General features: G+C 56.5%; 53 protein-coding genes (2 of these 53 running past the window's edge). 18 read left to right on the forward strand and 35 right to left on the reverse strand.

Features of this window, described 5'->3' with window-relative positions; genetic code table 11:
* Nucleotides 1-1,386: the 3' portion of a GNAT family N-acetyltransferase gene (locus ACXZ66_RS09035; RefSeq protein ID WP_458748249.1), read on the forward strand. 1,215 nt of this gene lie to the left of the window's left edge; only the last 1,386 of its 2,601 coding nucleotides appear in the window; its start codon lies off the left edge, out of view; the stop codon is at nt 1,384-1,386.
* 12 nt (nt 1,387-1,398) lie between these two features.
* Nucleotides 1,399-2,556 carry an acetoin utilization protein AcuC gene (locus ACXZ66_RS09040; protein WP_458748250.1) on the forward strand — a complete coding sequence of 386 codons (1,158 nt, stop codon included), beginning with the start codon at nt 1,399-1,401 and terminating at the stop codon, nt 2,554-2,556.
* A gap of 27 nt (nt 2,557-2,583) precedes the next feature.
* On the opposite strand, the gene ACXZ66_RS09045 is transcribed toward ACXZ66_RS09040, so the two are convergent.
* Together ACXZ66_RS09045 and ACXZ66_RS09050 are read right to left on the reverse strand one after the other, a co-directional pair.
* A complete protein-coding gene (locus ACXZ66_RS09045) occupies nt 2,584-3,363 on the reverse strand; it encodes an SDR family NAD(P)-dependent oxidoreductase (RefSeq protein WP_458748251.1) in 780 nt (259 codons plus the stop codon).
* An 11-nt stretch (nt 3,364-3,374) separates the two neighbouring features.
* On the reverse strand, nt 3,375-4,574 hold the full coding sequence (locus tag ACXZ66_RS09050) for an acyl-CoA dehydrogenase family protein (RefSeq protein ID WP_458748252.1): 1,200 nt from the start codon (nt 4,572-4,574) through the stop codon (nt 3,375-3,377).
* Between the two features lie 163 nt (nt 4,575-4,737).
* Between ACXZ66_RS09050 and ACXZ66_RS09055 the strand changes: the two genes are divergently transcribed.
* The 4 genes from ACXZ66_RS09055 (at nt 4,738) to ACXZ66_RS09070 (ending at nt 8,541) form a co-directional block, all read left to right on the forward strand.
* Nucleotides 4,738-5,301, forward strand: coding sequence for a TetR/AcrR family transcriptional regulator (locus tag ACXZ66_RS09055; RefSeq protein ID WP_458748253.1), 564 nt, complete (start codon nt 4,738-4,740; stop codon nt 5,299-5,301).
* Between the two features lie 156 nt (nt 5,302-5,457).
* Nucleotides 5,458-7,212, forward strand: a complete 1,755-nt coding sequence (locus tag ACXZ66_RS09060; protein ID WP_458748254.1) for an AMP-binding protein — start codon at nt 5,458-5,460, stop codon at nt 7,210-7,212.
* 15 nt (nt 7,213-7,227) lie between these two features.
* Nucleotides 7,228-8,103: a CoA transferase gene (locus ACXZ66_RS09065; RefSeq protein WP_458748256.1), complete on the forward strand. Its 876-nt coding sequence runs from the start codon at nt 7,228-7,230 to the stop codon at nt 8,101-8,103.
* A gap of 9 nt (nt 8,104-8,112) precedes the next feature.
* Nucleotides 8,113-8,541: a MarR family winged helix-turn-helix transcriptional regulator gene (locus ACXZ66_RS09070; RefSeq protein ID WP_458748258.1), complete on the forward strand. Its 429-nt coding sequence runs from the start codon at nt 8,113-8,115 to the stop codon at nt 8,539-8,541.
* Between the two features lie 7 nt (nt 8,542-8,548).
* On the opposite strand, the gene ACXZ66_RS09075 is transcribed toward ACXZ66_RS09070, so the two are convergent.
* The 3 genes from ACXZ66_RS09075 to rimM all read right to left on the reverse strand — a co-directional run bounded on the left by ACXZ66_RS09075 (nt 8,549) and on the right by rimM (nt 11,177).
* Nucleotides 8,549-9,319 (reverse strand): enoyl-CoA hydratase, encoded by a 771-nt coding sequence (locus tag ACXZ66_RS09075; RefSeq protein WP_458748260.1) that lies wholly within the window; start codon nt 9,317-9,319, stop codon nt 8,549-8,551.
* A gap of 52 nt (nt 9,320-9,371) precedes the next feature.
* Nucleotides 9,372-10,577, reverse strand: coding sequence for an acetyl-CoA C-acetyltransferase (locus ACXZ66_RS09080; protein WP_458748262.1), 1,206 nt, complete (start codon nt 10,575-10,577; stop codon nt 9,372-9,374).
* 102 nt (nt 10,578-10,679) lie between these two features.
* Nucleotides 10,680-11,177 (reverse strand): ribosome maturation factor RimM, encoded by a 498-nt coding sequence (gene rimM / locus ACXZ66_RS09085; RefSeq protein WP_458748263.1) that lies wholly within the window; start codon nt 11,175-11,177, stop codon nt 10,680-10,682.
* Nucleotides 11,178-11,315: 138 nt separating this feature from the next.
* Here rimM and ACXZ66_RS09090 point away from each other — a divergent pair, with 138 nt between their 5' ends.
* Nucleotides 11,316-11,657, forward strand: a complete 342-nt coding sequence (locus tag ACXZ66_RS09090) for a cupin domain-containing protein (RefSeq protein WP_458751349.1) — start codon at nt 11,316-11,318, stop codon at nt 11,655-11,657.
* Between the two features lie 55 nt (nt 11,658-11,712).
* On the opposite strand, the gene rpsP is transcribed toward ACXZ66_RS09090, so the two are convergent.
* Nucleotides 11,713-12,222 (reverse strand): 30S ribosomal protein S16, encoded by a 510-nt coding sequence (gene rpsP, locus ACXZ66_RS09095; RefSeq protein WP_458748265.1) that lies wholly within the window; start codon nt 12,220-12,222, stop codon nt 11,713-11,715.
* 329 nt (nt 12,223-12,551) lie between these two features.
* Here rpsP and ACXZ66_RS09100 point away from each other — a divergent pair, with 329 nt between their 5' ends.
* A complete protein-coding gene (locus tag ACXZ66_RS09100) occupies nt 12,552-14,690 on the forward strand; it encodes an acyltransferase family protein (protein ID WP_458748266.1) in 2,139 nt (712 codons plus the stop codon).
* Nucleotides 14,691-14,751: 61 nt separating this feature from the next.
* On the opposite strand, the gene ffh is transcribed toward ACXZ66_RS09100, so the two are convergent.
* The 12 genes from ffh to gdhA form a co-directional block, all read right to left on the reverse strand.
* A complete protein-coding gene (gene ffh / locus ACXZ66_RS09105) occupies nt 14,752-16,377 on the reverse strand; it encodes a signal recognition particle protein (RefSeq protein ID WP_458748268.1) in 1,626 nt (541 codons plus the stop codon).
* A 154-nt stretch (nt 16,378-16,531) separates the two neighbouring features.
* Nucleotides 16,532-16,870 (reverse strand): P-II family nitrogen regulator, encoded by a 339-nt coding sequence (locus ACXZ66_RS09110; protein ID WP_458748270.1) that lies wholly within the window; start codon nt 16,868-16,870, stop codon nt 16,532-16,534.
* The gene (locus tag ACXZ66_RS09115; protein WP_458748271.1) at nt 16,867-18,294 is read right to left on the reverse strand and encodes an ammonium transporter; all 1,428 of its coding nucleotides are present in this window, start codon (nt 18,292-18,294) and stop codon (nt 16,867-16,869) included. Before ACXZ66_RS09115 ends, ACXZ66_RS09110 begins: the two co-directional genes overlap by 4 nt.
* A gap of 232 nt (nt 18,295-18,526) precedes the next feature.
* The gene (ftsY, locus tag ACXZ66_RS09120; RefSeq protein ID WP_458748272.1) at nt 18,527-20,431 is read right to left on the reverse strand and encodes a signal recognition particle-docking protein FtsY; all 1,905 of its coding nucleotides are present in this window, start codon (nt 20,429-20,431) and stop codon (nt 18,527-18,529) included.
* A 72-nt stretch (nt 20,432-20,503) separates the two neighbouring features.
* Complete coding sequence (smc, locus tag ACXZ66_RS09125; RefSeq protein WP_458748273.1) at nt 20,504-24,022, reverse strand: chromosome segregation protein SMC; 3,519 nt, start codon at nt 24,020-24,022, stop codon at nt 20,504-20,506.
* 16 nt (nt 24,023-24,038) lie between these two features.
* Nucleotides 24,039-24,323, reverse strand: coding sequence for an acylphosphatase (locus tag ACXZ66_RS09130; RefSeq protein ID WP_458748274.1), 285 nt, complete (start codon nt 24,321-24,323; stop codon nt 24,039-24,041).
* Nucleotides 24,324-24,345: 22 nt separating this feature from the next.
* Nucleotides 24,346-24,537 (reverse strand): hypothetical protein, encoded by a 192-nt coding sequence (locus ACXZ66_RS09135; RefSeq protein WP_458748275.1) that lies wholly within the window; start codon nt 24,535-24,537, stop codon nt 24,346-24,348.
* A 66-nt stretch (nt 24,538-24,603) separates the two neighbouring features.
* Entirely contained in the window at nt 24,604-25,425 is an 822-nt protein-coding gene (gene mutM, locus ACXZ66_RS09140; protein ID WP_458748277.1) for a bifunctional DNA-formamidopyrimidine glycosylase/DNA-(apurinic or apyrimidinic site) lyase, read from the reverse strand.
* On the reverse strand, nt 25,426-26,190 hold the full coding sequence (gene rnc / locus ACXZ66_RS09145; protein ID WP_458748278.1) for a ribonuclease III: 765 nt from the start codon (nt 26,188-26,190) through the stop codon (nt 25,426-25,428).
* Complete coding sequence (locus ACXZ66_RS09150) at nt 26,187-26,726, reverse strand: YceD family protein (protein ID WP_458748280.1); 540 nt, start codon at nt 26,724-26,726, stop codon at nt 26,187-26,189. The genes rnc and ACXZ66_RS09150 overlap by 4 nt, the downstream gene beginning before the upstream one ends.
* 31 nt (nt 26,727-26,757) lie before the next feature.
* On the reverse strand, nt 26,758-27,552 hold the full coding sequence (locus ACXZ66_RS09155; RefSeq protein WP_458748281.1) for a DivIVA domain-containing protein: 795 nt from the start codon (nt 27,550-27,552) through the stop codon (nt 26,758-26,760).
* Nucleotides 27,553-27,701: 149 nt separating this feature from the next.
* A complete protein-coding gene (gene gdhA, locus ACXZ66_RS09160; RefSeq protein ID WP_458748283.1) occupies nt 27,702-29,051 on the reverse strand; it encodes an NADP-specific glutamate dehydrogenase in 1,350 nt (449 codons plus the stop codon).
* 210 nt (nt 29,052-29,261) lie between these two features.
* Here gdhA and ACXZ66_RS09165 point away from each other — a divergent pair, with 210 nt between their 5' ends.
* Entirely contained in the window at nt 29,262-30,407 is a 1,146-nt protein-coding gene (locus ACXZ66_RS09165; protein WP_458748285.1) for a glycerate kinase, read from the forward strand.
* On the opposite strand, the gene ACXZ66_RS09170 is transcribed toward ACXZ66_RS09165, so the two are convergent.
* Nucleotides 30,377-30,778 (reverse strand): hypothetical protein, encoded by a 402-nt coding sequence (locus tag ACXZ66_RS09170; protein ID WP_458748286.1) that lies wholly within the window; start codon nt 30,776-30,778, stop codon nt 30,377-30,379. The genes ACXZ66_RS09165 and ACXZ66_RS09170 overlap by 31 nt on opposite strands.
* A 30-nt stretch (nt 30,779-30,808) precedes the next feature.
* Here ACXZ66_RS09170 and ACXZ66_RS09175 point away from each other — a divergent pair, with 30 nt between their 5' ends.
* The 3 genes from ACXZ66_RS09175 (at nt 30,809) to ACXZ66_RS09185 (ending at nt 36,084) form a co-directional block, all read left to right on the forward strand.
* Entirely contained in the window at nt 30,809-32,140 is a 1,332-nt protein-coding gene (locus tag ACXZ66_RS09175; RefSeq protein ID WP_458748287.1) for a DUF4921 family protein, read from the forward strand.
* Nucleotides 32,141-32,315: 175 nt separating this feature from the next.
* Nucleotides 32,316-33,581, forward strand: coding sequence for an amidohydrolase (locus ACXZ66_RS09180; RefSeq protein WP_458748288.1), 1,266 nt, complete (start codon nt 32,316-32,318; stop codon nt 33,579-33,581).
* A 109-nt stretch (nt 33,582-33,690) separates the two neighbouring features.
* Nucleotides 33,691-36,084 (forward strand): glycogen/starch/alpha-glucan phosphorylase, encoded by a 2,394-nt coding sequence (locus ACXZ66_RS09185; RefSeq protein ID WP_458748290.1) that lies wholly within the window; start codon nt 33,691-33,693, stop codon nt 36,082-36,084.
* A 327-nt stretch (nt 36,085-36,411) separates the two neighbouring features.
* On the opposite strand, the gene pyk is transcribed toward ACXZ66_RS09185, so the two are convergent.
* The 14 genes from pyk to hisD all read right to left on the reverse strand — a co-directional run bounded on the left by pyk (nt 36,412) and on the right by hisD (nt 48,923).
* Entirely contained in the window at nt 36,412-37,839 is a 1,428-nt protein-coding gene (gene pyk / locus ACXZ66_RS09190) for a pyruvate kinase (protein ID WP_458748292.1), read from the reverse strand.
* Between the two features lie 111 nt (nt 37,840-37,950).
* Nucleotides 37,951-38,949, reverse strand: a complete 999-nt coding sequence (gene lgt, locus ACXZ66_RS09195; RefSeq protein WP_458748294.1) for a prolipoprotein diacylglyceryl transferase — start codon at nt 38,947-38,949, stop codon at nt 37,951-37,953.
* A gap of 80 nt (nt 38,950-39,029) precedes the next feature.
* A complete protein-coding gene (locus ACXZ66_RS09200; protein ID WP_458748295.1) occupies nt 39,030-39,845 on the reverse strand; it encodes an indole-3-glycerol phosphate synthase TrpC in 816 nt (271 codons plus the stop codon).
* A gap of 170 nt (nt 39,846-40,015) precedes the next feature.
* A complete protein-coding gene (locus tag ACXZ66_RS09205; protein ID WP_458748296.1) occupies nt 40,016-40,690 on the reverse strand; it encodes a TIGR02234 family membrane protein in 675 nt (224 codons plus the stop codon).
* Between the two features lie 33 nt (nt 40,691-40,723).
* Nucleotides 40,724-41,104, reverse strand: coding sequence for a phosphoribosyl-AMP cyclohydrolase (gene hisI / locus ACXZ66_RS09210; RefSeq protein WP_458748298.1), 381 nt, complete (start codon nt 41,102-41,104; stop codon nt 40,724-40,726).
* Nucleotides 41,105-41,106: 2 nt separating this feature from the next.
* Nucleotides 41,107-41,883: an imidazole glycerol phosphate synthase subunit HisF gene (gene hisF, locus ACXZ66_RS09215; RefSeq protein WP_458748300.1), complete on the reverse strand. Its 777-nt coding sequence runs from the start codon at nt 41,881-41,883 to the stop codon at nt 41,107-41,109.
* A gap of 79 nt (nt 41,884-41,962) precedes the next feature.
* Nucleotides 41,963-42,754 (reverse strand): inositol monophosphatase family protein, encoded by a 792-nt coding sequence (locus ACXZ66_RS09220; RefSeq protein WP_458748301.1) that lies wholly within the window; start codon nt 42,752-42,754, stop codon nt 41,963-41,965.
* 17 nt (nt 42,755-42,771) lie between these two features.
* Nucleotides 42,772-43,509: a bifunctional 1-(5-phosphoribosyl)-5-((5-phosphoribosylamino)methylideneamino)imidazole-4-carboxamide isomerase/phosphoribosylanthranilate isomerase PriA gene (priA, locus tag ACXZ66_RS09225; RefSeq protein WP_458748303.1), complete on the reverse strand. Its 738-nt coding sequence runs from the start codon at nt 43,507-43,509 to the stop codon at nt 42,772-42,774.
* A gap of 42 nt (nt 43,510-43,551) precedes the next feature.
* A complete protein-coding gene (hisH, locus tag ACXZ66_RS09230) occupies nt 43,552-44,190 on the reverse strand; it encodes an imidazole glycerol phosphate synthase subunit HisH (protein WP_458748305.1) in 639 nt (212 codons plus the stop codon).
* Nucleotides 44,191-44,234: 44 nt separating this feature from the next.
* Nucleotides 44,235-45,524, reverse strand: coding sequence for an MFS transporter (locus ACXZ66_RS09235; RefSeq protein WP_458748306.1), 1,290 nt, complete (start codon nt 45,522-45,524; stop codon nt 44,235-44,237).
* A gap of 119 nt (nt 45,525-45,643) precedes the next feature.
* Entirely contained in the window at nt 45,644-45,850 is a 207-nt protein-coding gene (locus tag ACXZ66_RS09240; RefSeq protein ID WP_458748307.1) for a hypothetical protein, read from the reverse strand.
* The gene (gene hisB / locus ACXZ66_RS09245; protein WP_458748308.1) at nt 45,851-46,453 is read right to left on the reverse strand and encodes an imidazoleglycerol-phosphate dehydratase HisB; all 603 of its coding nucleotides are present in this window, start codon (nt 46,451-46,453) and stop codon (nt 45,851-45,853) included.
* Nucleotides 46,454-46,455: 2 nt separating this feature from the next.
* Nucleotides 46,456-47,580: a histidinol-phosphate transaminase gene (locus ACXZ66_RS09250; protein ID WP_458748310.1), complete on the reverse strand. Its 1,125-nt coding sequence runs from the start codon at nt 47,578-47,580 to the stop codon at nt 46,456-46,458.
* Nucleotides 47,580-48,923 (reverse strand): histidinol dehydrogenase, encoded by a 1,344-nt coding sequence (hisD, locus tag ACXZ66_RS09255; RefSeq protein ID WP_458748311.1) that lies wholly within the window; start codon nt 48,921-48,923, stop codon nt 47,580-47,582. Before hisD ends, ACXZ66_RS09250 begins: the two co-directional genes overlap by 1 nt.
* A gap of 207 nt (nt 48,924-49,130) precedes the next feature.
* Here hisD and ACXZ66_RS09260 point away from each other — a divergent pair, with 207 nt between their 5' ends.
* Nucleotides 49,131-50,165, forward strand: a complete 1,035-nt coding sequence (locus ACXZ66_RS09260; protein ID WP_458748313.1) for a YbjN domain-containing protein — start codon at nt 49,131-49,133, stop codon at nt 50,163-50,165.
* A 1-nt stretch (nt 50,166) separates the two neighbouring features.
* Here ACXZ66_RS09260 and ACXZ66_RS09265 read toward each other — a convergent pair whose 3' ends face one another.
* Together ACXZ66_RS09265 and ACXZ66_RS09270 are read right to left on the reverse strand one after the other, a co-directional pair.
* The gene (locus ACXZ66_RS09265) at nt 50,167-50,718 is read right to left on the reverse strand and encodes a hypothetical protein (protein ID WP_458748315.1); all 552 of its coding nucleotides are present in this window, start codon (nt 50,716-50,718) and stop codon (nt 50,167-50,169) included.
* A gap of 73 nt (nt 50,719-50,791) precedes the next feature.
* On the reverse strand, nt 50,792-51,502 hold the full coding sequence (locus tag ACXZ66_RS09270) for a hypothetical protein (protein ID WP_458748317.1): 711 nt from the start codon (nt 51,500-51,502) through the stop codon (nt 50,792-50,794).
* 387 nt (nt 51,503-51,889) lie between these two features.
* On the opposite strand from ACXZ66_RS09270, the gene ACXZ66_RS09275 reads away from it, so the two are divergent.
* The 5 genes from ACXZ66_RS09275 to treY all read left to right on the forward strand — a co-directional run.
* The gene (locus tag ACXZ66_RS09275; protein WP_458748319.1) at nt 51,890-52,471 is read left to right on the forward strand and encodes a TetR family transcriptional regulator; all 582 of its coding nucleotides are present in this window, start codon (nt 51,890-51,892) and stop codon (nt 52,469-52,471) included.
* A 51-nt stretch (nt 52,472-52,522) separates the two neighbouring features.
* Nucleotides 52,523-54,916 (forward strand): glycogen debranching protein GlgX, encoded by a 2,394-nt coding sequence (glgX, locus tag ACXZ66_RS09280; RefSeq protein WP_458748321.1) that lies wholly within the window; start codon nt 52,523-52,525, stop codon nt 54,914-54,916.
* Nucleotides 54,917-55,006: 90 nt separating this feature from the next.
* Nucleotides 55,007-56,386 (forward strand): 3'-5' exonuclease, encoded by a 1,380-nt coding sequence (locus tag ACXZ66_RS09285; protein ID WP_458748322.1) that lies wholly within the window; start codon nt 55,007-55,009, stop codon nt 56,384-56,386.
* A 92-nt stretch (nt 56,387-56,478) separates the two neighbouring features.
* Nucleotides 56,479-57,075: a hypothetical protein gene (locus tag ACXZ66_RS09290; protein ID WP_458748324.1), complete on the forward strand. Its 597-nt coding sequence runs from the start codon at nt 56,479-56,481 to the stop codon at nt 57,073-57,075.
* 71 nt (nt 57,076-57,146) lie between these two features.
* Nucleotides 57,147-57,671 carry the start of a malto-oligosyltrehalose synthase gene (gene treY, locus ACXZ66_RS09295; protein WP_458748325.1) on the forward strand. 2,004 nt of this gene lie beyond the right edge of the window, so the window shows 525 of its 2,529 coding nt (coding positions 1-525); the start codon lies at nt 57,147-57,149; its stop codon lies off the right edge, out of view.

Below are 57,671 nucleotides of genomic sequence, written 5' to 3' on the forward strand. Positions count from 1 at the left end.
CACGTAGTAGTGTTTATGCCCTCGCGCGCGCTGCACTCTGCTCGGCATTACCAGCAAGAAGGGCTAGTCCATGCGAGTGCCCGCTCCCTCGATCAGGTGGTCAAGCATGCCGGCGCTGTTGTGGTCAATCGTCGCGACACCATGTACGACATCGCTCAGATCCTGGCGCGCCAACCCCTGCCGGCGGGCCCGAATGTTGCCGTAGTTTCGAATTCACGCGGTATCTCACAGCATATGTATGAATCGGCCCAGCGTTTCGGGCTGCGTCCCACAGCGTATTCTGCCCCCGACGGCGATCCACTCGAAGCGTTAACGCAGCTTATCGACGAGATCCTTGCCAACGCCCTGGAATCCGTCGATGCCATAGTAATTACGGTCGTCGACTTCGAGCCGGACCTTGTCGAGCGTGCCCATACCATGCTCACGCAACGCGCACAGGCCACGGAGATCCCGCTGATTGTCACTTATGTCGGTTTTGCTCGTCCCCAGATTGACACCACGGGCGAAGAAACACAAGGTCAACTTCCTGTCTGCGATACGTACGCAGAGGCATTGGAGGCACTTGGACTCATTGTTGAGACGCAGCGCCAACGCGCTGGCATCATGTACAGTCAAGAACTTCCGGAGACACCCGCGGCTCGCCTGCAGCAAGCCCGCAACACAATCGAGAGCATACTCGCAACCTCCCCATCAGGCCGCTGGGCAACTCAAGCCGAATGCTCAGAAATCTTAGCTGCCTATGGAGTCGAGCTTGTCCCTTCTACGCGAGTGAACACCTTCGAGGAAGCTACTCACGCGGCGGAAAAACTCGGTTGGGATGTCGTGCTCAAATGCGTTAGCCCGATGGTCCGCGCCCGCTCCGAGCTACCGATCATTATTCGCCACTTAGGCGACCCCGTTGCATTAGCAGGTGCTTGGGAGCAGATCGCGGAAATGGCCACAGGCCTCGGCCTCTCTGACCCAGCGGATCTCGAACCCGTTGTTCAAAAGACAATCCAACCGGGCACGTCGCTGACTATTCGCGCAATCGAAGATCCCGCTATCGGCCCCATCTCTTCCATTGGGATCGCGGGGCTCAGCTCCGAGCTCTTGGGCGACCTTGCCTGGCGCACTCCGCCGATGACTCGCCATGATGCGCACTCTATGCTCCTCGAGCTCCGGGCTGCACCCTTGCTCGCCGGATACCGCGGAGCTCCCGCTCCGGACATCGGTCACATCGAAGATATTTTGCTGGCTGTGAGCCAGCTTAACGACGACAACCCCGCCCTAGTGGATGTCGAGCTGACCCCGGTGATCGCCGGCGTGGACAGTGCCAAAGTTGTCGGAGCGAGGATGCGCATAGCCCCGCTTGACGTGCAGCGCGATCCTCTCGCTCGAACTATTTAAGGGGGTGCGATCGTGACTAGTCCGTTGGTGTTTTTCGACGACACCTTAAATAGCTATACATTCGGTGCCGGCCACCCCATGCAACCGAATCGGCTACGCAACACGTTGGACCTTGCGCACTTTTTCGGGCTGGATGCACAGTTCACTACGACATCCGTCCCCACTGGTAAGGAGGATTTGGCGCGCCTCGTACACTCCGCCGATTATCTCAGTGCGCTACACGCAAATGAACCGAATATCGATTTCGGTATTGGCACCGTCGAACACCCAATTTCACCTCAACGTGCGAGAGTGGCTACGCATATCGTCGCAGGCACAGTCGAAGCGGCACGCATGGTCTGGGAGGGCGAGGTGCTGCGAACGGTCAATCTTGCTGGCGGCCTGCACCATGCACAGCCCGCGATGCAATCAGGCTTTTGCGCGCTCAACGACGTTGCCGTGGCAATCAGCTGGCTGCTCAGCCAGGGCTCACAGCGCATTGCTTACGTCGATTTCGATGCCCACCACGGCGACGGAGTGGAAGCCATATTTTGGGACGATCCGCGCGTGCTCACCATTTCGGTTCACGAATCGGGAATCTACCTGTTCCCGTACACGGGCTTTCCCTCCGAGATTGGCTCAGAAAATGCCTTGGGCACTGCTGTAAACATCGCCTTGCCTCCGGGTACGGGTGATCAGGAATGGCTTGAAGCTATCCACGGGATTGTCCCTCAACTGCTCAAAGCTTTTGGCCCCGAGATTGTGTTCAGTCAACATGGAGCCGACACCCACCTTCAAGATCCACTAACGCACTTGAACGTGTCGGTGGAAGCGGAAGCAATTGCATTACGTTCACTGTCGACCTGGGTCGACCAGTTTGCAGAAGGCAAATGGGTCGCGGTGGGTGGTGGTGGCTACAACCCCGATTCAGTCGCGCGCGTGTGGTTCCAGGTCCTTGCAGCTGTGGCGAGAGCTGAGTTCACGGGATCGCAGCTGATGCCCGCCACCTGGTCAGATCACATTGGCGCGCCTGGGTCGACACGCCTGGGGGACCTTGCCAGCTCAAATTCCGAGCTGCTCCTCGCTCAAGAATTTCTTCCTAGAAAACTCACCCGTTCAACCCCATCGGTCTCACTCAAAGCCACTTCGAGAGCCGTCTTTCCCTATTGGGGGCTCACCCCTTACGGGTAAGCCAGACCCACTGCGCTTCGCAGACCTCTAACGAGGGGGCATTCTCAATCCACCGTCAAGGCGAATCGTCTCTCCGTTGAGGTACACATTTTCAGCCAACGAGTGCACCAACTGTGCGTATTCATGCGGGCGTGCCATCCGCTTCGGGAACACCACGTTGGACTCCAGCTCATTGCGGTACTCATCAGAAACACCAGCCATCATAGGTGTTTCCACGATGCCAGGCGCGATAGCGTTGACCCGAATACCCAGGGATCCTAGATCTCGGGCAGCAGTGATAGTCAGCGAATGGATTGCGCCCTTCGATGCCGCGTATGCCGCCTGGCCAACTTGGCCTTCGAACGCCGCAACTGAAGCAGTCATGACGATGAGGCCACGTTGATCGTCGTCAAGCGGTTTTAATGTACTCATTTCGTTGGCCGCCGCCGTAAGAACGTTGAAAGTGCCAGAGACGTTAACCTTTAAAACTCTGTTAAATACGTCGAGGTCGTGAGGACCTTTGCGTCCAACTATGCGCATTGAGGCGGCAATACCTGCGCAATTGACGACGAGGCGCAGCTCACCGAGCTCAGTCGCGGTACGAATACTTGCTGAGACGCGATCTGAGTCGGTCACGTCGACATCGAGGTAGGTCACTTTATCAAGCGTGGTTCCCGCCTCCTTTGCCTTTTCAATGCTCGAAGCTAGATCGAAAGCGACGACACGCACGCCTGCTTCTGAAAGTCGCTTAGCTGTGGCAGCTCCGAGTCCTGAGGCCGCCCCAGTAACGACAGCAACGGTGTTTTCATTGAGTAGCGGTGAATTCATGAGATTTCCTTCTAAACGAAAGCAGACTTTCCGGTGATGGCACGGCCGACGATGAGCGAATTGACCTCGTAGGTCCCCTCGTAGGTGAACAGGATCTCTGCGTCGTTGAAAAGCTTCGACATTTCAAACTGGGTTAAGATGCCGTTTCCACCAAGGATGCCACGCCCAGCGGCGGCAGACTCACGGGCAAGGCGCGTCGTTGTCGATTTCGCCATGGCGGAGTGAGCCATCTGCAGCTCGCCGTTTTCTTGGACCCGTGCCACCTGTGCCATCAGGGACAGCGAAGCGCTGAGGTTACCCATGATGCGTGCCAGTGGTTCCTGGATCAATTGAAAATTAGCAATCTTCTTGCCGAACTGATCGCGTGACAAGGCGTAACTTCGCGCTGCGTCGAAAATCGCCAATTGGATCCCGGCACCCTGCCATCCCACCCACGCCCGAGAATTGCGCAGGTATACATTGGTTGCTTTAAATGAGGCTGCTCCCGGAATGAGGTTGTCTTCGGGAATTAGCACATTGTTGAAACTAAGGTCTGCATTTTGCATCACTCGGAGACCCATTTTTCGGTCAATCTTGGTGCGGGTCACCCCGTCGCGATCGAGCTCAACGATGAAGCCTTTGACCTCGTTGTCCGCTGCATCTCGAGCAAAAACGATGGCAAAATCGGCAAAGGTACCCGCTCCGATCCACCTTTTCTGCCCATTAATGACCCAGCCGTCTGGTGTCTTCTCAGCCGAGGTTGCCAACCCACCAGCCACATCCGATCCATGATCTGGTTCGGTCAGTGCAAAGCAGCCAATTTTCTCAAAGGTGCGCAGTCCAGGCAGCCAAGTCGCTCGTTGCTCCTCGGATCCAAGTTCATTAATCAGGTCAACGACTAACTCGTTGTGGATCCCCACCAAAGCAGAAAGCGAGACATCGGCCCGGGTGACTTCTGCGAACACGAGCCCGTTGAAAAGCCGAGATCTGCCGCCAAGTGAGATCTCCCCGAGTCCCTGTTCTGCAAGTTTCGGCAGGAGATCAAAAGGAAGTTCCTCGCGATCCCAGTACTCCCCAACGAAGGGTCGAATTTCCTTTTCCAAAAACTCGCGGATTTCAAGGAAACGCGCGAGTTCCTCGGGAGCGAGTTGATTTGCGATGCCAAGGAGATCCACGTCTGGGTTCGGGATGCCTTCAAGTAGAGCGGGATCATTTATTTGTGGGGTGATCATGGCTGTATCCTTTGAGCCTTTCGCTTCTGTTCACGTCATGTCAGTACGAATTAATGGCTAAGTGTACAGTTAGAGCATTGTGGTGCCCGGGTTTTTAGCTGTAATTTCATCATTCACCCCCAGCGCTTCCCCACGCGAACAATCAAAGGAAGAAGAGTTTCCCTTGCTCACCCCCCGTCAACGTACGCTTTTCACAAGCATCTACTCCGACTTCTTGGCAGAAGGATTCTCGCACTTCACCGTGGATGGAGCCGCAAGCAGGTATCAATGCTCAAAGGCCACGATTTACGCCCTCGGCAAGTCCCGCGACGATATCGTACGTCGAATACTTATCGCCTTTTTCCAACAGATTGGGCGCAGGACGGATGCCGTGATCGCTTCGGCCCGCACCTCTCACCAAGCCTTGACGGCCTACTTTAACGAGATGGCAGTGACCACGGCTCCAGCATCTGCCCAGTTCTGGACAGATATGGCCAACGACAATGTGGCTACCGAGGTGTATTCCTTCAACACCAGGGCCGCGATGGAGCGCATTACCAAGCTGATCGCCACCGGAGTTTCCACCGGCGAGTTCCGTGCTGCAGACCCAGATTTCGTCGCAATGATGATCGATGCCGCGATGGAGCGGATCCAACACGCACAACTACCCAACGGAGTTTCTACCCCCGAGGCATACTCCGAACTTGGAAAATTAGTGCTCAATGGCATTTCCACCGAGAACAAATAACGCCATTCACCCCAAAGAACTCGACTCCCCAGCAAGTCCTCGAAATTAGTTTGCCCCCAAACTAGAGTGATATGAGATGTGGATCACATTTCATTCTTGACAGTGGCCCACAGCGATTTCTTGAAATGTCCAACAACCACCTCGGAGTCGACTTACATGAGCACCAACACCATCCCGAATACCAATACGGAGAAGTTTTCTAACGCCCGCGACTTTCTCGTTTCCCTAAGCACCGACTACGAAAAAGCAAAGCAGCAGTTTGAGTGGCCCAGGTTCGACACTTTTAACTTCGCCCTCGATTGGTTCGACTACCTAGGGCAGGCAGACGATTCGAAAGACCAAGAGGCGCTAGTAATTAGCGAGATTGATGGCACGCGTACCTCGGCTACATTCGCTGAGATGTCGAAGCGTTCCAGCCAACTGGCCAATTGGTTGAGCTCAATCGGGGTGAAACGCGGTGATCGCGTCATGCTCATGCTCAACAACCAGGTCGAGCTCTGGGAATCTATGCTCGCCTGCATGAAGGGTGGCTTTGTACTCAACCCAGCTACAGCAATGTTGGGTGCCGCGGACTTGGAAGACCGCACCGATCGCGCCGAGATCTCCTGGGTAATTGTCAATGCAGAGGATGCCGCAAAGTTTGATGAGGTCCCAGGCGATTTCACGATCATTCAGGTTGACAACGCAGGAAACCCAGCCCAAACTGCGCATCCGACTGTATACTTCGCCGACTCTTACGATGCCTCGCCGACTTTTACGCCTTCAGTCGAGACTAAGGCCGACGAGCCACTCTTGATGTATTTCACTTCCGGTACCACTTCGCGCGCGAAGCTCGTGGTACATACCCACACTTCTTACCCTGTCGGTCATCTCACTACGATGTATTGGATTGGCCTGAATAGCGACGACGTACACCTCAATGTGGCAGCCCCCGGCTGGGCCAAGCACGCATGGTCCAACTTCTTTGCCCCGTGGATCGCTGGCGCCACCATCTTCGTCTACAACTATGCGCGCTTCGTAGCCACAGATCTGATGGACGCCATGGACCGCGAGGGAGTCACTAGCTTTTGTGCTCCCCCGACCGTGTGGCGCATGCTGGTGCGCGCCGACTTAGACCACTTGCAGAATCCCCCCTCGAAGATTCTCTCTGCAGGTGAACCGCTTAATCCCGAAATGATCTCCCTCGTTGAGAAGCACTGGAACACTACGGTCCGCGACGGCTACGGCCAAACCGAGCTGACGCTAGCTCTTGCTAATACTCCAGGTCAAAAGGTCAAGCCCGGCGCGGTGGGCCGTCCGCTTCCAGGACAAAACATTGTGCTGCTTGATCCCATTACCGAGCAACCTGCACTAGAGGGCGAAATTTGCCTCAAGCTGGACAATGCCCCCGTCGGACTAACTCCCGGCTATTACAACGAGCCGGAGAAAAACGCGGACACTTTCCGCGACGGCTACTATCACACCGGCGACATCGCCTCGGTGGATGAAGACGGTTACTACACATACATCGGCCGCAATGATGACGTGTTTAAGGCCTCCGACTACCGTCTCTCTCCTTTCGAGCTGGAGTCTGCAGTCATCGAACACCCGCAGGTCGCAGAGGTGGCAGTAGTTCCTTCGCCAGATCCTGTGCGCCTTGCAGTGCCTAAGGCGTATGTCGCACTCGTAGCGGGCACGGAACCTACTGCCGAGGTCGCGGAATCCATCCTGCGGCATTGCCGGAATGCGCTGGCGCCGTACAAGCGCATTCGTCGATTAGAGTTTTTTGAACTTCCTAAGACGATCTCCGGGAAGATTCGCCGCGTGGACCTGCGCAAACGCGAGCAAGAAATTCACGCCGCTGACGAGGGTGCAACAAAAGTCGGTGCAGAATTCGCCGACACTGACTTCCCGTCGCTGAAAGATAGCTAAAAGGAGGATGATGTTGTGAGCAATTCTCCTCAGCAATCACCGCACCTGGCAACTCTGCTTGAGGGCCGGACTGTTGTGACTATCGCTCCAAATTTGCCGGGGCCCGCAACCGCACGCAATTTCCTGCAGATGGGCGCAGAGGTCATCAAGGTGGAATCCCCAGCGGGAGATCCCATGGAGATTTACAACAAGGAGTACTACGAGTGGCTCAATAGCGGGCAACGCATCGTCACCGTTGACCTGCGCGCTGATCTCGATAAGCTTCACGTCTTCCTTGAAGACGCGGATCTGCTTATTACTTCGTCACGCTTGGACTCGCTCGAGCGACTTAGTTTAGGTTTTAGCGAGGTCCATGCCCGCTATCCTCGGTTGGGTTACATCGCGATAGTAGGCCACTCCGGTGATCGCGCAGGCGCCCCAGGCCACGACTTGACCTATCAAGCTGAGGCAGGGTCGCTTCATCCTCCGCATTATCCCAAGCAGGCGGTGGCCGACCTGGCTGGTTCCGAGCGCGCCACAACGGCTGGGTTGGCTGCGCTAATGATCGCGGATGCCACTGGTGAAGGCACCTTCCACGAAATTTCTCTCGCCGACATGGCTAAATATTTCACCTCCCCAAGTGCTTTCGGCCTTTCCAGTCCTGGCTCGCTCCTTTCAGGAGGCTTGGCGGGATATGGTTTCTACCAGTCGTCGGATAGCATTTGGCTTGCTCTCGGAGCGCTGGAACCTAAATTCCTTGCCGCGGTGTGCCGTGAGGCTGATATCGACACCTCCGCTTCCGAGAACGACAAGCGTGTGGCGTTCAGCTCTCTTTTTGCTTCGCGCACCGCTACCGAGTGGGAGAATTGGGCCACTGCCCAGGAAGTACCTCTGGTCATAGTCAAGGACTAAGCTTGTTACATGACCAACGCCCAGCCTCCTAGCAGCGAATCTTTGGGCGCCGTTGTCGCTTTATTGCGCGTCGCCTCTCAATTGCGCAGCGGTTTGGATACTGCTCTTTCTCCCCACGGGATCACATTTGCCCGCTACGAGGTGCTCGCGCTGCTCATGCACTCGCGCATCGGCGAGCTGCCGATGCATAAGATCAGCGAGCAACTGGATATCCACCCCACCAGTGTCACTTCAACCGTCGCGCGTCTTGTCAGCGATGGCCTAGTGCAGCGCAACGTTGACCCCAAAGACGGTCGAGGAAGCTTGATTTCCCTGACCGATGGCGGCATGGTGTTGGTGGCTACGGCGACCAAGGCACTCGAGTTCTATCTCTCATCTGTCGGGCTTACCGATGATGAACGCCGGCAAATCACAACGATCTACCGGCGTATCAGTTAGAGCAAAGCTACTTTCCAGTGAAGTTCGCTTCGCGCTTTTCGACGAATGCCGTCATCCCCTCGGTCTGATCCTGAGAGGCAAAGGCGGTGTAGAACACGCGCTTTTCATACTTGAGTCCCTGATCAAGGGTGGTTTCAAATGCAGCGTTGACCGTTTCTTTCACCATCGCAGAAGCCACGCGCGATTTGGATGCGATAGTGTCGGAGACTTTCTCTGTCTCTGCGATCAGTTCTGTGCTCGGAACAACGCGGGCGACAAGCCCCGCCTGCTCTGCTTCTTCCGCGCCCATGTTGCGCCCGGTGAGGCACATTTCCATCGCCTTGGCCTTGCCAATGGCCCGGGTGAGTCGTTGGGAACCACCCATACCCGGAAGCACTCCAAGATTGATTTCCGGCTGGCCAAATTTCGCGTTGTCACCTGCCATGATGAAGTCGCACATCATGGCCAACTCGCAGCCACCACCGAGGGCGTAGCCCGAAACCGCTGCGATCATTGGAATCCGGATGTGTTTCAGCTTGTCCCATTCTCCGAACCAGTCTGCGTTGTACATTTCAATTGCGGACTTGTTGGACATTTCCTTGATATCGGCTCCGGCTGCAAAGGCTTTTTCTGAACCTGTAATCACAATGCACCCAATATTCAAGTTGGCATCGAACCCTTGGGCAGCTGCGACCACCTCATGCATGGTTTCTGCATTGAGTGCATTCAATGCCTTTGGTCGGTTCAGCGTAATCCAGCCAACGCGCCCTTTCACTTCGGTCAGAATAGTGTTTGCCATGGGTGTCTCCTTAAGTTTTCCTTCTCCTGTTTCCCGGGTTTAAGTTCCGGAATTAAGCCTCGAGCAGCAAAGCTTCGCCTTGCCCGCCACCGCCACAAAGACTAACGGCAGCCTTGCCTCCACCTCGCCGCGCCAACAAGTGCGCTGCGTGGACAACCAGTCGCGCGCCTGAAGCTCCAATCGGGTGTCCAATGGAGCACGCGCCGCCTGCGTCATTAATCTTTTCCAGGTCAATGCCCAACTCACGGGCGGAAAAAACCGACACATTGGCAAAGGCCTCATTGATCTCTACGACATCAAGATCCTCGACGCGCCACCCTTGACGCTTCAATGCTTGGTCAATCGCGTGTGCTGGCTGAGATTGCAGCGATGCGTCAGGGCCTGCAACTTGTCCCACAGCTCGCAGGGTCGCTAGGATCTCAAGGCCATTTGCCTCGGCGTAGCCTCGGGTTGAAAGAACAGTCGCGGCAGCACCGTCGGAGATCTGGGCTGAATTACCAGCGGTGATAGTGCCGTCAGCTGAAAAAGCAGGCTTCAACCCAGCCAAAACCTCAGCTGTTGTATCAGGCCGAACCCCCTCGTCGTGATCCACCACGGTCTGTTTACCTTTGCGCCCAACTACTGTGACCGGCGCTAGTTCCGCAGAGAATTCTCCGGATTCGTGGGCCTGTGAGGCGCGCTGGTGCGATACGGCTGCAAAGCAGTCTTGTTCCTCGCGCGAAACTGGGTAACGCTCTTGGTGTTTCTCCGACAGTGCGCCCATCGAGATGGCTGCCTCAGCATCTTGGAGGCCGTCAAAGTCCATGTGGTCCTGCACTGTTTCTGGTCCATAGCGGAATCCAGATCGAGCTCCAATAAGTAGATGCGGCGCTAGCGACATATTTTCCATGCCACCTGCCACGACAATGTTTGCTTCACCTGCACGGATGAGTCGAGCAGCATCAATAATCGCAGTCAATCCCGAGAGACACACCTTATTTACAGTGGTCGTATGTGCGTTGCGAGAAATCCCGGCCTTTGATGCAGCTTGTTTCGCAGGATTTTGACCTACTCCGGCTTGCAGCACCTGACCCATAATCACAGCGTCGACATCGTGCCCGTTGATTGTGCCTAACGCCTGTCGGATTGATACGGCTGCGAGGTCAGTGGCTGGAATTGTGGAGAGAGCGCCGAGCATTTTTCCAAATGGGGTTCGTGCTGCACCGACAATAACGACATCGTCGCGAGCTTGGTTTGCATCACTGTGGGGAGAATTCATGTGAGCCTCTGATTCCATATATGTACGATTCTTTCCGCAATCGTACATATATGGGCTGGGTCACTTCAGTGAGTGAACGGTGTTCACCCCTAGCAGTAGGAACTACTCCTCAAACAACCCATCAGGTGGCGTCACAACCAACTGGCCCGCTTCAAGATCTACCTCGGGAACAATGTCGTAAACGAATGGCACGAGGACCTCACGGCCTTCATAATCAACTTCTAAAATCTGTCGACCTGGCACATGCATCACGCCGGTCACCTCACCGATGTCTGCGCCGTCGCGAATTACTCGCAAACCAATTAGTTCGTGATCGTAAAAGGAATCATCATCCTCAGACTCGAGGGGTTCCGCCCAGAAAATGGTCCCACGCAGCGTCTCCGCCACATTTCTATCCGGCACCTCGCGGAACTTAATCAGAAGGCGCCCCTTGTGCGGCCTAATCGTCTCGATCGTCAAAGTGTGGTCCTTCCCCGCTTGCTTTCCCTTCAGCTCAGCATCCACCGCGAAGCGAACTTCAGGCTCATCCGTTGTTGGGTCAACGACAACTTCGCCACGAATACCGTGGGACTTAATCACGCGTCCGATCTGCAATTCCATGCCGTTTACACTACCGCAGGCCCTACAATCTCCCGATGCCGATACCGCCAACGCGTAATGTGGCTCAGCATGGATAACCTGCCCATTACCACTCCCGAGTCGTTCGGCGAAGCAGCGTCCACCGATGCCGCAGACGGCATGACAGTTTTTTCACTTATCGACGATGCGCCAGCCCCGAACCCCGCCCGGCCGCGCCCAGCGGTGCAGCGCCTGCTTCAAGGCGACGGTGCTAACCTCATCGCCTTCAACTTCGCGCCGGGTCAAGATCTCCCCGATCACAAAGCGGCTCACCCGATTACGGTGCAATGCATCTCCGGCACGCTTGAGTTTCAATGCGCAGGCGAGCGCACTTCGATGCAACCGGGACAAGTTTTCCATCTGCGCGCCTATGTTCCGCACGCTGTCCAGTGCCCAAGCGATGCGCCTGATGCGAACAATGTCATGCTGCTGACCATGTTGACCGGCGAGCGCCACCAATAGCAAAACGCCCGCGAACCGGATCCAATCCAGTACGCGGGCGTTAAGTGCGCAGTAATTACTCTGCGGACTCTTCCTCTGCAGGTGCTTCTTCTTCGGAAGCCTCTGCTGCAGCAGCCTCAGCTTCAGCCTTTGCAGCAGCTTCTGCCTCAGCAGCAGCCTTTGCTTCAGCCTCTTCCTTAGCCTTCTTGCGCTTTTCGGTGATTGCCTCAGCGGTTGGGCCGTTGTTAGCCTCTTCGAGAGCCTGGTTGAACAGGTCCAGCTTGGATGGCTTCTCTTCGCGGGTCTTCAGGGTGCCTTCTGCACCGTCGAGGCCCTTGTGCTTCTGCCAGTCACCGGTGACCTTCAGCAGTGCAAGAACAGGCTCGGTTGGCTGTGCGCCAACGCCCAGCCAGTACTGTGCACGCTCGGAGTCGATCTGGATGAGCGATGGCTCTTCCTTTGGGTGGTAGATGCCAATGTTCTCGATGACGCGGCCATCGCGGCGGGTGCGTGCGTCAGCGATGACAACGCGGTACTGTGCGTTACGGATCTTACCCAAACGCTGCAGCTTAATCTTTACAGCCATAGTTGTTTCCTTTTCGGTCACTGGGCAGTTCAGTCACTCGCTGCTTTTCAGCGAGCCGGTTCAGCCCTTGGATTAGTCTGCGTGTGACACGACCGGCCGAGCGTACTCGGACACGGCGCTGACGCAGCTATGAACTTTGGGTCCTGCATCTGTCTGAGTAATAGAACTCATCAACCAGATACACAACTTGAATTACCTTACCGGCTTGCCCTTAAAGAAACCAAAACAAGTTCTCATACGCATGCGCGGAATCTGCGAAACCATCGTTGTGGGATAGTATGCAGACTGTCTTTGCCCGCACTCCTTTTGCGAAAGTTAATTAGTTATCCGTGCCGCCAGTACACACCGCCAGCGCAGCTTCGATTAAGAACCCGAATACGAACTCCGTTCCGACAACACATCGCACCGACCTTGACGGTTTACGTGGCATTGCTATTGCATTGGTTGTTGTCTTCCACGTGTTCGTGGGGCGCGTTTCCGGAGGCGTGGATGTTTTTTTGATGCTTTCGGGATATTTCTTTCTCGGTTCCCAGCTCCGATATGGAATACGCCCAAACCCAAGCCTGAATCCGTGGTGGCCGATTTGGCGCACAATTCGCAGATTGGTGCCAGCCCTTGCTGTCACATTGAGCGCAACGTGGCTGCTCATGAATGTCTTTACGCCCCAGCTCATTAAGAAGGAAACGGTTAGTCAGCTCACGGCGGCGCTGACCTACACCATTAATATTGAGCTGCCGAAGCAAAATGCGGATTACTCGGCTGCCAGCCCAGATACCTCGCCGTTGCAGCACCTGTGGTCAATGAGTGTGCAGGGGCAGTTTTATCTCGTCGCCATTGCCCTTGGGTTATTGGTGGCCTGGCTTGTGCGTAGCGGTCGCGCCGACGAAAGGGTCTTGGAGCGCACGATTGGCCCGCTGCTCATCGTCACTACGATCGCTTCTTTCGCTTGGGCCTCGCGTTTTGGTTTCGTGGGTACGCCTGAGAATTACTACTCCTTCTTCTCCCGCGCGTGGGAACTCAGCCTCGGTGGCATTTTGGCCATTTACGGCCACCGGATCCGGATCCCCGAGCGCTTCCGCAGCCTAGCCACGTGGCTTGGACTGCTTATGGTGTTCAGCACGGGATTTGTCATCCCGAACTCGCTGATGTTCCCGGGTCCGGCATCGTTGCTGCCCATCGGTGGCGCAACTTTGATCATTCTTGCTGGTGGCGGAGGGGCGTCGACGCTTTTGTCGTCGGCACCCGCGCAGTGGCTTGGCAAGGTTGCCTATTCTTTGTACCTGTGGCACTGGCCGTTGTTGATCGTCGCAACGGCGGCGCTTGAGCAGGATCGCCCAGCGTGGTGGCTTGGTGTGATCGTCGTGGTTGTTTCTTTGGCACTGGCGCAACTGACTTACGTCTATGTCGAGCAGCCATTACAACAGCATGCGAAGCGCCCGACACGCGATATCGATGCTGTAGCTAGGGCTCGCGCATCGCTGCAGACCATGGTCAGTCGAGCTCGCGCGGTCGGTGGGCTCGTGATTGCTGCCCTGATCATCGCGCTGGCAAGTGTGCAGCCTCGCTGGGAATCACAGACTATGGAAATGGGCATGGAATTCCTCGATCCAGAGCTCTACCCCGGAGCAATGGCACTGACTGGCGCGTACGTTCCGCCGAATGTGAAGGCCATGCCGATCGAGCAATTGGACGGTGGCGATTACGCGTGGCCGATTGGGGATCATTGTTTTTATCCAATTGATCTGGAACTCGATGTTTTAATGACCGAGAAGAAGGACGGGAAAACCCCGTGTATTTACGGGGATATCAACGCAGATAAGACCGTCTACATGGTTGGCGGATCGCATGTCGAGCAGTGGGTGTCTGCCTTCGATCTGCTGGGTAAAGAGATGGGTTTTAGGATCCTTGTGGATCTGCGCGCGTCCTGCCCAATCGTCATTGGTGATACCACCGAGGTTAACGAGATCTGCGCGCAGTACAGCCAGGTTGTTGTTGATCGCATTATCGACGAGAGCCCTGACCTGGTTGTCTCGACGACCACGCGCCCCGAACCTAGCAGTTTCTTCCGCGGTCCAGACTCCGTACCTGCCGGCTACGTCGGCTTTTGGAATGTCCTAGCAGAACACGGCATCTCGTTTTTGGGCCTGCGCGACAACCCTTGGGGCGTCGACCGCGAGGGCGAGGCGCGCGACACCGCCGCGTGTTGGATCCAGTACGAGGATGCTTACGAATGCGGCAGGCTCCGCGCCGAAGCCTACGCACCCGTTGATCCTGCAGCCGAAATCCTTGCAGACATGCCGAACATGACTTCCGTGGATACTGCTGACTTCTTCTGCGACGACATCTACTGCCCGGCAGTGATTGGAAATATCGTGGTCTACCGCGATATGCACCACATCACGAACGCCTATGCAGTTTCTGCTCTGCCACTGCTTCGCCCTTCCGTGGAAGAGCACTTTGCTACATAAGCTCACATAAACACGCATAAACAAAAGCGCCAGGGCCCAACCGGCCCCGGCGCTTTAGTACTTACTTCCCTTTACCCATTCGCTTCATGGCTTCATTGAAGTCGAGGTTGTCAAGGTCGATTCCTTCCATGCCCTTCGGCATCTGGCCACCACTTGGCAGGCCAGCCTGGCCACCCATTTGGTCTTGCATCTTCTGCAGCTCGGCCATGTCAGGCATACCCTGCATTCCCTGCGTACCAGCTGCTGGGCGTTTGCTCTTCACCGGTTTACGCTTACCATTTTTGCCCTTGCGGCCCTTGGGCTTCTTCTTTGTGGCGCTGCGCCCGCCCATGCCAGGCATTCCGCCCATGCCGAATTGGCCGGCCATCTTGCCCATCATTTTCTTGGCTTCAAAGAAGCGCTCGACAAGCTGGTTCACCTCGGAAACGGAGACACCGGAACCGGCGGCGATGCGCTTTCGTCGTGAAGCGTTCAAAATCTTTGGATCTTGGCGCTCGCCTGGAGTCATACCGCGGATGATGGCCTGGATGCGGTCGATCGACTTCTCGTCGACCATGTCGGCCATCTCGTTCATTTCCTTGCCACCGGGCATCATCTTGAGCAGATTGCCAATCGGGCCCATGCGACGAACCATCAGGAGCTGGTCCAAGAAGTCCTCGAGCGTGAGCTCGCCGGAGCCGATCTTCTTGGCTGCTTCCTCGGCCTTTTGCTGGTCCATGACGGACTCAGCTTTTTCGATCATGGAGAGCACATCGCCCATGCCGAGAATACGGCTGGCCATGCGGTCTGGGTGGAAGACGTCAAAGTCCTCGAGCTTCTCGCCGTTGGAGGCGAACATGATGGGCTTGCCGGTGACCTCACGAATCGACAGCGCGGCACCACCGCGGGCGTCGCCGTCAAGCTTGGTCAAAACAACGCCGGTGAAGTCCACGCCGTCGGCGAAGGCCTTGGCGGTGTTCACGGCATCCTGGCCGATCATGGCGTCAATAACAAAGAGCACTTCATCCGGATTGACTGCATCACGGATGTTGCGGGCCTGAGTCATCAGGGTTTCGTCGATGCCCAACCGGCCCGCGGTATCGATGATGACCACGTCGTGCTGGGTGCGCTTGGCTTCCTCAATACCGGCCTTGGCCACCTCAACAGGGTCTCCGTGGGAGGTACCCATCTCGTGGTCGTGGGAGTCCACGGACGTACCGGGATCCGGCGCGAAGGTTTTCACACCTGCGCGCTCGCCGACGATCTGGAGCTGCTGCACCGCACCTGGACGCTGCAGGTCACAGGCCACCAGCATCGGGGTGTGGCCCTCATCGGACAGGTGCTTGGCAAGCTTACCGGCAAGTGTGGTCTTACCAGCGCCTTGCAGACCAGCCAACATGATGACAGTTGGCGGGTTCTTGGCGTAGTTCAACCGGCGGGTTTCGCCACCGAGGATGTTGGTAAGCTCCTCGTTGACAATCTTGATCACCTGCTGAGCAGGGTTTAATGCCTCTGAGACGTCTGCGCCTTTGGCACGTTCTTTTACGCGCTTAATAAATTCACGGACGACGGGTAGGGAAACGTCAGCCTCGAGCAATGCGAGTCGGATTTCCCGGGCGGTGGCATCAATGTCTGCCTCGGTGAGCTTGCCCTTGCCGCGCAGCCCAGTGAGGGTTGATTGTAAGCGGTCGGACAGTGACTCGAACACGTTTCCACACTCCCTTATTTGCTAGTTACGAATGTACCTAGCCTAGCGCGTGACCTCTTTATAGGTCACATTCCGCTCTGCTTTACGACGAAAACCTCTCCCCTTCCTATACCTTGCGGAAAGGGGGAGGCCATTTCGTGTAATTTGAGGTGGCTTAGATCGCTTCGTCATCCTGCTCGCCGGTACGCACACGAATAACGTGTTCGACATTGGTGATCCAGATCTTACCGTCGCCGGTCTTACCCGTATGCGCTGCCGAAGTAATGGCGTTAACAGCCTCTTGCAGCATGTCGTCGTTGACTACTACTTCGATTTTCACTTTCGGGACGAATTCCGTGGTGTATTCGGCTCCGCGGTAAACCTCGGTGTGACCCGCCTGCTGGCCGAAACCTTGGGTTTCTGTGACGGTCATGCCTTTGATTCCGGCTGCAGAAAGTGCGTCTCGGACCTCAGAGAGCGTGAATGGCTTTACCACTGCGGTAATCAGTTTCATCGTGACTCCTTGCTTTCGCTGAACGGTTCAGGAATTTCTGTTCCTAGGCTTGTTTGCGGGCTCGTGTGCGGGCTTGTATGCGCCTGGGTGTGGGCAGTAAGGCCCGTTGGTCGAAGCTCGGTGCCGGAGATGTCATATGCCGTCTCACGGTGTTCCTCAAAGTCAATACCATTATATTCTGCTTCTTTGTCGATGCGCCAGCCTATGGTTGCCTTGATAATCAGGGCGATGATCAGGGTGACAATCGCGGTAAAGACCACGGCTACGACCGCAATGAGAATCTGCACGATCAGTAGTTTCCAGCCGTCGACGCCACCACCGGTGAAGATGCCACGATCAGTAGCTACCAAGGCCACTCCGATGGTGCCCCACAGGCCAGCAACGAGGTGGATACCCACCACGTCAAGGGAGTCGTCGTAACCAAAGCGGAATTTCAGCCCGACGCCTAGGCAGGCAAGGATGCCACCGATGAATCCGAGGATCAACGAGGTCATCGGAGTGAGGTCCCCGGCCGCCGGGGTGATGGTGACTAGACCTGCGACGAGACCCGAGGCAGCACCCAAGCTTGTGGCATGGCCGTCTCGGATCTTCTCAATAAGGAACCAGCCCAACATGGCCGCTGCCGCCGCGGCAGTGGTATTAATCCAAGCAAGTCCCGCAAGGCCGTCCGCAGCAAAGGCGGAACCGCCGTTGAAACCGAACCAACCAAACCACAGCAAGGCCGCACCAAGCATGACCAACGGCAGGTTGTGAGGCTTGCCGATATGTTGCGGGAAGCCCATTCGCTTGCCGACGACAAGCGCCAACACCAGGGCCGCTGTACCCGCTGAGATGTGAACGACTGTGCCACCTGCGAAGTCGATTGGAGCAACGAGTGCCTCGCCGTGTGCTGTGCCAAACATCCAGGCGGAAAGCCCAGTTGCGGAGTGCGAGAGTAAGCCGCCTCCCCACACCATGTGTGCAAGAGGGAAATACGCGAAGGTTGCCCAGGCACCCGCGAAGATCATCCATGCTGAGAACTTCACGCGTCCTGCCAGGGCACCGGAGATGATGGCAGTGGAAATGCATGCAAAGGTGAGCTGGAATCCAATGTCAATGACGTTTGGGTAGCCACTGGCCCCCTCAATGTAGTTGCCGTTTGCATCGACAATGGAGTTTTTCAGACCGAAGAATTCAAATGGGTTAGCGAAAATTCCCCAGATCGATTGGGTGCCGTAGGACATGGACCAGCCCCACAGCACATAGATCACAGACACGATTGCTAAGACGCCGAAGGACATCATCATCATGTTGAGTACGTTTCGGCGGGAGGTCATTCCGCCATAGAACAGGGCCAGACCCGGTGTCATCAGCAGGACCAAGGATGCAGAAATTAGCATCCAGGCCGAGTTACCTGATGCGGCCACGATTGCGTCGGTGGTCATCACGCGTCTCCTTGCGTTTTTATATGTTTTCTACTCCCAGTGAGTTTCTAACTGTCGGTCGATCGAATTTCGACTCCGTCTAACTATAGATCGATAGATAGAATATGGATATGCCTGAAAACAAACTGTGAATAATCGCACACACACCGCGCTACCGCTTACTGATCCAAGCCAGCAACACAAAAAGAGGATGCCCCACCTTGGGGTGGGGCATCCTCCTTTTAGCTTTCTTCTAGCTCTCTTCTGACTCTTTGTCGCTGCCGCTTTGACCAAGCAAAGCGTCAACGAAACCTTCCACCTCGAAAGGTGCCAGATCGTCAGCGCCCTCACCAAGGCCAACCAGCTTCACCGGCACACCGAGTTCTTCCTGCACTTGGAAGACGATGCCGCCCTTCGCCGTACCATCGAGCTTGGTCAGCACAACGCCAGTGATGTCTACAACGTCGCGGAACACGCGTGCCTGGGTAAGACCGTTTTGGCCAACGGTCGCATCCAGGACCAGAAGCACCTCGTCGACATGCGACTTCTTTTCCACCACGCGCTTAACCTTGCCCAACTGATCCATCAGACCGGTGGCGGTATGCAGGCGCCCTGCGGTATCAATCAGCACAACATCGGCTTGCTCTTCGACTCCCTTCGCTACAGCGTCGTAGGCCACCGATGCTGGGTCAGCGCCCTCTTCGCCACGAACGGTCTTGGCGCCAACGCGCTTGCCCCAGGTTTCCAACTGATCGGCAGCTGCAGCACGGAACGTATCTGCAGCACCAAACACGACCTTATGGCCCATCGAGACAAGCACGCGACCGAGCTTGCCCGTTGTGGTTGTCTTGCCCGTGCCATTAACACCGACGATGAGGATCACGGCCGGCTTACCATCGACAGGCATCGCCTTGATCGAGCGATCAAGATCCGGGCGGCCAGCCTCAATCAGGGTTTCACGCAGCATGGCACGCGCCTCGTCCTCGGAAGAGACACCGCGCTCAGCGATCTTGTCGCGCAAAGAATCGGTAACCTTCATGGTCAATTCGGCGCCCAGATCAGCCATGATCAAGGTGTCTTCGATTTCTTCCCAGGCATCGTCGTCGAGATCGCCGGCAGTCAGGATTCCCAGCAGGCCCTGACCGATGGCGTTTTGTGAACGCGAAAGGCGACCACGCAGACGGCCGATGCGCCCGGAAACCGGTTCGATCTCGTCGACAGGTGCTGCTGCAGGTTCCGGTTCACCTTCTGGAACGGGCGTTTCGACGAGCGCCTGGTCAGCGCCAGCTGCCGTGGCCTGCGCGACGTCGGCTGCCTCGCGGGCTTCCTCTTCTGGGGTTGGAGTCGCCTCCTCGATCTCGTCGATGTGCTCTATGGATTCATCCAACGTGGAGCTTGTTTCGGTCGCGGACTCAGGTTCTACGGACTCTGGTTCAGTTGCCGAACTATCTTCCTGAAAATCTTCAAGGACCTCATGAGCGCGCTCATGGGCTATCTCCTCGAAAACTGGAGCGTCTTCAACCTGTGGCTGCTGCTCTTCAGTCTGTGTGGCCTCGGGTGCAGCCTCGGGAGTTGCTTCAGGCGAAGCTTCTGCTGCAGGCTCGGGCGCAGCCTCAGGCGAAGGCTGCTTCTCGTCCTTCTTGCTCTGAGAATGCGTTGCCGCAGTTGCGCCAGCGATAACGGCACCGGTAGCACCGCCTATGATTGCTTGGGATGCACCAGAGATACGCTGAGATTCTTCGCTTGCATGAGGCTTCTTCGTTTCCTCAGCAGGCTTCGCCTCTTCAGCCTTCCCCTCTTCAGCCTTCGGCTCAGCAGGCTTCGGCTCAGCAGCCTTCGACTCAGCAGGCTTTGGCTCCGCAGGAGGTGCCACCTGTGGCTCTTTATTGAGAGGCTGGACTTCCTGTGGCGCAGATTCCTTGAGCGGCTCGCGCTGAAGTGGCTCGGGCTGCTTCTCGGGCGCAGTCGCAGGAGCAAAGTTGAAACCGCCCTTAGCCTGGTAGTTACCCGACTTCTCCTGCTGTGTCAGCTCCTTTGGCTGATCTTCGTCCTTCTTTTCAAAAGAAACGGTCTTCGACTTTTTCCGGTTATTGCCCACGACGATAATGCCCACGACGATGAGCAAAATAGCGACAATGGCAATAATAATCCAAAGCATGAGTGCATCCATGGATTCCATAGTGTCAGGAAATCCGCCATTTATCACCCTGAACGCGACAATTCAACCCGATTAATTGTCCAAAATTTCCTCAGATTCGCTCGAAGGCTCAGCCTCAGGAAGGTCCTCCGAAGCAGGGGCGCTGCCCGCGGGACTCATACGCTGCGAAATGACGCGGGTCACTCCGTCACCGCGCATCGTCACACCGTAGAGCACGTTGGCTACATCCATGGTCGGCTTCTGGTGGGTAATCACAATCAGCTGAGAGTCTTTTCGCAGTTCCTCAAACAGGGCGATCAAGCGACGCAGATTCACATCGTCGAGAGCAGCTTCCACCTCATCCATGACATAAAACGGCGAGGGGCGCGCCCGGAAAATTGCCACCAACAAAGCCAGCGCCGTTAGCGACTTCTCGCCACCTGAGAGCAAGGACAGACGCTTGACCTTCTTGCCCGGCGGACGCGCCTCAATCTCGATGCCCGTAGTCAGCATGTCGTCAGGATCGGTAAGTATCAACCGCCCTTCGCCACCGGGAAACAAGGTGTTGAACACCTTCGGGAACTCTGCTTCCACGTCATGCCACGCGTCGGTAAACAGCTGCAGGATCTGCGCGTCTACTTCAGTGATCACGCCGTTGAGATCCTTGCGCGCCTGCACCACATCGTCGAGCTGCGTAGATAAGAAGCTATAGCGCTCCTCCAGCGCCTTGTATTCCTCCAGCGCGAGAGGGTTGACTTTGCCCAGCGAGGCAAGATCCTTCTCAGCCTGCGTCAGTCGCTTCGATTCAGCGTCCTTATCAAAATCCTCTCCTGGGGTGTAGCCCTCCAGAAGGTCGCTGATGGCAATGCCGAGTTGCTCCGAGATCTTCGCCTCGGCCTCATCAATGCGCACTTGCGCCTGCGATCGAGCAATGTCAGAGGCATGCGCGTTATCGGTCAGGCGACCTAATTGCTGGCGCGCCGCATTCACTCGGTCCTTGGCCTGCGAGAGCTGGACCTGCAACGACTTGGCTTCGGCACCCAGCTTGTCTCGCGAGGCTGTGGCGCGGGCCAGGGCGTCGTCGATACGCGAAACAAGGTCTCGTGCATGCTTCGCCACGGTGTGTGCGAGCTCGATTTTCGCTTTACGACGAGCCACTGCTACCTCATGGCGGGCCTTCGCCTGGCGCTCATTCTCGGCTTGCCGGCGCAGCGCATCACCCTTGCCAGCGACCTGCTCCGCGTTTTGGGTGGCCGTCCGCGACTGCAGCGTGGCCTCCATCTCCATGGACTTGACCTGGTTCAATGCCGCCGAAGCCTCGTCGCGCTCGGCGGTGGATGGGTCGATGTGTTCCTCGGTGTCGTCGACGCGCGAGAGGCGATCGCGGATCTCGGCGAGCTCTTCGCGGCGACGATTCAACCGAGCCTCGGCAGAAGTTGCGCGCTCGGCGGCACGCTCATGTTCAGTCTTATTCGCCTCGTATTGTTTGCGTAGGCGCTGGTAATCGCGCGCCCATGCCTCGGCGTTGGTGTCGTGCTCGTTGAGCGCGGCCTTCGCCGCTGCCGCTGAAACGCGCGCATCTTCTGCAGCCAACTTCGCACCCTCGAGGGTGCCGGAGAGCTCCTCAAGCTGCTGCTTCGCGGCCACAAGTTCGGTTCGCGCGGCCTCGATCTGGGCTGATACCTCAACGGTTGTGGTCTGCCCGCGGCCTGCAGATACCCAGCCCTCGCCGACGAGGATTCCTTCAGGGGTAACCGCGCGCAGTCGCGGATCTTCCCTAACGGCTCCGCGTGCCGCTGCCAGGTCATCGGCGACGACAACGTCAACGAGCAGGCGCGCAACCGGGCCCGCAATCGCCGGATCGATGGTGACGTGATCCAGCAACCAGGTGGTTCCCGCAGGGATGGTGCCGTCGAGGCGCCAGTCACTTCCACGACCTGTGGCATCGACCACCACGGTGCGCGAGGCCTCGGTAAGTCGGTCGACCAGTTCGGGTGTGAGCTCACCGGTCAGTGCCTCGGCGTGTGCGCCTAGAGCAGCTGCCAGGGCCTTTTCTAAACCCTGATCAGCGCGGATCAGCCGGACCAGCGGGGAAAAATCATCGCCCAAAATCTCGGCTGCGGGGACGGTTGGGGCGGATTCTTCCAAAGTAGAAATCCGCGATTCCAGCGAGTACACGCTCCGCTCGCGTTCACGTTGCGCGTCGCGCAGCTGGTCCAGGCGCTTTTCAGCAGCTGAGGATTCCGTTGCGGCGCGCACATAGGCCTCGTCCAATGGATCGCGCACGGAATAGAGCTCCTCGAGGCGCTGGGACACTTCCTGGGCCTCACGGTCGGCGCTATTTGTGCGCGCGCGGGTTTCCTCCAACGTTTCGCTGATTCGCGCAATCTCGTCTTCGGCTGCCTGCACCGCCTGGGATTGGGAATCCTCCTGCGCCAGCAATCGGACAACACCTTCGCGCCTATCGGCAATCGCTCGCACCTGCGCCAAGTGCTCCGCGTCCGCAGCATCAGCCGCAGCCTGGCGCTGCGAGACCTCCTCGCGTATCGATTCCAAGCGCTCCGCCGCTTCTTCCGCAACCATCAAGGCTTCGGCGTATTGCTCGTCGGCAATCTCTGCTCGGGCAAGCAACTCGTCGGGGTCTTGGCCCGCAAAGGCGATCTCGGAGCCACCGTGCGAGGCGCGCTCCTGGGCAATGCGCACAGTGGCGCTGGTGCGCTCGGCCAACGTCGACAGGGAAAACCACTGCTGCTGGGCCTCTTCCGCCTGCGGAGCAACGATCGCCTGCGCGGACTCAATTTCCAATTGCTGCGCCGTGGCTTCCTCGAGCGTGGCGGTGACAGTCTCTACTTGTTCGGCGAGCAGCTCGGCGTTGCGCGTGGCGTCGTTAAGCTTTGCTCGCAGCGTAACCACCTGGTGACCTGCCAATTTCAGCCGAGCGTCGCGCAGCGTGGACTGCACCGTCGCGGCACGCTTGGCCGCCTCGACCTGGCGGGCCAGCGGTTTGAGCTGCTTGCCCAATTCCTCGGTGAGATCCTCTAGACGATTCAGATTAGCTTGCATCCCAGTGAGCTTGCGCTGCGCCTTTTCCTTGCGTCTGCGGTGCTTGAGCACGCCCGCAGCTTCCTCGATATATGCGCGGCGCTCCTCAGGGCGCGAATCTAGAATCTCAGAGAGCTTGCCCTGGCCAACAATGACGTGCATTTCGCGGCCGATACCGGAATCAGAGAGCAGCTCCTGAATATCCATCAACCGGGCCTTGGAGCCGTTGATCTCGTATTCGCTGGCACCGTCGCGGAACATGCGGCGCGTAATAGCCACTTCCGTGAAATCAATGGGCAGGTGGCCATCGGAATTATCAAAGGTCAACGTCACTTCCGCGCGACCGAGTGGCTTCTTATCCCCCGCCCCGGCGAAAATCACGTCCTGCATTTTACCGCCGCGCAGGGTCTTGGCGCCTTGCTCGCCCATCACCCAGGCAAGCGCATCCACCACATTTGACTTGCCTGAACCATTCGGGCCGACTACAGCACAAATGCCTGGTTCAAATTTCATCGTCGTCGCGGACGCGAAAGACTTAAAGCCCTTGAGCGTCAACGATTTTAGGTGCACCGCTGCATCCTAACATTTAGCGAGTATCAAACCCGGATTCTCCACGCGGGTCCGAGTACAACGAAACTACCGTATCCACGTGTCCGGGTCTGCCCGTTGTGGTTGGTTTTTCTTCCAAAAGCACAAGAAGCTTCGCGACGAGCGCCTCATCTCCTTCAGCAACCACTTCCACCCTGCCATCGCTCAGGTTGGATGCATGCCCACTGAGTCCCAGCTGCAGTGCTTGGGAGCGAGTCCACCACCGAAAGCCCACGCCTTGCACTCGGCCGTGGACAAAAGCTGTCAACCGGGTATCTGCCATAGGGCCCTAGTCTAGTTAATGCCTAGTAAAAATTGTAAGGGTTTGGTTGCTGTGCGTAGGCGCTATAGGACGGGGTCTTGTAAGGTGCCAAATCTTCGCGGGCAGGAACGAATAGCCGGACAAGTTTTTCAATGCCTAGGTCGAAGACGTAGAGCACCGCGATAACGGCCGCGATGCCCAAAGCGAGGAGAACGATGGTTGTGAGAGTACCCATGGCTCGCATATTAACCCCCGAGGGTATGTTCCACAATCCCCTAACAGTGACTGGTAATAACCAGGACTAGACCTGGCACGTCGGGCAGAAATAACTCGAGCGCCCGTTGACCTTTGTGCGGGTGATCAGGCTTCCACACCGTGCACAGGGTTTATCCTCACGTCCGTAGGCGTTGAGCGAACGCGCAAAGTAGCCACTGGCACCATTGACATTGACGTAGAGCGAGTCGAAGCTGGTCCCTCCCTGCTCTAAGGCGCGCGCCATCACATCATGGGATTCTTCGAGCAGCTTCACGCCGTCTTTTTGGCGCAGGCTCTTTGCCTTCCTCGTGGGTTTAATCTCCGCAGCCCACATCGCCTCGTCGGCGTAAATCGAGCCAATTCCAGAGACAATCCCCTGATCCAACAACACGGTCTTGACCGCCGAGTTTTTCTTCCGCATCGCTCGCGAGACCTCTACAGAATCGAAAGATTCCTCGAAGGGATCTGCTGCAATATGGGCCATCGTGGCAGGTATCCCCGCCTCGTCGAGAGAGGTGTAGTGCCAGTACCCAAAGGTGCGCTGATCCACAAACGCCAGCTCGACATCGCCAAGGTCGGCTCGGATTCTCAGGTGCGAGCTGGTTACTTCGCCGTGCGGCCCGACCAGCATCTGCCCACTCATGCGCAGATGAATGACCAGGGCAAAGCCATCCGAGAGCTCGAACCAGAGGTACTTGCCTCGACGGCGCACAGCCTCAATGCTCAGACCAGGCAAAACAGACTCGAGGTCCACATCGTTGCCACGGGCAGCACGCGGGTGCAGCACCTCAACGGAGCGAAACGTTGCGCCACAGACGTGTTCTTCTAATCCGCGGCGCACCACTTCTACTTCTGGCAGCTCGGGCACTTAGGCCTTCCCTGCAACAGTTTCTGGGTGATCGTGCAAAAGTTTCACAGCCTCGCGGGCCGCTTCCTGCTCGGCGATCTTCTTGTTCGGACCAGTACCTTTGCCCCGTGACACACCATCGACCAAAACATCGGCGGTGTAGAGCAACGCATGCTCGGGACCCTCAGAGGTTGCCTCATACACGGCAGCAGGTGCCTTCAACTCGGCCAAGCGCTCCTGCAGGACAGTCTTCCAGTCCTGGTGGCGACCTGTTGCAGTAGCGGTACGCAACTTCTCATCAAAAAGGCGCAAAATGACATCGCGCGCCGGTTCGAAACCATGCTGGCGGTAGAGCGCGCCGAAGAGAGCCTCGGTGGTATCTGCCAGGATGGAATCCTTATTGCGACCATCGGTGACAAGTTCGCCGCGGCCTAACAGAATGTGCTCGCCAAGATTGATCTCGCGGGCGATATCGGACAAACCGTAGCGCGAAACAATGGAGGCACGCATCTTCGAAATGTCAGATTCCGGCCGCGAGGGATACAACTCGTAGAGCTTGTTTGCCACAGTCAAGCCAAGTACCGCGTCGCCTAAGAATTCCAGGCGTTCGTTATTCGGCAGATGACCGTGTTCGTTGGCGAAGCTGCGGTGAGTCAAAGCGAGGCGCAGGTAATCGTCGTCAAGCGTAATGCCCAAAGACTTAAGTAGTGGGGTGTGGTCGACCGCCGAAAAGGCTTGATCCCAGGCCTCCTCGCCGGTGATTTTATTCTTCTTGGTGCGACTCACAGGAATTTCTCCAAGCCTGACCAGCGTGGATCGGTGCGCTCTTCCTCGCCCGAAACACCATCGGGTTCGGGTACGTCGGATTCATCGCTCTTGCACGAGGGCTGGCAGGTCGGATTGAACGGCAAGCTCAAGCCAGCCTCGTCAACGAAGGACTGCTCAAGATCGACCTTGTCGTCCGAGCTGACGTGCAAAATCTCGTCGCCGGAGCCCTTATCTTCATCGTCTTCCGGGTCGCCGGTGATGAAATCATCATCGTAGGAAAAGACCTGGCTAATGGTGATGGACTCCGTCGGGTGCAGCGGAGCTAGGCAGCGCACGCATTCGCCGTCCAGCACCGCCGTAGCGGTAGCGTCAACGAGCACGCCAGAACCCAGTGGGGTGATGGTGGCCTCGATAGAGACCTCCCCGCCCTCGGGAATAGCAATCATCTCGGGCCCGATCCGGGACGGGGAAGGTCCGACTTGCTGCCGGACTTGCGGCATTCCATCGCCGCGCATTACGTCGCCGACGTAGAAAACAAAAGGATTAGTAGCCATAACAAGTCGCTATCCTACCCGGTAGAGCAACTTAGGAGTAGTCGCCCGTTTGGTCCGTCCGCGGGCGACGTGTGCGCTCGGTACGGTTCGGACGATCGTAACGATTCGACGTTGACTCGCCGTACTCGCGCTGAGTGCCGGAAACGCCGGCACCTCGTCGTAAAGCACCGCGATCGCGGGTCACCGTACGCAATATGCCCGACAGGGATTCCTCGAATCCGCCCAGCTTGGAATCGACGAATTCGTCGGCCTCGGTGCGCAGACGATTCGACTCGGCATGTGCCGTTTCGACGAGGCGATTAGCCTCCTCGTCAGCGCGACGCACAACCTCCGACTCGCTGACCAGGCGTTCCTGCTCCGCAAGTCCCTCGGCCACGGCGCGCTCGTAGGAATCGTTGGCATCCTGGGTCAGACGATCCGCCTCGTCCTGGGCACGGCGCACCATCGTGTCCGACTCATTGCGGGCATTATCAACCAGGTCGTTCGCCTCAGCCTCGGCGTTCGACACAGTGGAGGTAGCGCGCTGCTGAGCTTCACGCAGAATTTCGTCGGCCTCGGCCTGGGCAGACGCGAGAATGCTATCCGCTTCCTTTTCAGCGTCCGCGATCAAATTATCGGCACGGTCCTGGGCGCCGTGCAGAATCTCATCCTGCTTGTCCAGCACGTCTTGTGCGTCATCGACTTCGACGGGAAGCGCGTTTCGGACATCGTCGAGAAGCGCGAGCACGTCATGGCGCGGGACCATACAGTTCGAGGTCATCGGCACGCCATATGCCTGTTCAACGGTTTGGTTCAATTCATCAAGTGCTTCGAAGACACGGTACATGATTCTCAGGGTACTTGTCTGCGCGAGTCAACGGGAAAATTGTGGGGGTGTGTCTTTTCGCATTGCTTTACGACGAATCCCCGGCGCACACCTGAAGCGGGTGTGCACCGGGGAATTCAGCGTGCAAGCTACGGCTTAGATCTTAGATCTTAGATAACGCCCTGTGCGAGCATTGCGTCCGCAACCTTCTTGAAGCCGGCAATGTTAGCGCCGACGACGTAATCACCTTCGCGGTCATATTCCTTTGAAGTGCTGTCACAGCGCTGGAAAATGTTCGACATGATCTTGTGCAGGCGCTGGTCGGTGTACTCGAAGGTCCATGCGTCACGCGAAGCGTTCTGCTGCATTTCCAGTGCGGAGGTAGCAACGCCACCAGCGTTTGCAGCCTTGCCCGGCGCGAAGTTGACCTTGTTCTTGCGGAATACCTCGACGGCTTCTGGGGTAGAAGGCATGTTTGCGCCCTCAGCGACGTACTTGATGCCGTTGTCCACCAGCATCTGAGCCTGTTCACCGTTGAGCTCGTTCTGGGTTGCACACGGAAGCGCAACATCAGCCTTGAGCGACCAAATGGTGCCCTCAGTGTGCAAGGTGGCGCCGGTGGTTTCGTTGACGTAGGCGGTGACGCGCTCGCGACGGTTTTCCTTCACGTCCTTGAGCAGCTCCACGTCCACGCCGTTCGGGGTTTCTACCCAACCGGAAGAATCGGAGAAGCCCACAACGGTAGCGCCCATTTCCTGAGCCTTCTCGATGGCGTAGATTGCAACGTTGCCCGAGCCCGAGACGATGACCTTTGCGCCGTCCAGGGAGTCATTGTGTGCGCGCATCATCTCATCGGTGAAGTACACGGTGCCGTAGCCGGTAGCCTCGGTGCGCACCAAAGAGCCGCCCCAAGTCAGGCCCTTGCCGGTGAGAACACCGGACTCGTGGCGGTTGGTCAGGCGGCGGTACTGGCCGAAGAGGTAGCCGATCTCGCGGCCGCCCACGCCGATGTCACCGGCTGGCACGTCAACGTACTGGCCGATGTGGCGGTAGAGCTCAGTCATGAACGACTGGCAGAAGCGCATGATTTCAGCATCGGAGCGACCCTTAGGATCGAAGTCCGAGCCACCCTTGCCGCCACCGATTGGCAGGCCGGTCAGGGAGTTCTTGAAAATCTGCTCAAAACCAAGGAACTTGATGATGCCCAAGTTGACCGATGGGTGGAAACGCAGGCCACCCTTGTATGGGCCAAGAGCCGAGTTGAACTGGACACGGAAGCCACGGTTAACGTGAACGTTTCCATTGTCCGAAACCCAAGGGATACGGAAGATGACCTGACGCTCTGGCTCGCAGAGACGCTGAATCAAACCGTAGTCGGCGTAGTGGGGGTCCTTTTCTAGGACAATCTTCAGGGAATCAAGCACCTCAGCAACTGCTTGGTGAAACTCTGGTTCCCCGGCGTTGCGCTTAAGCAGTTTGCTGTAATAACCAGAAACCAGTTCTTCTGTCGACGACGTCATTGGGTTCCAATCTTTAATCAACGTATGTTGTGGCCATGGGTGCCGGCATGATTGCTCGGCATACCTAACCCACAATAGTTTTCCCGTCCGCGTGAGAGAAATCAAGCGAATGGGAAAGAAATTGCTCACATCACTCCTGCGCTTGCCCACGTGAGTCCCTTTAGCACCTCTGTGTCACGCGAAATCTTGTGTGACCTTAGAATTAATCGCATGACAAGCTCTTCGAACTTTTCTGGCTCCGATGATGTCACCGTGGTCATCGCCCCTGACTCTTTTAAAGGAACCGCGACCGCCGAGCAGGCTGCAAGATGGCTCGGCGAAGGTGTACGTAGCATCATCGCGAATGCAGACATCCTGCTCGCTCCGATGGCAGACGGTGGTGAAGGTACCAGCGAGGTCTTTGAGGGCGAGCGCATTACCCTGCCCACTACCGATGCCGCAGGTCGCCTCACGGAGGCAACTTATACCTTTGAAAAGTCCACGGAGACCGCATACATCGATGTCGCTGCAGCTTCTGGGCTTCCTGCCGTAGCCGATGTTCCCTGCGCTGCCACCGGCGATACCTACGGCACTGGCGTGCTGATTGCAGATGCCGAGACCCGCGGTGCAAAACGCATCGTCTTGGGTTTGGGCGGTTCCGCAACTGTTGATGGCGGAACCGGCATCCTTGCGGCTTTGGGTGTGACCCCACTCAACAAAGAGGGCTACACCCTGCGCCACGGAGGCGCGGCACTCGTCGATTTGCATGATTTTGATACCGCGAAGGTAAACATTCCTGCGGGAGCTGTCGAGTGGTTCTTGCTCACTGATGTCGATGCCCCAGCGACAGGGCCCCAAGGTGCCGCGCAAGTTTTTGGTCCGCAAAAAGGAGCTACCCCAGAAGAGGTAGAGATCCTCGACCGAGCGATCACTCGCCTCTGCGAGGTTACCGGCGTGGATCCAACACTTCCCGGCTATGGCGCAGCAGGTGCAATTCCGGTGGGTATCACTTGGTTGTCCACTCTCCTGCACGGTACTTCCGACAAGGTCCACGTGGTCAGTGGCGCACGAGTAGTAGCCGATTCGCTCGGGCTGGAAGAAAAGATTGCCCAGGCTTCGCTCGTGATTACCGGTGAGGGCAAATATGACTCTCAGACAGCCTCCGGCAAGGTTGTCTCAGTGGTACAAGACCTAGCAAAGTCATCGGATGCAGTTGTTGCCGTTGCCGCGGGTTCCATCGAGGCCACACTTCCTGAAGGTGTCATCGGGGTGGAACTTGCACCTGAGTCAGAAGTTGGCAGTGTCGAGCAACAGCTTCGTCGTGCAGGTGCCGAGATCGCTGTGAACTACCTCAGTATTTCTACTGTCCAAGGATAAATTGACGGCTGTTCGAAATCAGTCTCGCGCTCAAGTGCAACTGGGTCTTGGGGTAAATCAGCCTTCGGGGTGAGAATCCGCGATAGCCCCATGGCCAGCTGGTTGTAGGAGCGCACATCGTCGGCAGTGACTGTGATGCGATGCAAGCTGGCCTCGTCTGGGTCCTCCCCCCGATCCTTCCGGTACACCTCGCGCAGCTGCTCAACCGTAAATAAGTCGCCCTCTTGTCCAGGAGTGTGCACGACCTGCGGATTCGAGAGCATCTCACGCTTTTCTAGAATCTCCATCGCGCGTGTGAAGGCGGCGACAAGTTCGGGAGCGGCTGTTGCTGGGGAATTCGGAATAAGAACATCGAATTGAATGGACGGCATGAAACAAGACTAGCCAATAATGTAGGGAATATGACTTTCCCAGTTCACTCGTACCGAGATGCTCTTTCGACGATGGCAGACGGAACCATCAAGCAAATCAACCCATTTTCTGGGACAGAAGTGTGGACCGTACCAGGACGTGGAAACCGTCCCCTGACAACTGCAAAGAAAGATCCACATCCGCTCAAACCGGAAGACTTTACTCATTCCTGCAATTTCTGCGAAGGCACTCCGTTAAAAACGCCACCTGAGAAATCCCGCATGATCAAAGGAAGGGACGGCGAGTGGCACATTCTCTACGGCTTGTTGCCCAATGAAATGGAGCAGACTGCTGCGGAGTTCCGCCGCGTGCCCAACCTATTTGAAATTGTCAGCTACGACTATTGGTCGAAGAACTACGGCTACATTATGCCTTCAAACTCCGAGTTCCAGATGGCACGCTATATCGGAGACCCCATTGGGCGTGAGCATGTGCTCAACATCATGCGGACAAAGCTGACAGCCTCAGGCCAGGACGCCTCGTCGAAAAGCGAAGAAGAACTCATCGAACTTTCCAAGGGATACTTCGCCGGTGGGCACGACGTGATCATCTCTCGGCGACACTATGTCGACGGAGCAACCGATAGCACTCAGCTTGCTTCCTCGGGCATGCTGACCCCCGACGAGCACAATGGATTTATCACCTTTACTGTCGATGCCCTGCGCGATCTGTATAGCCGCCAACCGTATGCGCCGTATGTCGCAGTATTCCAAAACTGGTTGGCTCCAGCAGGTGCTTCTTTCGATCACCTGCACAAACAGCTTGTGGCTATCGACGAGCGCGGCGTGCAGATGGAGATGGAGATTTCACGGCTGCGCACGAATCCCAATATGTATAACGAGTGGGCGGTCAACTACGGCATCTACCGGAATTTGGTCATCGCCGAAAACGATCACGCGATTCTGATCGCAGGTATCGGGCATCGCTATCCGACGATGAGCCTGTACTCGAAGTCACCAACTCCCGAGCCATGGCTGCAAACTCCCGAGGAAGTCCGCGCTATGTCCGACCTTCTGCATGCCTGCCACGCGGCCACCGGCCCCGATGTTGCCTGCAACGAGGAATGGCACCACAAACCCGCCGATTTGGATGTCCCCATGCCATGGCGCATCAACGTGAAATGGCGAGTCTCCACCGTCGCGGGCTTCGAGGGCGGCACCAAGATCTATGTCAATACTTTGTCCCCATTCAACATCCGCGACCGTGTGGTCAGTGCGATGTACAAGCTTCGCGACGAAGGAAAGATCGAAAAGACCATCCGCATCGCCACAGAGTGCTCCAGTGAAACAAATTCACTGAAGTACAACCCGACTCTGCAATAGTTGTGCTGGGAATGTTTGTGCTGGGAATGTTGCCCTAATGTTGGGGCATACATTCGTAGGGTATTCGGAGGGTGCGGGGCTCACCCCTTTCAAGATCGTGCTGCCTGCAATAAGTTGAGTTGCATGTACCTTTCGGTGCATTTTCTTCTATTTTGTACTGGAGTTGTTTCTTCACATGGTAGGCATTGCCCGCTTATTGCATACCGACAATATTGATTTATCGTGGCAGCGAAATCTCTACGAATGGTTCCATGAGCACCCAGAACTTTCTGGGCATGAACATGAGACGCATCGCAGGATCCTTGCCGAATTGGAGCGCTTTGATTGCGAAGTGATCGCCCCGATCGGTGGCTACGGTATCGTGGCAATTTTCCGCAACGGCGAGGGTCCGACGGCCCTTTTCCGCGCTGATTTCGACGGCCTACCAATCAAAGAAGAGACGGGCGTCCCCTTTGCGTCCACCCGAGTGCGCCCAGGCCCTGACGGGACGCAGGTCGGAGTCATGCATGCCTGTGGCCACGATATCCACACCACGGCCCTGCTTGGGGCGTGTGACATCATCGACAACAGCCGCGAGAACTGGGCAGGGACCTTCATTGCGTTGTTCCAGCCCGCAGAAGAAAATGCCGTAGGCGCCTCGGCCATGGTCCACGATGGGTTGCTCACCCGCATTCCCAAGCCCGATGTCTGCTTCGCTCAGCACGTCATGCCTGGTCGTGCCGGTGAAGTACAAACCAAGTCGGGCCCACAATTCGCTGCCTGTGACTCTATCCGGATTCATATCCCTGGCCGTTCCGCGCACGGTTCCATGCCGCACCGCTCAATCGATCCGACTTTTGTTGCAGCGATGATTGTGATTCGGCTCCAGGGAATTGTCGGCCGCGAAGTCAGCCCGAGCGACTTCGCCGTGGTCTCGGTGGGCACGCTGCGCGCGGGCACCACGAATAACATCATCCCTGATCACGCCGAGCTGGTGCTAAATTGTCGCTTCTACGACGACGATGTCAAGCGCCGCGTCTACGCTGCTATTCGACGAGTCGTGGAAGCCGAGTGCCAAGCTTCCGGTATCGAAGAGACTCCCCGCCTTGAGTTTTTCGCTCACGGTGAGTTGCTCAATAACAGTCCGGAAGTATTTTCCCGAGTCCGCCCCACTTTTGATGCAGTTTTCGGCTCCCGTTCCGTGGACGCGCAGCCACGACAAGTCTCCGAAGACTTTGCCAATATTCCCCTAGCACTGGGTTCGCCGTATCTGTACTGGGTTATTGGGTGCACCCCGCACGATGTGTGGGACACGGCTGTGGCCAACAACCGCGTCGACGACGATGTGCCAGTCAATCACATGAATACATTCCTTCCTGACTACGAGCCCACGATGGATTCGGCTACCAAGGCAGCAGCGGCCTCGGTGCTGACCTATCTCGCGATTGATGAGCAGGAATAGATTCGGTTATCAGCCAAATCTATAGGCGGACGGAACCTGTGAATGGTTGGTAGAATCCCCTTCGTACGGTTTTACTTCTGAAAGCTAAACACTGACGTGAGGGAAATAAATGAACCAGCCAGCTACCCCACCGCCGCTTGACTTGACCATTGGAGGTCATGTCCGTGCATATTCGGGTCTAACGCCAGAGTCCGCTACCGACAAGAAGTTTTGGTACGGCGTGTCTGCCGCTGTCATGGAACAGATCGCAGACAAATGGGAAGCTACAAAGAAGGCCTACGCAGGCACCCGCCAGCAGGCGTACTTCTCCGCGGAGTTCCTCATGGGTCGCGCGCTGCTCAATAACCTGACCAACCTCGACCTCGTCGAAGAAGCAGAGCAGGCAACAGCAGCCAACGGCCACAACCTCACCGATGTGCTCGAGTCTGAGCATGACGCAGCACTCGGTAACGGTGGTCTCGGCCGCCTCGCCGCTTGCTTCCTCGATTCCTCAGTAACCCAGGATTACCCGGTCACCGGCTACGGTTTGCTCTACCGTTACGGCTTGTTCCGCCAGGAATTCGCAGACGGCTTCCAGAAGGAGCACCCAGACGCATGGAAGGAAGGCGTGTACCCCTTCCTGGTGCGTCACCAGTCTGAGCAGCGCATCGTGCGTTTCGACGATATGCATATCCGCGCTGTCCCTCACGACATGCCGATCACCGGTTACGGCACCGACAACGTAGGAACCTTGCGCCTGTGGAACTCTGAGCCAATGCGCGAGTTCGATTACGATGCGTTCAACTCCCAGCGCTTCTCTGATGCCATCATCGAGCGCGAAGCGGTGCACGATCTCTGCCGCGTGCTCTACCCGAATGACACCACCTACCAGGGCAAGCTGCTGCGTGTGCGCCAGCAGTACTTCTTCGTGTCTGCTTCCCTGCAGGAGCTGATTGATAACTACATTGAGCAGCACGGTTCCGATCTCTCGAATTTCCACGAGTACAACTCGATCCAGCTCAATGACACCCACCCGGTTCTGGCAATTCCAGAGCTGATGCGCCTGCTAATGGACGAGCACGGGCTCGGCTGGGAGGAGGCTTGGGCAATTACGACGAAGACCTTCGCCTACACCAACCACACGGTTCTCACCGAGGCACTGGAAACTTGGGACGAATCGATTTTCAAGCAGCTCTTCTGGCGCATTTGGGAAATCTCGCTTGAGATCGACCGTCGTTTCCGCATCGACATGAACGAGCGTGGCATTTCCCCTGAGCAGGCCCACCGCATGAGCCCTGTCCACGATGGCAAGGTCCACATGGCTTGGATCGCCTGCTACGCAGCGTATTCCGTCAACGGTGTGGCTGCATTGCACACCGAGATTCTCAAGCGCGACACTCTTTCTGATTGGTACGAGATTTGGCCTGAGCGCTTCAACAATAAGACCAATGGCGTGACGCCTCGTCGTTGGCTGCGTATGTGCAACCCTGGTCTCTCTGGATTGCTCGACCGCCTCGCCGGCTCTGACGAGTGGGTCACCGATATGGACAAGCTCAAGGACCTGCGCCACTACGTCGATGACGAGGCCGTGATGAAGGAACTCAACGAGATCAAGACGCAGAACAAGCGCGCCTTCGCTGAGTGGATTCTGGAACGCCAAGGCATCGAGGTCGATCCAGATTCGATCTTTGACACTCAGATTAAGCGCCTGCACGAGTACAAGCGCCAGCTGCTCAACGCGCTTTACATTCTTGATCTGTACTTCCGCATCAAGGTTGACGGCGAGCAGAACGTACCAAAGCGCACCTTCATCTTCGGCGCGAAGGCTGCGCCTGGTTACACCCGTGCGAAGGGCATCATCAAACTGATCAACGAGATCGGTGAGCTGGTCAATAACGATCCTGAGGTTTCCAAGATCATCAAGGTTGTCTTCGTCGAGAACTACAACGTCTCCCCTGCCGAGCACATCATCCCTGCCACCGACATCTCCGAGCAGATCTCCACCGCTGGTAAGGAAGCTTCGGGCACCGGCAACATGAAGTTCATGATGAACGGTGCACTCACCCTAGGTACCCTCGACGGCGCCAACGTGGAAATCGCAGAAGCAGTGGGCGAAGAGAACGCATACATCTTCGGTGCCACCGAGGACGAGCTTCCCGAGCTGCGCGCAAACTACAACACGCAGCAAGTCATCAACACAGTTCCTGGTCTAGCTCGCGTCCTTGACGCACTCACCGACGGCACGCTGGATGACTCCAACTCGGGCGCCTTCCACGATATCCGCGCCTCCCTTATCGATGGTGGCGGATACGAAACCCCGGACAAGTGGTACGTGCTGGGCGATTTCGCTGACTACCGCGAAACCCGCGACCGCATGGCCAACGAGTACTACGCAGATCCGCAGCACTGGGCACAGATGTGCTGGGTGAACATCTGCGAGTCTGGTCGCTTCTCCTCCGACCGCACTATTCGCGATTACGCGACAGAGGTCTGGAAGATCGAGCCAACTCCGATTTCCAAGTAAGAACCAGAAGAGCCGGTCTCGTTGCATTGCCACGAGACCGGCTTTTTCCTTGGTTGCGCCCCACTAGGTGCACTTTGCAATTCTTTGTTCACAGCGACCTGGGCTTTTATATTTCGCCGTGCGTTAGGTCCGGTTTTTCGCTTTACGACGACAACCTCTGCGGACCTAACGTCGGACGAAAACTAAAACCCCAGGTCAGATAAAGGTGATATCTTGCAAAGTGCACCTCATTAAAGATTCAAATAAAAAAACTCGCAACACCGTCGGAAAACGAAACGATGTTGCGAGATTTCACTGCTAAACGGGCCCGAAGGGCTCGCCGCTGACCTACTTCTTCGGCTTACGAGTGTCCTCGCCCAGCTTGTGGACGTGGATCATGTTCGTGGTACCGGAGACCCCAGGAGGGGTACCAGCAACGACGACCATTGTGTCGCCCTCGTGGTAATCGTCGATGTTGATCAGCGACTCGTCGACGACGCTAATCATGTCATCGGTGTCGGTGACCTCACGACACAGGAAGGTCTCCGCGCCCCAGGTCAGCGCGAGCTGGGAGCGAACTTCCTGGCGAGGGGTGAATACCAAAAGTGGCAGACCCGAGTGGAGGCGAGCAATACGACGAGCGGTGTCACCGGAAGTGGTAAACGCCACGATTGCCTTCGCATTCAAACGCTCAGCAATGTCACGTGCGGAGTAAGAGATCACGCCACGCTTGGTGCGAGGGATGTGGTTCAGCGGCGGAACCTTGCCCGTGTCCTCTGCTACGCGAACGATACGCGCCATGGTGCGCACAACGTTGTGTGGGTCCTTGCCCACAGAGGTCTCACCGGAGAGCATGACAGCGTCAGCACCATCAAGCACTGCGTTTGCAACGTCAGAGGCTTCCGCGCGCGTTGGGCGGGAGTTCTCAATCATGGAATCAAGCATCTGGGTTGCCACGATAACTGGCTTCGCGTTCTCGCGTGCGATCTGGATTGCGCGCTTCTGCACCAAAGGCACCTGCTCCAGAGCGATCTCAACGCCAAGGTCGCCGCGGGCAACCATGATCGCGTCGAATGCCAGAATGATGGACTCGAGTGCGTCGACTGCCTCTGGCTTCTCCAGCTTGGCAATGACTGGGACGAAGCGTCCAACTTCCTCCATTACCTCGTGGACCAGGTCCACATCGGATGGGGAACGCACGAAGGACAAAGCAATGAAATCTACGCCCAGGTTCAGGGCGAACTTGAGGTCAGCGATATCCTTTTCGGACAGTGCTGGAACCGAGATGTCCATGCCTGGCAGGGAAACACCCTTGTTGTTGGATACTGGTCCGCCCTCGGTCACGCGGCAAACAACATCGTTGCCGTCGACTTCGACGCAGATCAGGCCAACCTTGCCATCGTCGACAAGCAAGCGATCGCCTGGCTTCGCGTCATTGGCGAGGTTCTTGTAGGTGGTGGAAACACGATCGTGGGTGCCCTCGATATCATCGACGGTGATGCGAACGATCTCGTCGTTCGCCCAAACGGTCTTGCCTTCCTTGAAGCGACCGAGGCGGATCTTAGGGCCCTGCAGGTCGGCGAGGATGCCCACCGCGTGACCAGTTTCGTCGGTGGCCTCACGGACCCAGTTGTAGTTCTGCTCATGATCGGCGTGCTCACCGTGGGAAAAGTTCAAACGAGCGACATTCATGCCGTCGTTGACCAGCCCCAGGATTGCCTCTTTGCTTGCCACTGCAGGGCCAAGCGTACATACGATTTTTGTTCTTCTATCCACAGTTACCAACCTAGTCTAATTTGATATGACCTACAGGCTAAGCAGGTTAAAAAGGCGAAAATTAAGATCGCTCAGCCAAACATCAGGACAAACTACAGGACGCTTCCTACGCTACCCTTTTGAGCGTTTACTTGCTTTATTGCTTGTCGACGAACTGACGTTGTTCCCCGCTGATTCTTTCTTCTTCAAGGCAGCGCCACCAGCCCCTTGACCTGCACCGTCAGAACCTCCATCTGCGTTTTCCAGCGCGTTTCTTGGGTCAACTTCCTCGGGAGTTTCTTGCCCCTTCGGCAACATGAAGAAGACCACCAGTGCACCAATGAACACGATGGCTGACACCCAGGTATTCACGCGCAACCCCAGGATCAACGTGGCATCGTCGGAACGCATCAGCTCAATCCAGAACCTGCCCAATGTGTAGCCCGCGACGTAGAGCGCGAAAACGCGGCCGTGGCCGAGGCGGAAGCGGCGCTCTGCCCACAACAGGAAGAAGAACACGGCTACGTTCCACAACAGCTCATAGAGGAAGGTGGGGTGCACGGAGGTGATGATTTCACCTGTAGAGCGCCCAGTCAGTGGGGCGAAGTCGCCGTTCTCGTCGACGCGATAGTAAATATCAAGCGCCCACGGTAGATCGGTCGGCCGGCCATAGATTTCCTGGTTGAACCAGTTGCCCAACCGTCCAATGCCCTGGGCCAAGATGATTCCGGGAGCCACCGCATCCGCAAAGGGGCCGAGAGGCAGCTTCTTGATGCGGAACAAGATCCACACTCCAATGCCACCGAGCGCTACTGCGCCCCAGATACCCAAGCCACCAGCGGTGATGTTAAAAGCGTCCCACGGGTTTTTGCCTGGTCCGAAGTACTTATCGTAGTCCGTGATCACGTGGTACAAGCGGCCACCGATAATGCCCATCGGGATAGCGACGATGGCTGCGTCCCAGACCACATCCGCGTCACCGCCCTTTGCCCGGTAACGACGAACGGTCAGCCACAACGCCACCAGCATGCCGACGATGATGCACAAGGCATACGCGCGCACTGGGATCGGCCCTAGCTGCCATACGCCTTGAGGTGGTGATGGAATATTGGCCAGAATCATATTTTGCACGTCTTTCAGTGTGCCCTAACGCTTGGCATTTTGCGAGACATCACCTACCCCGCCTGCCCGCAACCGTTTTCCCGCAAAAGCTAGCGGCGCGAGGGGCACGCAGGGTGTTGACCTGCTGCGGACAAGCGCATGGTGGCCATCCGGATATCCTCGTCGCTCATCACCGATTCCGCTGCGAGGACAACGTCAGCGCCTTGGGAGGCCGCGGCAATGACGTCCTTGCCGTTGCGCACACCTCCGAGGCTGACTTTGAGCACCTCTGAGGGCAGGCCGGGCTCGATCTGTGAGAAGGCCTCACGATCCAGATCATTGGTATCGAAGGACCACGAATTAACGGCAATGATGCCTGCGCCTGCTTTTAGTGCTCGGTCGGCTTCTTCTGCAGTACGGACCTCGGCCATACATTCCATGCCGAGGGACTCGATGCGATCGAGCAGACTCTCGAGGCGGTGTTGATCCATGAGGCCAACCTGGAGCGGAATCATGTCTGCCCCATAGCAGCGCGCCTCGTGGATTTGGTAGGGGTCCAAGATGATGTCGCGGCACACCATGGGCAGATCCACGGCTTCTCGTGCAGTGGCCATGTCAATGAGGGAACCGCCGAATCGCAACCGTTCTGTTTGGCACGCAATCAAATGAGCCCCACCGGCCTCAATGTCGCGCGCAACGCTCGCAATAGAAGAGGAAATACCAGTGGGGCCGAAAACAGGAGAAGTGCGTTTGATCTCAACGATCACGCCACACCCTGGACGCAATATCGCGGAGCGAACGTCGCGGGTTGGGGCCATATCCCGTGATTGGGCTTTGATTTCTTGGAACGGCACTTCGGCCTCGCGCTTCGCTACATCGGCTAGAACGCCAGAAACGATGTCGCTGACATTGGATAATGCCGTCATGACCCACCTCCTGCCAATCCAAAAACAGGGTCTTCGCTTAAGAAGTAAGGCTAGCGGGTCACTGGTATAGACAGAAAATCGTGTTGCCTGCTGTTTACCTTGCGGGGGTAAATCAGCGGGTGAATTGCACCACGTTTCGCCCCTAGCTCTTGCGCTTTGGCGTGCGCTAACTAGGGCTTCTTCGGGTCTCGGTCGGTGGGATCAATGTCGGCGTCGAGGGCGTCCCACATGACCCGGCCCGAGTCGGGCGTGGACTCCAAATCGTCGTGAAGCTTCTCTCGGCGCATGGCAGCCGTTTCGTACTTATTGAGCTTCCGTGAATCCCCGCCTGGGCGTGCGGCCATGGCGAGGCCACCAATGACTGCTATGAGTGCCCCCACGACCACCAGGACTGGTCCGGCTATGTTGACGGAAATGTCGGAGATGCTGGCCCACTCTGCGATGGAGACAGGGTTGGACGCACGCTGGCTCGCAGCGCCCGATGTGAGCAGGCTATGAGCGCGCTCCGCGTCAGGCGTGCCGAAGAACAGGCTCAGAGGCGAGACCATCGCTCCGACCGCAGCAAGGGCACTGATCGCCCCGATGATGCGGCGACCCCATTTGCGCACGACGAAACCCGCGATCATGCCAGCGAGCAACAAAAGGATGACTGCGGTGACCTCGGTGGACCACACAGCACCGGTAAGCTCGATCGTGCCGGATCCCGATCGGTCGTCGAAATAGGTCACAGAAAGCCACTTCATCCGCGAACCGGCCCACATAATCAGTGCACCGATTCCAAGTGCCAGCGCGCCTTGACGGGACAGCCCTTTGTCCACTTTCTGTTCGCTCACTCGTTCGCTCACTGAGCTTTCCTTTCCTGCATCTAAGAAACTAGCTCACAACAACTGATCTGCATCAAAGCAGGTGCGATTGCCAGTATGGCACGCGCCACCAACTTGATTGACCGTGACCAAGATAGTGTCCCCGTCGCAGTCTAGGCGCACGCCGGTGACTTCTTGAGTGTGGCCACTTGTGAGCCCCTTAATCCAGTATTCTTGGCGCGAACGCGAATAATAGGTGCCCTGCTTGCGCTCCAGGGTATAGGCGAGTGCGTGCTCGTCCATCCAGGCCATCATGAGCACCTCGCCGGTGCCGTTGGCCTGTACGATCGCAGCAACAAGGCCCTGCTCGTTCGGCTTCAGGCGGGCGGCAATCGCTGGGTCTAGCTCGTAATCGGCAGGGTTATTACTTAGGTTTTTACTTGGGTTTTCGCTCATTATTACTTTCGTACCTCATATCCCGCATTTTCCAGGGCGTCTTTGACCTCGGAGATGGAAACCTCGCCGAAATGGAAAATCGACGCGGCCAAAACAGCATTTGCGCCGGCTGCCACCGCTGGAGGGAAATGCTCGGGTGCGCCTGCTCCACCAGAGGCGATCACTGGAATATTCACGGCCGCGCGAACCTTTTCAATCAGCTCGATATCAAAGCCCTCTTTGGTGCCGTCGCCGTCCATGGAGTTGAGCAGAATCTCGCCTACGCCGAGTTCCTCGCCCTTCTTGGCCCACTCGATTGCGTCGATGCCCGCCGACTTTGAGCCGCCATGTGTGGTGACCTCAAAACCTGAAGGTTGTGGCTGGCCGCCCTCGGGAACGCGGCGTGCATCCACGGATAACACGATGCACTGCGAACCAAAGCGCTGCGCCATCTCGCGCAAGATCTCCGGTTTCGCAATTGCTGCGGTGTTCACGCTCACCTTGTCCGCGCCAGCACGCAGCAGCTCGTTTACATCATCGACGGTACGCACGCCACCGCCTACTGTGAGTGGAATAAAGACCTCGTTCGCGGTGCGACGAACCACATCAAGCATGGTGCCCCTACCCGCTTTGGAGGCGGTGACATCAAGGAATGTGAGCTCATCGGCACCTTCCTGCCCGTAGCGCTGGGCGAGCTCGACTGGGTCTCCGGCGTCACGGAGGTTTTCAAAGTTGACGCCTTTGACAACGCGCCCGTTGTCCACGTCGAGGCAAGGGATGACACGAATTGCAACAGCCATGTGATGACCAAAACTCTCTTTGTAGTGTATTTTTCGCTTGAAGATTTTGAAGTTTCTTGGGCCCGAACAAGGGGCGCTCTTAATTTTTAACGATGGTGTGAATGGTATCCATGATGACTTTATGCGCATGCGGGGTACCAGCGATCACTCCGAGGGATTGTGGATGCCACGGTTCGCCGAGCCCATCAGTGACCACCGCGCCTGCATTGCGCGCCAGCAGAACTCCGGCCGCATTGTCCCACACATGCGGGGAGAAACTCACGGCTGCCTGATAGATACCCTGTGCCAAAAAGCCAAGGTCGACCCCTACAGAGCCCGTTACACGCGGACGCAACTGCGTAGCCGAAAGCCAGCCAGCCAAACGCAGCCGATACTCTGCTGGAAAACGCTGCGAGTCCGGGGAACCGATTGTTCCCATGCCTACGTGGGAGGCGATCGGGACTTCGTCGACAAGCGGAGGAAGCTCTTCACCATTGAGCGAGACTGGGCGTCCTAGCATCGTGGAGAGGTGCATCTTAAGAAGTGGCATTGCAGTGACCGCAACCACGGGCTCATTGTCAATGATCAACGACAAGAGGATCGCGCAATTGGGGTTCCCTGAGGCGAAATTTGTTGTTCCGTCCACCGGATCGATGACCCAGCAGCCTTCGGGGGTGAATTTTCCGCCTTGTTCTTCACCGTAGACAGGGTATTCCGATTCAGCGGTCAACCGCTCCCGGATGTATTTTTCAATGGAGAGATCGACCTCTGTGGCAAAATCGCCGCGGCCTTTTAATAAAACTGGCGCAGCACCCACACCGGCGACGAACACGTCGCTGGCTTTGCTCACCACATCATTTGCCAGTGAGAGTTGGGCGCTGTAATCAATCATGTAGATACTCTAGACCACTAAATAGACTTCACGGCTGAAAGTGCCTCACGGAGGGTGAATCGCTTTTCGTAAAGTGCTTTCCCAATAATTACTGAATCAATGCCTTCGTCTTCGTATTTGGCAACTTCGAGGACATCTTCCAGAGAAGAAATGCCACCCGATGCCGTCACTGCAGCGTCAGTAGCAGCGGAAACTTCTCGCAGCAGTTCAATATTCGGCCCAGCCAGAGTGCCGTCCTTGGACACATCAGTGACCACAAAGCGACTACATCCTGCGGCATCGAATCGCTCGAGGACCTCCCACAAATCGCCCCCGTCCGAGGTCCAACCGTTGCCTTTGGTACGCCACTCACCGTTTTCTTCACGCACAGCAATGTCGATGGCGACCTTGTCGGCGTACTTCCCCAGCACTTCGATCATCCACTCGGGGTTTTGCAGCGCTGCCGTGCCGATATTGACGCGCTTTGCTCCGGTGGCCAGGGCCCGTTCCAGAGAAGCATCGTCGCGGATCCCGCCGGTAAGCTCCACATTGATATCCAGCTTGCGGGTAATTTCAGCCATCAGCTCATGGTTGGAGCCACGGCCAAATGCTGCATCAAGGTCCACGAAGTGCAGCCACTCCGCTCCCTGCTCCTGCCACGCCAGCGCGGCCTCCAGGGGGGAGCCATAGTTCTTCTCGGTGCCAGCTTCGCCTTGATCCAACCGGACTGCTTGTCCGTCAACAACGTCCACCGCAGGGAGCAATGTAAAAGTCATGCTTACAGTTTAGGACACGGACTCGACAACTCCCCCGTAGTCCTAGCTCAACGTGGCAGTCCAGTTCTTCAACAGGTGTAATCCAACGTCGCCGGACTTTTCCGGGTGGAATTGTGTCGCCCAGAGCGGGCCGTTTTCCACGGCCGCGACGAAACGAGCATTTTCGTGGTTTGTCCAGCTCACCTTGGCCGGGGCGATGAAGTCTTGGTCCTCCATCTCCCACTTCTGCACGCCGTAGGAGTGCACGAAATAGAATCGGTCCGTCTCGCTCAGCCCTGCAAATAGTTCAGAATCTGCAGCCAAATCGACGGTGTTCCAGCCCATGTGCGGCAAAATCTTGGCATCTAAGCGATCGACCACACCCGGCCATTCGCCGGTTCCGTCGGTTTCCACGCCATGCTCGACGCCTTTTTCAAAAAGGATCTGCAGACCGACACAAATGCCTAACACCGGACGGGAACCAGCAATGCGCTGACCAATAATCCGGGCTCCCCTAATTTCGTTGAGGCCCTTCATGCATGCCGCGTAGGCACCCACGCCTGGCACAACCAAACCGTCGGCCTCAATTGCAACTTTCGGATCGGAAGTGACTTCCACGTGTGCGCCGACGTGCTCAAGTGCACGCTGGACTGAACGCAAATTTCCGGAGCCGTAATCTAAAACTGCAACATTGAGGGTCATAGCGTTCAGTTTAAACCGTCGTGTCAACCCCGCGAATTCTCGGTCTATTTCGACGGATCCGACTTCCGCCCGACCTGCTTCAACCGGGTGGAAATGTTGTTGTATTCGGCCACCCGGTGTGCACCAATGAAGCGATCAAGCAAGGTCATCACGATACCAAACGCGACGATCGTCGCCCCTGCAGAAAACGCCCCGGGGTATCCCGAGACCGCCACCACGAAGCCCAAAATCGTCGAGCCCAGACCGGTTCCGCCGTCGAAGAAAATATTCCATATCGCCGAGGCCTCCGAGACCTTTGAGCGCGGCAGGCGGTGGAACATCGTCAACAAGGATTCGTTTTGTACCGCACCGAAGCCACCGCCGTACAAAATCGCAGCGAGCACCATCCACCACATCGGCGCACCCGTGACTATAATCACCACGATCAACACCAGACCCAAAAAGGCGCTGATCTGCGCAGGAAGCATCATCGTGCCCGGTACTCCACGCTTATCGGCCACAACACCAACCACATAGCGCACAATCATGGCCGCAGCGCCCGTAATCGAGAGGATCACACCACCTAGCGCCGCGCCCCCGCCCGCCTCCGATTCGCGAATCAGCGCAGGCAAAAACGACGTAATCAAGCCGTATCCCATAGAAAGCGTGGTCAGCGTGAGCGCAGGCACAAGAACAAGCTTCCACATGGGCACATGATTTTCGCTTGACGACGAATGGCGTGGTTCCGCCGGCGCTGCCCGCAAATTTGGGATCCGCAAGCACATGACGGCCGCAACCAACGCGATAACAGCTGCCAAAATGTAGACCGAGTTGTAGCCAAAGGGCTCTGCCATAGCCAGGCCGATGGGAAGGAAGATCATTTGTGCAAGACCGACGAAAACACCGAGCATGCCGGTGGCCTTGCCGAGGAATCTGGAAGGAACAAGCTCTGCCACAAGGGCCGATTCCGCAACAGTAATGGCGCCGAATCCCACGCCTCTGAGCGCGCTGAAAAATAGCACGACTGCTGCTTCCATGCTGATCATGTGCCCAAGGGCGGGCACTCCCAACAGAAAAGCAGCAACGACCATGACGGGCGTGTACCCGACTCCGCGCAATAGACGTGGGGTGATCATCTGCGTCAGCACGGTTGCCAGCATGAATACGCCGGTGGTTGCACCGGCTAATGTGGCATCCCCGCCCGAATCGAGAACGGCTACGGGAAGTACCGGAAGCAAAAGGGCCCAAGCACCAAATGCCGAGGCAACTGCGATGAGAGTCGGGATGAAGCCCGGCGCCTTCCAGATGCTATCGAGCTTTTCGATCTCTTCGCGGGACATACGCTGAGTTGCCACGTCGCCTCGTCTCTCCTCTCAATCAACCACTAAACCTCTAAACAAGAGTGCTCCCCCGGATGTCCGAGGGAGTTTCCTGAGCAAGGATAGCAAAGATGAAGCTAGATATGACTTTATGGCTAAATGGGCATTGCATTAAACAAATTGAGCAATGCGATCAACAGTGCTGCTGCCGCAAGCACCGCCATGACCATGGTGGCTCCTTTGGAACCGTTTTGATAAGCGGACCATGCTCCACCGACGAGTATGCCGGCGATAATGAACAAAATCCAGATGAACATGCTGCCACCGACACTCGGCGAATCTTGAGCTAACACTTCAACCACTTAGAGAGCTCCCTTGGTGGACGGCACGCCCGTCACTCGTGGGTCTAGCTCAGTAGCTTCGCGCAGTGCACGCGCCACAGCCTTGTATTCAGCCTCAGTGATGTGGTGTGGATCCCGACCGTACTTGCAATTGACGTGCAAGGTGATGCGGGAATTGTAGGCTAGTGTTTCGAAAAAGTGGCGATTGATCACAGTGGCATAGTGCCCACCAATGATCTGCCATTCCATGTTCTCGGGCTCACCATTCATCACAAAGTAGGGGCGTCCGGAGATGTCCACTACTGCCTCGACCAGGGTTTCATCCATCGGCAATTGCATGGAGCCGAAGCGGCGAATTCCCTTCTTGTCCCCGACCGCATCGAGGAGAGCCCAACCAAGCACGATCGCAGTGTCTTCGACGGTGTGGTGTGCGTCGATTTCCGTGTCGCCTTGTGCGTGGACCGTCAGGTCAAAGGAACCGTGTGTTCCAAAAGCTGTAAGCATGTGGTCGAAGAACGGCAGTCCGGTCGAAATATCGGTCTTGCCCGTTCCATCCAGGTTGATCTCTACGGAAATATCGGATTCGCTTGTGGTGCGGATCGATTTTCCAATGCGGTCGGCCACAGTTACAGCCCCTTCTCTTTCACAATCGCAGCAGCCTTTAAGAACTGCTCATTTTCAGTATCAAGGCCAATAGTAACGCGCAGGTGCCCAGGTACCCCAACGTCGCGGATTAAGACGCCTTCGTCCAAGAACGCCTGCCAGGCAGCCGCGGAATCGTTGAAATTGCCGAAGAACAAGAAATTCGACTCACTCGGCACAACTTGATACCCCAGCTCAGTCAACCCTGCCTGGACTCGATCGCGCTCCTTCGCGAGTTTGTCCACGGTGGCCAAGGTATCGTCTGAGTGGCGCAGCGCCACGATTGCGGCCGTCTGAGACAACACCGAAAGGTGGTAGGGCAAGCGAACCAGCATCACGGCTTCGATAAATGCCGGCGCTGCGACGAAGTAACCCAACCTGCCACCAGCAAAGTCGAAGGCCTTGCTCATTGTGCGCGAGACAACCAGCTTCGTCGGGTACTTATCCAGCAAGGTCACCGCCGATGGCGAGGGCGAAAACTCGGCGTAGGCCTCGTCGACAATAACGATGCCCGGCGCCGCCTCAATGATGCGGGCGATATCATCCAAGCTGGTCACATCGCCGGTTGGGTTATTCGGGCTGGTGACGAAGATGACGTCGGGTGCGTGCTCGGAAATAGCTGCGATCGCCGAATCGAGATCGATGCGGAAATCCTCGCCGCGTGGGACCTCAATGAATTCTGTTTGGGTTCCCGCAGACAAAATGGGGTGCATGGAGTAGCTGGGGGTAAAGCCCATGGCCTTGCGGCCTGGCCCACCAAATGCCTGGAGCAGCTGCTGCAGGATTTCGTTGGAACCGTTGGCAGCCCAGAGGTTGTCCTTCGTGACCGTGACGCCCGTCTGGGTTGAGATGTACTCCGCCAAAGATGTGCGCAGCTCCACCGAGTCGCGCTCGGGGTAGCGGTTCAGTGTGGAGGCGAGTTTGCTTACTTCCGCGACCAAATCGTCGATAAGTGCCTGCGAGGGCGAGTAAGGATTCTCGTTGGTGTTCAATTGAACAGCAACATTGAGCTGTGGTGCACCGTAGGCGGTCTGGCCACGGAGTTCTTCGCGGAGTGGAAGCTCGCCGATGGTTGTCTTAGGTGCGAGCGTGCCTTCACGAAATTCCATTAGTTGCTCTCCCCTTCTGAATCAGTGAACTTTTCAGTGACCTCGTAGCGGGCGCGAATCGCCTCGCCGTGTGCTGGCAACTGCTCATCCTCGGACAAAACAATGATGTGCGGGCCGATTTCTTTGAGTGCCACCTCGTCGTATTCGATGAGGTTGACGGCGCGCAAGAAGGTGTGGGTAGACAGGCCCGAGGAGAAGCGCGCCGTACCCGAGGTGGGCAGGACGTGGTTGGAGCCTGCTGCGTAATCACCCAGTGGCACAGGCGAGTAAGGGCCAACGAAAATCGCGCCGGCGTTGGAAATCTGCTCGGCTACCTCGCGAGCATTGGCAGTGTGGATCTCAAGGTGCTCAGCGGCATACGCATCCGCGACGGCAATGGAGGCCGCCAAATCGTCGACAAGCACAATGCCTGACTGCTGACCTGTCAATGCTGCCTTGACGCGCTCGGCATTCAGCGTGACGGTGTAGCGTGCCTCAATCTCGGCGTTGACCTTGGTGGCCAACTCTTCGGAATCGGTGATCAGTACGGATGCGGCAAGCAGATCATGCTCGGCCTGGCTGATCAGGTCATAGGCGAGGTACACCGGGTCCGCCGTGGAGTCCGCGACGATGGCAATTTCCGAAGGGCCTGCCTCCGCATCAATTCCCACGACACCGTTGACCAGGCGCTTCGCGGCGGTAACAAAGATGTTGCCTGGGCCCGTGATCATGTCTACTGGCTCAAGGCCTGCCTCATCGTCACCGTAAGCCATCAATGCCACGGCTTGAGCGCCACCGACGGCCCAGATCTCATCGACGCCAAGCAGTTTGCAGGCAGCCAAAATCGTGGGATGTGGCCAACCGCCGAATGCCTCCTGGGGAGGGGTGGCCACAACCATCGTTTCGGTGCCAGCTTCCTGCGCCGGAATCACGTTCATCAGCACTGACGATGGGTACACGGCCTCGCCACCCGGGACATAGAGTCCCACGCGCTGCACTGGAATGAACTTTTCAGTAACGGTGGCGCCTGGAGCCAATTCGGTGGTGTGTGCTTCGGGCTTTTGCTCCGCGTGCACCTTCCGGATCCTGGCGATCGCCTGCTCAAGGGCCTCTCGGACCTCGTCACTAATGCCGTCTAGTGCAGCGTCAATGACATTTTGAGGCACACGGACTGACTCCGGGGTAATCCCGTCGAACTTCTGACCATACTCGAGGGACTTCTTCGCGCCGTGACTCTTCACATCCTCAACAATCGGCGTTACGGTAGGCAACACTGCATTCACATCAGTTCCACCGCGAGGCAAAACGCGACGAAGTTCGGATGTAGAGGGTGTGCGACCACGAAGGTCGGTCACTTTCAGCATGAATATTCTCCTCAGCGTGGCGGAGCACTGGTCAAATCCAGCGCGGTAATACTCCCCTTATTGTATGCACCAGAGTAGACAGGAAGTGTTTTAGGAGTGTTTTAGCCCAAAATCGCCTCGGCATGAGAGCGCGGGTACACGATATTGGGGATAGATCACATGGAAGCGAAGCACTAGACTGAATGAAACATAAGGAGGCGAGATACATTGGGACGACATCGCGCCCCCGATCCAGCTGAATTGGGGCAAGCCCGCGACATTGACATTGAACGAGTTCATAGTGCACTTTATGGGCTCGGTTTCGAGTCTGAGTTAGGCTTCGATCGCCTCGTTATTTCTGGCCACGACTACATGGCAACGGCATGGATCGACTATTCCGTTCCCCTTTCACTCGTCATAGATTCACGGGCACGTGTGCCCATGCACCTTGATTGCGCCAGCGCGCTCGCAGAATTTTTGGATTCTTGGAATATGGAGCGCATCGCCCCCTCCGTTTCCTATGCGCTCACTGATGCCGGCAACATCGACGTGCACACCCGCAGCTCGGCTTTTATCAAGTGCGGGCTCTCCGATAATCAGCTGCAGGCCTTTCTCGGCGGGGCGCTCCATGCAATCGGCTCGTTCTATCGGGAGTTGAAAGCAGAGTTTGAGCTTGACGACGACCACTTCAGCCTCCCCGAAACAATGATCCAGGAAGAAGACCACTTCGCTCTCCACGGGCCCCATCCCATGAGGCGCCATCTTCCCCGGGGAGAGGAGCCGGATGTGTTCACGGCACCGGATCTTGCGGAGATCTCTCCCAATGAGCCGATCGAAGAATTTGAGTTCGATCACGTTGTTGAGCCCCTTGACCAGCTCGAATTCAGCTATGCCGTTGATGAGCAAGAAATCGTCTCCACAGCCGTCAACGGTGTGGGGTTTGCTCTCTGCGTGGATTCGAATGCCTATTTCCGGATTACCGGTGGCTGGATCACGGACTTTAAACCAGAAAACTTCCTCGATCTTTGGCTCGCCTGCAATGATCACAACGAGAAATCTGTCAATACCACCGCCTACACGCGCATGGAAGGCGAAACAGTGTTATTGCACGTGGAAACTACCTGCGACATCACTCAGGGCTTAGCGCTTGACCAACGCAGTCACTTCGTAATCTCGTCGCTAGTTGCCATCCTTGGTGCGATGGATTCCTTAAGCACGCAAACGCGAGGCCAGACGATCGTGGAGTGGCCGAGCTCGAGTTAGGCTAGATCATCCTGCCTGGCAGCGGTTCCACTTCTGGTTCTGGCGTGGACACGATAGCCAGGATCCAATAAGTCAATGTGGCCAGAAGCGGGGCCACAGCCCAACCCACCCCGGGTTGCATCGGAGGAACAATCTGTACCCCAGTCATGTCTCCACTATTGTGTCCCGGAAGCGGGTGCACAAGACCTGTGACGATGTTACCGAGCACGTAGAAGGCAAACGCGGCCGCCAGAGCGACAACGCCCACCCACAGAAGCATCCCTACCCCTGTCACTTGGCCGACTTTGATGTAGGCCACCATCGCAATGATGATGCCAAGCGCGCCAGTGATAATGACGAACGAGATGAATGAGCTGAACTCGACGTTTTTCGGACTTTCAGTTTCATTGGCGGTAAAGAGCCCGTTCGTAACATCGCCCACGTACGCGGGACGGAACACGCCCCATATTGCGCCGAGGATCAGGCCTGCGACGAGGGCGAAAAACAGCAAACCCGCCGCGGTTCCTATGATTGCTTTGCGACGAGACTTGTTCGTAGCAGGTGTAGAACTCATGGAACTCACGAGCGGGGTCTGGTGAATCGACATAGTCTCCTACCGTACTCGGAGGGGACTTGGGTGGGGCAACTTAGTCACACATCTTCCACTGGCCACCCTCATGGAGGAAGCGCTGTGTGGTGGTGTCTTGGCCGTCTTGAGTACGTACCGTGACGTCGGCGGATGCTCGGTCTCCATTGACCAAGACGTTACTGACTGAATCAACGCCATTCTGGCTGGCATCAATACCCATTTCAGCGTAGGAAACATCTGGGATACCTGCAACGCTGAACGCCTCATGTCCACCGTTTGCCTGGATGACGCTTTCACAGGTGTTGCGCTCGATGGACTGAATCATGCCGTGCATGGAATTTTGTGCGTACACGTCCTCTAAGGTGCCGCGGATTGCTGCAGCGTCAGCATCACTTCCGGCCTGGCCACCCTCGATAGGAGCGACCTGTGCTTCTGGCGGATTTGAATTTTCGAATGGGTTGTCAACCGCATTTGCTGCTGAATCGCTGCCAGACGGACCTGCATTGGCTGCTGCGTTGGTATCAGCCGGCGCTTCCTGCGCAGCTGATGCCTTGCTAGACTCCGCAGCTGCTGATGCTTCCTGCGCCTTCTTTTCTTCTTCGGCCTGCTTATCGTTGGTTGCGGTTGTGGTCTCGGCCGCGGAGGACGGAGATGATGCGGCAGTCGACTCCGCCGCTACATCGCCCTCGGAGCCACACGCCACGAGTGCGAGTGGCGCCACCATTGCTACAGCAGCAAGGGTCTTCTTGGTCTTGATTGAAACCTTCACGTAGTTACTCCTAGATTTGGGCCAAGGTTGGTTCCTTCTTAACTCACCAGTTTTATCGCTTAGATACCCGGATTCGTTTCAAAGGACTTCCAACTGCGACGAAAATTCTTACGGCCTAGATTCAGTTGTATATCTTTCAGATGTACATCTGATTACTAATACAAGCAATAAAACTTGTATCTTCAATAAAAATACTGTGCCGCTCGCGCCGCGAACTTGCCCCAGGGAAAACAATTACCCCACGACACTAACAACCCAAACTTGATGACTCCTTTAAATACTTCGCAAAAAATACTGTGAGAAACTGCTCTTCCTGAATGCAATCGGATGTAATGGGATGCAAACAGAATGGCTACCGCACTGCAGGGTTGAGTACTCTAAAGCATTATGCAGCTCTCACGTCGGACAATTGTCGAAGCGGCCTTCGAAATCCTTGATGCCTACGGCTTCCCCGATATGACGATGCGCCGCGTCGCGTCCCACCTCAATGTGGCTCCCGGCGCGTTGTATTGGCACGTGGCTAATAAGCAGGAGCTCATCACTGCCATTGCTGAAGAAATTGTTGCCGATGTTCACCACGCTGACGAGACTGTCACCCCCATTGAGTTGTCCGAACTATTTAGGACGTGTTTATTAAGGCATCGTGACGGAGCAGAAATAGTCACAGCGTCAATGTCTCAACCCAATTCCATTGTTCACACCCAAGTATTGGAAAGTTTTTACCGATCTATTCGCTTTCATTTCGGATCGGAAGATGAAGATGTGACGAATCTACGATCCGCGGCGTATGGCCTTGTACACCTCACTCTGGGCTCGGTACTCATCGAGCAATCTAGCAAACAGTTTGCGGCCGACACTGGAGCAACTAGCAGCACAATTGAGAGCGAACCTGACAGTGAATCTGTGGCCAATGTCGAACTCTCCCGACGGTCGGTTGAGTTGCTTTTACAAGGATTGCGACACTCGTAGTTCCAGACTGGAAACGGCACTACCCGCAACCTTGCACTAGCATGAGGGCTTATGACAGAAGTCGCAGCTGAAATACACCAGGTTTGGCCTGGGGAACCCTACCCACTCGGTTCTAAATACGATGGTGCAGGCACAAATTTCGCCCTCTTTTCTAATGTTGCTGAAAAAGTCGAACTCTGCCTCATTGATCGTGCCGGCGAAGAGGTCCGCATTGAGCTCAGAGAAGTAGATAACCACGTCTGGCATGCCTATCTTCCAGGCGTTGTTCCTGGACAGCGCTATGGTTATCGAGTCCACGGCCCGTGGAATCCCCAAGACGGCAAGCGTTGTGATCCCAACAAATTGTTGGTCGACCCATATGCACGTGCCTTCGACGGCGAGTTCGACGGCGACGCGTCTCTGTTCTCGTACGATATTTACGCTGACCCTCCTGGCTCCGGCCGGAACGAGGAGGACTCCCTCGGTCACACGATGTTGTCTGTCGTTGTCAACCCTTTCTTTGACTGGGGCGATGACCGCGCACCGAAGATCCCGCACAACGAGACGGTGATTTACGAGACGCACGTCAAGGGCATGACAGCCACGCACCCGGAGGTACCAGAGCATCTACGTGGCACCTACGCTGGTATGGCTCACCCTGCCGTGATCGATTACTTCAAGGATCTTGGCGTCACTTCGGTGGAATTGATGCCGGTGCATCAGTTCTTGCAGGATGATCGTCTACGCGATCTTGGCTTGCGCAACTACTGGGGCTATAACACCTTTGGGTTCTTTGCTCCCCAGCAGGATTACGCTTCCGGCGACAAACCAGGAAATGCCGTGTCCGAGTTCAAGGGGATGGTCCGCTCGTACCACGAAGCAGGCATTGAGATTATCCTTGATGTGGTCTACAACCACACGGCAGAGGGCAATCACCTTGGTCCAACTATTGCTTTCCGCGGTATCGATAACGAAGCGTACTACCGCCTCGTTGACGGTGACAAGTTCCACTACATGGACTACACCGGCACCGGTAACTCCTTAAATGTGCGCGATCCACACTCGCTGCAATTGCTGATGGATTCGTTGCGTTACTGGATTACAGAGATGCACGTCGACGGGTTCCGCTTTGATCTCGCGTCCACGTTGGCCAGGGAGCTTAACGACGTTGACCGTCTTGCGACCTTCTTCGACCTGGTTCAACAAGACCCAGTTGTTTCCCAGACCAAGCTCATTGCTGAGCCTTGGGACGTAGGCCATGACGGCTACCAGGTAGGCAACTTCCCGGCCCTCTGGAGCGAATGGAATGGTAAGTACCGCGATACGGTGCGCGATTTCTGGCGCGGAGAGCCCGCCACCTTGGGTGAATTCGCATCCCGTATTACTGGTTCTTCTGACTTGTACCAGCACAATGGTCGTCGCCCAACCGCCTCGATCAACTTCATCACCGCACATGATGGCTTCACGCTCAATGACTTGGTGAGCTACAACGAGAAGCACAACTTGGCCAACGGTGAAGATAACCGCGACGGTGAATCCCATAACCGTTCGTGGAACCACGGAGTGGAGGGGCCTACAGACGACGAAGTTGTCAATGAGCTGCGCTCCCGCCAGATGCGTAACTTCCTGACTACGTTGCTCCTTTCGCAGGGAACGCCGATGATTTCTCACGGCGATGAAATGGCACGTACACAGGGTGGCAACAACAACGTCTACTGCCAAGACAACGAAATTGCGTGGATGAACTGGGACTTGCTCGACGAGCATCGTGAGCTGCACGACTTCACACGTCGTCTTCTGCGCATCCGCCAGTTGCACCCTGTATTCCGCCGCAGTCGATTCTTCGACGGTGGCCCGCTGGGTTCCGACGCTCAAGACCGCGACATCGCTTGGCTTGTACCCGACGGCAAGTTGATGACCCAAGAGGATTGGGATTTCGCCTTCGGGAAAGCCCTGATGGTCTACCTCAACGGTAACGCCATCCGCGAGCCCAACGACCGTGGTCAACGCATCGAAGATGACTCTTTCATTATGATGTTCAATGCCCACTACGAAGCCATCGAGTTCACCATTCCAGCAAAAAACCTGGGTTCCAAGTGGCAGCTCTTGGTAGATACCACCGAGAAAACTGGTTACCCTCTCGAACAGTCACTCGTTGTTCCGGGCGACGCAGTCACCGTTGAGGCTCGTTCGACGCTTATTCTGAAGCAGGTTGAAGCACCTGTGTTCGAAGAAGAACCAAAGCGTGAATTCGAAGTCTCGCCGAAGAATAAGTCGAAGGAAATTGCAACGCCGACTCGGAAAGAAGTGGTCAAGACCGAGTCAAAGCAGGAGCCAAAGAACGAGGTCAAGGCCGAAGTTAAGGCTGAGGTGGCAGAAGATGTCGCAATTGACGACGATTCCCAGCCTGACTCTACTTCAGCTGCCTCAAAGGGAGCCGAGGATCCAACTGCGGCAGACGCCTAAATAATCCTAAATATTTGATGTCTGCGGCTGCGGGTAGGATGAGCACAATTGCTTGTCCTACCCGCTTTCACATTGAAGGAGCACGTCGAAGTGATCGAAGCTCATGGCGCAACAATCATGGTGACCAATGAGACGATAAAGATCGTCCCAAGTGCATTAGCAGCCTCGCTGCGTGGGCTCCCCGGTGACACATCGATTGAAGTCGCTTCGGTAGAGGGCACTGCACTCAGAGAAGGTGACGCTTGGGATAGCTCGTTCGTGTCCATTAACACCTCGGCGGGCACCACAACGATCGAGTTCGCCCCTGGATCTCAAACAGCTGCAACAAGCCTCATCAACGCCATTGGCGCTGCCCAGCAGGGAAAGGCCACCGGGGAAGTTACTCCGACCGAAGTCCCAGGGCTGGATTTTGTCGGCTTTGATGTAGAAACGGCAAACGGCCAGTGGGGCTCGATCTGCCAGGTCGGAGCGGTCAAGATCATCGATGGGATCGAAACCGAACGAGTGTCCTGGTTGTGTACGCCACCTGAACCCTACAATTTCTTTGATCCATTTAACGTCGGAATTCACGGAATCACGCAAGACGATGTTGCCAATCAGCCTGCCTTCCACGAGCGTTTGGCCGAGTTGGTAGATTTCGTCGGGGATCTTCCCATCGTCGCGCATAATGCGCAGTTTGATGCGACGGCATTGCGGGATGCCTGTATCGCTGCAGACGAGCCCATTCCGCACCTACTGTTTGCGTGTACCTTGGCGCAATCGAGGGCTAGTTCCCTTCAAGTCGAAAACCATAAGCTTCCTACCGTTGCAGCGGAACTGGGCATTGAGTTTTCCAACCACCACGACGCTGCTGCGGATGCCTCGGCGGCGGCCGAGATCATGGTCGAATTCGCGCGCCGGGCAGGCCATTCCGGAAATTTGATGGAGTTCGTCCATGCAAGTGGTTTCACCCTTGGTGTGATTGAGGATCATCGCGTTGTACCGGTATTAAAGGACCGCTCCGGTGCCTCGCGCGCCCTGCAGGCCTCCCGCCTAGCACAAATTGAATCGGGAGACAGTGCCCCCGAAGTTGATCTTTCTCCCGCACCAGAAGTATCGGGAGCTGGAACCGATCAGCCGTCGCGTCGAGGCCCCGCACCATGGCAGTCCGTGTCCACCCCTGATGAAATTCCTGAGCCGAACCAAGCCGCCGACCCAAATAACCCCTTGTTTGGTCAAAACGTCACGCTCACTGGAGAGTTTGAGCCCTTTGATAAGGGGACACTCTGGCAGGGAATTGCCAACGCTGGTGGCCAGGTAGCGAAAAACGTGACGAAGAAAACCACAATTTTGGTCACCGGTGTCTGGGCCACAATGACATCGAAAGAAAAACGCGCTCGAGAGCTAATGGAAAAGGGCCAAGACATCGAAATCTGGTCGGAAGAAAAGTTGCTCGAAGTCCTCGGCCTCGACGAGCAGCCACCCTTCTAAACTTTTCGGGGCTCCCAGGGAACCTAAGACCTAACAGCGCAGTCTAAGTAAGTAATCAGTTTTTAGCTTATTGCCTACTAAGGGGACTTCCCATGACTACTGCATTAGCATCGCCCGTACGTTCCGCCTCGCCCGGTGAGCGGTTAGAGGTGTATCTGCAGTTGGTTCGTTCTAAGGCAGGCAACTCAGCCACGCCGTGGAAAGGGACACCTTCTGCAGAACGCAACCCCGAACTGATGCTTTCGCGCGATTTCTCATGCGCTCTCGTGGATCACGAAGGGCTGCCACTGGCGCACAACGCGTTGGGGACATCTGGGTTAAGTATCCGCAAGGCGTGGGATTTAGCCGCATCGCAGCTGCTTTATCGGCACAGTTTTTCGGAAGGCACAGAATTCCTTGTCCGGGATGCACGACTGCGTAGCCAGCAGAACGCTGTCCTGGGGCTCGAGGTGTCATTCAAACACTCCCCTGCAGCTGCCTGGCTAGCACATCCCTACACCTTTTCGGTGCTCCACCAGCATTTTCACAACCTCGTTCGGCCCGCAAAGTCGTTGGTTTATGCCACGACTGACCAGCTGGATTTGTTCGTTTTTGATGCGCACCCCCACGAACTCAGCGCCACGTTCGAGTCTGAAAAAGCACGGATGTCACTCATCGTTTATTCCCTAGGTTTTCCATTAAGCCGCTAGGCGCACACAGCTGAATCCAATAAAACCTATAGTCTTGTAGCAGAAGATGTCTGCAAATTGAGGAGTCTTACGTGCGCCGTCCCATTTCGTCCACATACCGCTTGCAATTGCGTGGTCCGAAAGCTGACCCCGGAGGTCGTTCCTTCGGCTTTGCGGAAGCGGAAGCCCAAGTTCCCTATTTAAAGCGCCTTGGGGTCTCACACATTTACTTGTCTCCGATTCTGACCGCAATTCCCGAATCGAATCACAATTACGATGTCACCGACCCAACGGAAGTCAATCCTGAGCTCGGCGGCATCGAGGGTCTGCGCTCTCTTGCCCGAACGGCGCAGGAAGCGGGTTTAGGTCTGATCGTTGATATCGTCCCGAATCACCTCGGCGTCGATCAACCAAAGCTCAACCGCTGGTGGTGGGACGTGTTGAAGAACGGGCAGGAATCCGACTTCGAGCCCTACTTCGATATCGATTGGCACGAAGATAACGGTGCGGGTGGCAAGCTGGGAATGCCTATCTTGGGCTCCGAGGGTGATGAAAAGGTCCTCGAATTGCAATATCACGAGGACATAGACGAAATTGTTCTGGCCTATTACGAAAAT

The sequence above is a fragment of the Corynebacterium sp. S7 genome (assembly GCF_054401105.1).

Coding starts and splice junctions, on each gene's coding strand:
- ACXZ66_RS09155 (WP_458748281.1), bottom strand. CDS start 27,552: ATGTACCGTGTCTTCGAAGCACTTGATGAATTGAACCAAACCGTTGAA.
- ACXZ66_RS09090 (WP_458751349.1), top strand. CDS start 11,316: ATGACAGTTTTTTCACTTATCGACGATGCGCCAGCCCCGAACCCCGCC.
- hisI (WP_458748298.1), bottom strand. CDS start 41,104: ATGAGCGAAAACCCAAGTAAAAACCTAAGTAATAACCCTGCCGATTAC.
- ACXZ66_RS09175 (WP_458748287.1), top strand. CDS start 30,809: ATGACTTTCCCAGTTCACTCGTACCGAGATGCTCTTTCGACGATGGCA.
- ACXZ66_RS09070 (WP_458748258.1), top strand. CDS start 8,113: ATGACCAACGCCCAGCCTCCTAGCAGCGAATCTTTGGGCGCCGTTGTC.
- ACXZ66_RS09275 (WP_458748319.1), top strand. CDS start 51,890: ATGCAGCTCTCACGTCGGACAATTGTCGAAGCGGCCTTCGAAATCCTT.
- ACXZ66_RS09165 (WP_458748285.1), top strand. CDS start 29,262: ATGACAAGCTCTTCGAACTTTTCTGGCTCCGATGATGTCACCGTGGTC.
- ACXZ66_RS09200 (WP_458748295.1), bottom strand. CDS start 39,845: ATGACGGCATTATCCAATGTCAGCGACATCGTTTCTGGCGTTCTAGCC.
- ACXZ66_RS09185 (WP_458748290.1), top strand. CDS start 33,691: ATGAACCAGCCAGCTACCCCACCGCCGCTTGACTTGACCATTGGAGGT.
- hisD (WP_458748311.1), bottom strand. CDS start 48,923: ATGCTGAAAGTGACCGACCTTCGTGGTCGCACACCCTCTACATCCGAA.
- ACXZ66_RS09180 (WP_458748288.1), top strand. CDS start 32,316: ATGGTAGGCATTGCCCGCTTATTGCATACCGACAATATTGATTTATCG.
- ACXZ66_RS09150 (WP_458748280.1), bottom strand. CDS start 26,726: ATGGCTACTAATCCTTTTGTTTTCTACGTCGGCGACGTAATGCGCGGC.
- ACXZ66_RS09250 (WP_458748310.1), bottom strand. CDS start 47,580: ATGGAATTTCGTGAAGGCACGCTCGCACCTAAGACAACCATCGGCGAG.
- glgX (WP_458748321.1), top strand. CDS start 52,523: ATGACAGAAGTCGCAGCTGAAATACACCAGGTTTGGCCTGGGGAACCC.
- ACXZ66_RS09170 (WP_458748286.1), bottom strand. CDS start 30,778: ATGCCGTCCATTCAATTCGATGTTCTTATTCCGAATTCCCCAGCAACA.
- ACXZ66_RS09080 (WP_458748262.1), bottom strand. CDS start 10,577: ATGAATTCTCCCCACAGTGATGCAAACCAAGCTCGCGACGATGTCGTT.
- ACXZ66_RS09130 (WP_458748274.1), bottom strand. CDS start 24,323: ATGGCAGATACCCGGTTGACAGCTTTTGTCCACGGCCGAGTGCAAGGC.
- ftsY (WP_458748272.1), bottom strand. CDS start 20,431: ATGCTTTGGATTATTATTGCCATTGTCGCTATTTTGCTCATCGTCGTG.
- hisF (WP_458748300.1), bottom strand. CDS start 41,883: ATGGCTGTTGCAATTCGTGTCATCCCTTGCCTCGACGTGGACAACGGG.
- hisH (WP_458748305.1), bottom strand. CDS start 44,190: ATGACCCTCAATGTTGCAGTTTTAGATTACGGCTCCGGAAATTTGCGT.
- ACXZ66_RS09290 (WP_458748324.1), top strand. CDS start 56,479: ATGACTACTGCATTAGCATCGCCCGTACGTTCCGCCTCGCCCGGTGAG.
- ACXZ66_RS09045 (WP_458748251.1), bottom strand. CDS start 3,363: ATGAATTCACCGCTACTCAATGAAAACACCGTTGCTGTCGTTACTGGG.
- ACXZ66_RS09115 (WP_458748271.1), bottom strand. CDS start 18,294: ATGACCACCGACGCAATCGTGGCCGCATCAGGTAACTCGGCCTGGATG.
- ACXZ66_RS09135 (WP_458748275.1), bottom strand. CDS start 24,537: ATGGGTACTCTCACAACCATCGTTCTCCTCGCTTTGGGCATCGCGGCC.
- ACXZ66_RS09110 (WP_458748270.1), bottom strand. CDS start 16,870: ATGAAACTGATTACCGCAGTGGTAAAGCCATTCACGCTCTCTGAGGTC.
- ACXZ66_RS09060 (WP_458748254.1), top strand. CDS start 5,458: ATGAGCACCAACACCATCCCGAATACCAATACGGAGAAGTTTTCTAAC.
- ACXZ66_RS09265 (WP_458748315.1), bottom strand. CDS start 50,718: ATGAGTTCTACACCTGCTACGAACAAGTCTCGTCGCAAAGCAATCATA.
- rimM (WP_458748263.1), bottom strand. CDS start 11,177: ATGGAATTGCAGATCGGACGCGTGATTAAGTCCCACGGTATTCGTGGC.
- ACXZ66_RS09050 (WP_458748252.1), bottom strand. CDS start 4,574: ATGATCACCCCACAAATAAATGATCCCGCTCTACTTGAAGGCATCCCG.
- priA (WP_458748303.1), bottom strand. CDS start 43,509: ATGACTTTTACATTGCTCCCTGCGGTGGACGTTGTTGACGGACAAGCA.
- ACXZ66_RS09075 (WP_458748260.1), bottom strand. CDS start 9,319: ATGGCAAACACTATTCTGACCGAAGTGAAAGGGCGCGTTGGCTGGATT.
- gdhA (WP_458748283.1), bottom strand. CDS start 29,051: ATGACGTCGTCGACAGAAGAACTGGTTTCTGGTTATTACAGCAAACTG.
- rpsP (WP_458748265.1), bottom strand. CDS start 12,222: ATGGCTGTAAAGATTAAGCTGCAGCGTTTGGGTAAGATCCGTAACGCA.
- ACXZ66_RS09220 (WP_458748301.1), bottom strand. CDS start 42,754: ATGATTGATTACAGCGCCCAACTCTCACTGGCAAATGATGTGGTGAGC.